Annotated in this window: 58 protein-coding genes and 1 tRNA gene (2 of these 59 running past the window's edge); 33 read left to right on the forward strand and 26 right to left on the reverse strand. The window is 72.7% G+C overall.

Features of this window, described 5'->3' with window-relative positions; genetic code table 11:
- Window positions 1-794: the 3' portion of a leucyl aminopeptidase family protein gene (locus GA0070617_RS05165; RefSeq protein ID WP_091434456.1), read on the forward strand. It extends 688 nt beyond the left edge of the window; 794 of the gene's 1,482 nt are visible here — the last part of the coding sequence; its start codon lies beyond the left edge, outside the window; its stop codon occupies window positions 792-794.
- A 10-nt stretch (window positions 795-804) separates the two neighbouring features.
- Here GA0070617_RS05165 and GA0070617_RS05170 read toward each other — a convergent pair whose 3' ends face one another.
- Window positions 805-1,449 (reverse strand): O-methyltransferase, encoded by a 645-nt coding sequence (locus GA0070617_RS05170; protein WP_091434458.1) that lies wholly within the window; start codon window positions 1,447-1,449, stop codon window positions 805-807.
- A gap of 211 nt (window positions 1,450-1,660) precedes the next feature.
- Here GA0070617_RS05170 and GA0070617_RS05175 point away from each other — a divergent pair, with 211 nt between their 5' ends.
- Together GA0070617_RS05175 and GA0070617_RS05180 are read left to right on the forward strand one after the other, a co-directional pair.
- The gene (locus GA0070617_RS05175) at window positions 1,661-2,992 is read left to right on the forward strand and encodes a trypsin-like peptidase domain-containing protein (protein ID WP_175440731.1); all 1,332 of its coding nucleotides are present in this window, start codon (window positions 1,661-1,663) and stop codon (window positions 2,990-2,992) included.
- A 74-nt stretch (window positions 2,993-3,066) separates the two neighbouring features.
- Entirely contained in the window at window positions 3,067-3,570 is a 504-nt protein-coding gene (locus tag GA0070617_RS05180; RefSeq protein ID WP_091434460.1) for a twin-arginine translocase TatA/TatE family subunit, read from the forward strand.
- Window positions 3,571-3,722: 152 nt separating this feature from the next.
- On the opposite strand, the gene GA0070617_RS05185 is transcribed toward GA0070617_RS05180, so the two are convergent.
- Genes GA0070617_RS05185 through GA0070617_RS05195 form a run of 3 tightly spaced genes read right to left on the reverse strand, consistent with a single transcriptional unit; the run spans window position 3,723 to window position 6,748 of the window.
- The gene (locus GA0070617_RS05185) at window positions 3,723-4,871 is read right to left on the reverse strand and encodes an Mrp/NBP35 family ATP-binding protein (protein WP_091434462.1); all 1,149 of its coding nucleotides are present in this window, start codon (window positions 4,869-4,871) and stop codon (window positions 3,723-3,725) included.
- Window positions 4,872-4,899: 28 nt separating this feature from the next.
- Window positions 4,900-5,478, reverse strand: coding sequence for a DUF1003 domain-containing protein (locus GA0070617_RS05190; RefSeq protein ID WP_091434464.1), 579 nt, complete (start codon window positions 5,476-5,478; stop codon window positions 4,900-4,902).
- Window positions 5,471-6,748, reverse strand: a complete 1,278-nt coding sequence (locus GA0070617_RS05195) for a magnesium transporter MgtE N-terminal domain-containing protein (RefSeq protein ID WP_091445912.1) — start codon at window positions 6,746-6,748, stop codon at window positions 5,471-5,473. The genes GA0070617_RS05190 and GA0070617_RS05195 overlap by 8 nt, the downstream gene beginning before the upstream one ends.
- A 33-nt stretch (window positions 6,749-6,781) precedes the next feature.
- Here GA0070617_RS05195 and GA0070617_RS05200 point away from each other — a divergent pair, with 33 nt between their 5' ends.
- The 4 genes from GA0070617_RS05200 (at window position 6,782) to GA0070617_RS05215 (ending at window position 9,829) form a co-directional block, all read left to right on the forward strand.
- Entirely contained in the window at window positions 6,782-7,651 is an 870-nt protein-coding gene (locus GA0070617_RS05200; protein ID WP_091434466.1) for a PhzF family phenazine biosynthesis protein, read from the forward strand.
- Between the two features lie 170 nt (window positions 7,652-7,821).
- Complete coding sequence (locus GA0070617_RS05205) at window positions 7,822-8,286, forward strand: hypothetical protein (protein WP_229688183.1); 465 nt, start codon at window positions 7,822-7,824, stop codon at window positions 8,284-8,286.
- 103 nt (window positions 8,287-8,389) lie between these two features.
- Window positions 8,390-9,346, forward strand: a complete 957-nt coding sequence (locus GA0070617_RS05210) for a DMT family transporter (protein ID WP_091434470.1) — start codon at window positions 8,390-8,392, stop codon at window positions 9,344-9,346.
- Between the two features lie 60 nt (window positions 9,347-9,406).
- Window positions 9,407-9,829: a VOC family protein gene (locus GA0070617_RS05215; RefSeq protein WP_091434473.1), complete on the forward strand. Its 423-nt coding sequence runs from the start codon at window positions 9,407-9,409 to the stop codon at window positions 9,827-9,829.
- 42 nt (window positions 9,830-9,871) lie between these two features.
- Here GA0070617_RS05215 and GA0070617_RS05220 read toward each other — a convergent pair whose 3' ends face one another.
- Together GA0070617_RS05220 and GA0070617_RS05225 are read right to left on the reverse strand one after the other, a co-directional pair.
- Entirely contained in the window at window positions 9,872-10,702 is an 831-nt protein-coding gene (locus GA0070617_RS05220; protein WP_091434475.1) for an SDR family NAD(P)-dependent oxidoreductase, read from the reverse strand.
- A 348-nt stretch (window positions 10,703-11,050) separates the two neighbouring features.
- The gene (locus tag GA0070617_RS05225; RefSeq protein ID WP_091434477.1) at window positions 11,051-11,569 is read right to left on the reverse strand and encodes a DUF4190 domain-containing protein; all 519 of its coding nucleotides are present in this window, start codon (window positions 11,567-11,569) and stop codon (window positions 11,051-11,053) included.
- A gap of 120 nt (window positions 11,570-11,689) precedes the next feature.
- On the opposite strand from GA0070617_RS05225, the gene GA0070617_RS05230 reads away from it, so the two are divergent.
- Window positions 11,690-12,595, forward strand: coding sequence for an SDR family NAD(P)-dependent oxidoreductase (locus GA0070617_RS05230; protein WP_091434480.1), 906 nt, complete (start codon window positions 11,690-11,692; stop codon window positions 12,593-12,595).
- A gap of 24 nt (window positions 12,596-12,619) precedes the next feature.
- Here GA0070617_RS05230 and GA0070617_RS05235 read toward each other — a convergent pair whose 3' ends face one another.
- From GA0070617_RS05235 to GA0070617_RS05245, 3 genes are all read right to left on the reverse strand, one after another.
- Entirely contained in the window at window positions 12,620-13,156 is a 537-nt protein-coding gene (locus GA0070617_RS05235; RefSeq protein WP_091434483.1) for a DUF4190 domain-containing protein, read from the reverse strand.
- 249 nt (window positions 13,157-13,405) lie between these two features.
- Window positions 13,406-13,813 (reverse strand): CoA-binding protein, encoded by a 408-nt coding sequence (locus GA0070617_RS05240; protein WP_091434484.1) that lies wholly within the window; start codon window positions 13,811-13,813, stop codon window positions 13,406-13,408.
- Window positions 13,814-14,303: 490 nt separating this feature from the next.
- Window positions 14,304-15,377, reverse strand: coding sequence for an Rv2578c family radical SAM protein (locus GA0070617_RS05245; protein WP_091445914.1), 1,074 nt, complete (start codon window positions 15,375-15,377; stop codon window positions 14,304-14,306).
- Window positions 15,378-15,468: 91 nt separating this feature from the next.
- Here GA0070617_RS05245 and GA0070617_RS05250 point away from each other — a divergent pair, with 91 nt between their 5' ends.
- Window positions 15,469-15,849 carry a thiol-disulfide oxidoreductase DCC family protein gene (locus tag GA0070617_RS05250; protein WP_091434485.1) on the forward strand — a complete coding sequence of 127 codons (381 nt, stop codon included), beginning with the start codon at window positions 15,469-15,471 and terminating at the stop codon, window positions 15,847-15,849.
- A 35-nt stretch (window positions 15,850-15,884) separates the two neighbouring features.
- Here GA0070617_RS05250 and GA0070617_RS05255 read toward each other — a convergent pair whose 3' ends face one another.
- The 4 genes from GA0070617_RS05255 to trxA all read right to left on the reverse strand — a co-directional run bounded on the left by GA0070617_RS05255 (window position 15,885) and on the right by trxA (window position 18,796).
- Complete coding sequence (locus GA0070617_RS05255) at window positions 15,885-16,694, reverse strand: cellulose binding domain-containing protein (protein ID WP_091434487.1); 810 nt, start codon at window positions 16,692-16,694, stop codon at window positions 15,885-15,887.
- Between the two features lie 125 nt (window positions 16,695-16,819).
- Entirely contained in the window at window positions 16,820-17,842 is a 1,023-nt protein-coding gene (locus GA0070617_RS05260) for an MFS transporter permease (protein WP_229688143.1), read from the reverse strand.
- Entirely contained in the window at window positions 17,824-18,264 is a 441-nt protein-coding gene (locus tag GA0070617_RS05265) for a hypothetical protein (protein WP_091434490.1), read from the reverse strand. The genes GA0070617_RS05260 and GA0070617_RS05265 overlap by 19 nt, the downstream gene beginning before the upstream one ends.
- Before the next feature lie 169 nt (window positions 18,265-18,433).
- Window positions 18,434-18,796 (reverse strand): thioredoxin, encoded by a 363-nt coding sequence (gene trxA / locus GA0070617_RS05270; protein ID WP_091434492.1) that lies wholly within the window; start codon window positions 18,794-18,796, stop codon window positions 18,434-18,436.
- Window positions 18,797-19,327: 531 nt separating this feature from the next.
- Here trxA and GA0070617_RS05275 point away from each other — a divergent pair.
- From GA0070617_RS05275 to GA0070617_RS05315, 10 genes are all read left to right on the forward strand, one after another.
- A complete protein-coding gene (locus GA0070617_RS05275) occupies window positions 19,328-19,933 on the forward strand; it encodes a hypothetical protein (protein WP_091445918.1) in 606 nt (201 codons plus the stop codon).
- A gap of 26 nt (window positions 19,934-19,959) precedes the next feature.
- A complete protein-coding gene (locus GA0070617_RS05280) occupies window positions 19,960-20,583 on the forward strand; it encodes a TrmH family RNA methyltransferase (protein WP_091445916.1) in 624 nt (207 codons plus the stop codon).
- 91 nt (window positions 20,584-20,674) lie between these two features.
- On the forward strand, window positions 20,675-21,361 hold the full coding sequence (locus GA0070617_RS05285) for a DUF6758 family protein (RefSeq protein ID WP_342341782.1): 687 nt from the start codon (window positions 20,675-20,677) through the stop codon (window positions 21,359-21,361).
- 113 nt (window positions 21,362-21,474) lie between these two features.
- The gene (locus GA0070617_RS30395; protein WP_169807035.1) at window positions 21,475-21,633 is read left to right on the forward strand and encodes a hypothetical protein; all 159 of its coding nucleotides are present in this window, start codon (window positions 21,475-21,477) and stop codon (window positions 21,631-21,633) included.
- 6 nt (window positions 21,634-21,639) lie between these two features.
- Window positions 21,640-22,512 (forward strand): PH domain-containing protein, encoded by an 873-nt coding sequence (locus GA0070617_RS05290; protein WP_091434497.1) that lies wholly within the window; start codon window positions 21,640-21,642, stop codon window positions 22,510-22,512.
- 102 nt (window positions 22,513-22,614) lie between these two features.
- Complete coding sequence (locus GA0070617_RS05295) at window positions 22,615-23,361, forward strand: SigE family RNA polymerase sigma factor (protein ID WP_091434499.1); 747 nt, start codon at window positions 22,615-22,617, stop codon at window positions 23,359-23,361.
- A complete protein-coding gene (locus GA0070617_RS05300; RefSeq protein WP_091434501.1) occupies window positions 23,358-24,626 on the forward strand; it encodes a hypothetical protein in 1,269 nt (422 codons plus the stop codon). Before GA0070617_RS05295 ends, GA0070617_RS05300 begins: the two co-directional genes overlap by 4 nt.
- Window positions 24,627-24,661: 35 nt before the next feature.
- Window positions 24,662-25,525, forward strand: coding sequence for a PHP domain-containing protein (locus GA0070617_RS05305; RefSeq protein WP_091434503.1), 864 nt, complete (start codon window positions 24,662-24,664; stop codon window positions 25,523-25,525).
- Between the two features lie 40 nt (window positions 25,526-25,565).
- Complete coding sequence (locus GA0070617_RS05310) at window positions 25,566-26,180, forward strand: MarC family protein (protein WP_091434505.1); 615 nt, start codon at window positions 25,566-25,568, stop codon at window positions 26,178-26,180.
- Between the two features lie 197 nt (window positions 26,181-26,377).
- Entirely contained in the window at window positions 26,378-27,220 is an 843-nt protein-coding gene (locus tag GA0070617_RS05315; RefSeq protein WP_091434506.1) for a RecB family exonuclease, read from the forward strand.
- Window positions 27,221-27,228: 8 nt separating this feature from the next.
- Here GA0070617_RS05315 and GA0070617_RS05320 read toward each other — a convergent pair whose 3' ends face one another.
- Window positions 27,229-28,086: an oxygenase MpaB family protein gene (locus tag GA0070617_RS05320; protein WP_091434508.1), complete on the reverse strand. Its 858-nt coding sequence runs from the start codon at window positions 28,084-28,086 to the stop codon at window positions 27,229-27,231.
- 145 nt (window positions 28,087-28,231) lie between these two features.
- On the opposite strand from GA0070617_RS05320, the gene GA0070617_RS05325 reads away from it, so the two are divergent.
- Window positions 28,232-28,714: a DUF2231 domain-containing protein gene (locus GA0070617_RS05325; protein ID WP_091445920.1), complete on the forward strand. Its 483-nt coding sequence runs from the start codon at window positions 28,232-28,234 to the stop codon at window positions 28,712-28,714.
- A gap of 58 nt (window positions 28,715-28,772) precedes the next feature.
- Here the strand turns inward: GA0070617_RS05325 and GA0070617_RS05330 are convergent, their stop codons facing one another.
- Entirely contained in the window at window positions 28,773-29,093 is a 321-nt protein-coding gene (locus GA0070617_RS05330; RefSeq protein ID WP_091434510.1) for a hypothetical protein, read from the reverse strand.
- A gap of 37 nt (window positions 29,094-29,130) precedes the next feature.
- On the opposite strand from GA0070617_RS05330, the gene GA0070617_RS30400 reads away from it, so the two are divergent.
- Window positions 29,131-29,304, forward strand: a complete 174-nt coding sequence (locus tag GA0070617_RS30400; RefSeq protein ID WP_175440444.1) for a hypothetical protein — start codon at window positions 29,131-29,133, stop codon at window positions 29,302-29,304.
- 128 nt (window positions 29,305-29,432) lie between these two features.
- On the opposite strand, the gene GA0070617_RS05335 is transcribed toward GA0070617_RS30400, so the two are convergent.
- Both GA0070617_RS05335 and GA0070617_RS05340 read right to left on the reverse strand, forming a co-directional pair.
- On the reverse strand, window positions 29,433-29,849 hold the full coding sequence (locus GA0070617_RS05335) for an FmdB family zinc ribbon protein (protein ID WP_091434512.1): 417 nt from the start codon (window positions 29,847-29,849) through the stop codon (window positions 29,433-29,435).
- A gap of 61 nt (window positions 29,850-29,910) precedes the next feature.
- On the reverse strand, window positions 29,911-30,570 hold the full coding sequence (locus GA0070617_RS05340; protein ID WP_091434514.1) for a 5-formyltetrahydrofolate cyclo-ligase: 660 nt from the start codon (window positions 30,568-30,570) through the stop codon (window positions 29,911-29,913).
- Between the two features lie 83 nt (window positions 30,571-30,653).
- Between GA0070617_RS05340 and GA0070617_RS05345 the strand changes: the two genes are divergently transcribed.
- The 6 genes from GA0070617_RS05345 (at window position 30,654) to GA0070617_RS05375 (ending at window position 37,471) form a co-directional block, all read left to right on the forward strand.
- Window positions 30,654-32,894: a diguanylate cyclase gene (locus tag GA0070617_RS05345; protein ID WP_175440445.1), complete on the forward strand. Its 2,241-nt coding sequence runs from the start codon at window positions 30,654-30,656 to the stop codon at window positions 32,892-32,894.
- A 9-nt stretch (window positions 32,895-32,903) separates the two neighbouring features.
- Complete coding sequence (locus tag GA0070617_RS05350; RefSeq protein ID WP_091434518.1) at window positions 32,904-33,866, forward strand: UTP--glucose-1-phosphate uridylyltransferase; 963 nt, start codon at window positions 32,904-32,906, stop codon at window positions 33,864-33,866.
- A complete protein-coding gene (locus GA0070617_RS05355) occupies window positions 33,863-35,173 on the forward strand; it encodes a molybdopterin molybdotransferase MoeA (RefSeq protein ID WP_091434520.1) in 1,311 nt (436 codons plus the stop codon). Before GA0070617_RS05350 ends, GA0070617_RS05355 begins: the two co-directional genes overlap by 4 nt.
- 56 nt (window positions 35,174-35,229) lie before the next feature.
- Window positions 35,230-35,838: a GNAT family N-acetyltransferase gene (locus GA0070617_RS05360; protein WP_091445923.1), complete on the forward strand. Its 609-nt coding sequence runs from the start codon at window positions 35,230-35,232 to the stop codon at window positions 35,836-35,838.
- A gap of 194 nt (window positions 35,839-36,032) precedes the next feature.
- Window positions 36,033-37,007: a hypothetical protein gene (locus tag GA0070617_RS31325; RefSeq protein WP_229688142.1), complete on the forward strand. Its 975-nt coding sequence runs from the start codon at window positions 36,033-36,035 to the stop codon at window positions 37,005-37,007.
- Window positions 37,008-37,397: 390 nt separating this feature from the next.
- Window positions 37,398-37,471: transfer RNA gene (locus tag GA0070617_RS05375), tRNA-Ala, on the forward strand.
- 72 nt (window positions 37,472-37,543) lie between these two features.
- On the opposite strand, the gene GA0070617_RS05380 is transcribed toward GA0070617_RS05375, so the two are convergent.
- Together GA0070617_RS05380 and GA0070617_RS05385 are read right to left on the reverse strand one after the other, a co-directional pair.
- Window positions 37,544-38,401: an MOSC domain-containing protein gene (locus tag GA0070617_RS05380; protein WP_217628772.1), complete on the reverse strand. Its 858-nt coding sequence runs from the start codon at window positions 38,399-38,401 to the stop codon at window positions 37,544-37,546.
- Between the two features lie 585 nt (window positions 38,402-38,986).
- Entirely contained in the window at window positions 38,987-39,565 is a 579-nt protein-coding gene (locus tag GA0070617_RS05385) for a hypothetical protein (protein WP_091445927.1), read from the reverse strand.
- Between the two features lie 643 nt (window positions 39,566-40,208).
- Here GA0070617_RS05385 and GA0070617_RS05390 point away from each other — a divergent pair.
- Window positions 40,209-40,889, forward strand: coding sequence for a lytic polysaccharide monooxygenase auxiliary activity family 9 protein (locus GA0070617_RS05390; protein ID WP_175440446.1), 681 nt, complete (start codon window positions 40,209-40,211; stop codon window positions 40,887-40,889).
- 247 nt (window positions 40,890-41,136) lie between these two features.
- On the opposite strand, the gene GA0070617_RS05395 is transcribed toward GA0070617_RS05390, so the two are convergent.
- The 4 genes from GA0070617_RS05395 to GA0070617_RS05410 form a co-directional block, all read right to left on the reverse strand.
- Window positions 41,137-42,129 carry a hypothetical protein gene (locus tag GA0070617_RS05395; protein ID WP_091434524.1) on the reverse strand — a complete coding sequence of 331 codons (993 nt, stop codon included), beginning with the start codon at window positions 42,127-42,129 and terminating at the stop codon, window positions 41,137-41,139.
- Window positions 42,130-42,250: 121 nt separating this feature from the next.
- Window positions 42,251-43,570, reverse strand: coding sequence for a DUF4352 domain-containing protein (locus tag GA0070617_RS30405; protein WP_175440447.1), 1,320 nt, complete (start codon window positions 43,568-43,570; stop codon window positions 42,251-42,253).
- Window positions 43,571-43,694: 124 nt separating this feature from the next.
- Window positions 43,695-44,348 (reverse strand): 4'-phosphopantetheinyl transferase family protein, encoded by a 654-nt coding sequence (locus GA0070617_RS05405; protein WP_091445930.1) that lies wholly within the window; start codon window positions 44,346-44,348, stop codon window positions 43,695-43,697.
- Window positions 44,349-44,846: 498 nt separating this feature from the next.
- On the reverse strand, window positions 44,847-46,634 hold the full coding sequence (locus GA0070617_RS05410; protein ID WP_091434528.1) for a dolichyl-phosphate-mannose--protein mannosyltransferase: 1,788 nt from the start codon (window positions 46,632-46,634) through the stop codon (window positions 44,847-44,849).
- A gap of 93 nt (window positions 46,635-46,727) precedes the next feature.
- Between GA0070617_RS05410 and rsmI the strand changes: the two genes are divergently transcribed.
- Window positions 46,728-47,573, forward strand: coding sequence for a 16S rRNA (cytidine(1402)-2'-O)-methyltransferase (gene rsmI, locus GA0070617_RS05415; protein ID WP_373868300.1), 846 nt, complete (start codon window positions 46,728-46,730; stop codon window positions 47,571-47,573).
- An 83-nt stretch (window positions 47,574-47,656) separates the two neighbouring features.
- Here the strand turns inward: rsmI and GA0070617_RS05420 are convergent, their stop codons facing one another.
- A complete protein-coding gene (locus GA0070617_RS05420) occupies window positions 47,657-48,550 on the reverse strand; it encodes a hypothetical protein (RefSeq protein WP_229688141.1) in 894 nt (297 codons plus the stop codon).
- 127 nt (window positions 48,551-48,677) lie between these two features.
- On the opposite strand from GA0070617_RS05420, the gene metG reads away from it, so the two are divergent.
- The gene (gene metG, locus GA0070617_RS05425) at window positions 48,678-50,480 is read left to right on the forward strand and encodes a methionine--tRNA ligase (protein ID WP_091434533.1); all 1,803 of its coding nucleotides are present in this window, start codon (window positions 48,678-48,680) and stop codon (window positions 50,478-50,480) included.
- Window positions 50,481-50,533: 53 nt separating this feature from the next.
- Here metG and GA0070617_RS05430 read toward each other — a convergent pair whose 3' ends face one another.
- Entirely contained in the window at window positions 50,534-51,385 is an 852-nt protein-coding gene (locus GA0070617_RS05430; RefSeq protein ID WP_091434534.1) for an alpha/beta fold hydrolase, read from the reverse strand.
- Between the two features lie 154 nt (window positions 51,386-51,539).
- Between GA0070617_RS05430 and GA0070617_RS29680 the strand changes: the two genes are divergently transcribed.
- From GA0070617_RS29680 to GA0070617_RS05445, 3 genes are all read left to right on the forward strand, one after another.
- Window positions 51,540-52,745 carry a hypothetical protein gene (locus GA0070617_RS29680; protein WP_139135584.1) on the forward strand — a complete coding sequence of 402 codons (1,206 nt, stop codon included), beginning with the start codon at window positions 51,540-51,542 and terminating at the stop codon, window positions 52,743-52,745.
- Window positions 52,746-52,864: 119 nt separating this feature from the next.
- A complete protein-coding gene (locus tag GA0070617_RS05440; protein WP_091434538.1) occupies window positions 52,865-53,908 on the forward strand; it encodes a TatD family hydrolase in 1,044 nt (347 codons plus the stop codon).
- A gap of 90 nt (window positions 53,909-53,998) precedes the next feature.
- On the forward strand, window positions 53,999-54,598 hold the full coding sequence (locus tag GA0070617_RS05445; RefSeq protein WP_091434540.1) for a hypothetical protein: 600 nt from the start codon (window positions 53,999-54,001) through the stop codon (window positions 54,596-54,598).
- Between the two features lie 247 nt (window positions 54,599-54,845).
- Here GA0070617_RS05445 and GA0070617_RS05455 read toward each other — a convergent pair whose 3' ends face one another.
- Window positions 54,846-54,927: the final stretch of a DUF397 domain-containing protein gene (locus GA0070617_RS05455; protein WP_091434544.1), read on the reverse strand. 104 nt of this gene lie beyond the right edge of the window; 82 of the gene's 186 nt are visible here — the last part of the coding sequence; its start codon lies off the right edge, out of view; its stop codon occupies window positions 54,846-54,848.

The raw sequence follows: 54,927 nt of genomic DNA on the forward strand, positions 1-54,927 counted from the left end.
TGGGGAGCGGCTCGGCCAGCGGACCCCGGCTGGTCGAGCTGAGCTGGCAACCGGCGGACGCCCGTACCCACGTGGTGCTGGTCGGCAAGGGCATCACCTTCGACACCGGCGGCATCTCGATCAAGCCGGTGCCGGCGATGAAGCTGATGCGCAAGGACATGGCCGGCGGGGCCGCGGTGGTCGCCACCACGCTGGCCGCGGCGCAGCTGCGGCTGCCGGTCCGGATCACCACGCTGGTGCCGCTGGCGGAGAACATGGTCAGTGGCGCGGCGTTCCGCCCCGGCGACGTGGTCCGGCACTACGGCGGCCTGACCAGTGAGACCACCAACTCCGACGCCGAGGGGCGGCTGGTGCTCGCCGACGCCCTGGCGTACGCGGTCGCCGAGCTCGCCCCGGACCTGCTGGTCGACCTGGCCACCCTGACCGGTGCCAACGCGGTCGCGCTGGGCAACCGCACCGGTGCCCTGTACAGCGAGAACGACGAGCTGGCCGGGGCGCTGCTGACGGCGATCGACGCAGCCGGTGAGGCGGCCTGGCGGATGCCGTTGCCGGCGGACTACGTGGAGTACCTGGGCAGCGACCTGGCCGACCTGTACAGCGCACCGACCCAGGGTGGTGGCTCGATCACGGCCGCGCTCTTCCTGCGCGAGTTCACCGGCGACCTGCGGGACCGGTGGGTGCACGTGGACATGTCCGCCCCGTCCTGGGCCGGCGGGGACGACGCCGAGCTGACCAAGGGAGCCACCGGCTGGGGCGTCCGGGGGCTGCTGCGCTGGCTGGCCGCCCTCGACTGAGCCGGGCCGGTCAGCAGCGGACGGCGGCGAGCAGACCGTCTCCGACCGGGAGCAGCGCGGGGATCCAGTGCTCCGACTCCCGGATCGCCTTGATCGTCTCGCGGACGGTGACCGTCTCGGCGTCCCGCGCGGCCGGGTCGCCGAGCCGGCCGCCGGCCAGCGCGCCGTTGAGCACGAGCACGCCGCCCCGGCGCAGCAGCCGCAACGCGGCCTCCACGCAGGCGCTGAACCCGGTCGCCTCGGCGTCGACGAAGACCAGGTCGTAGGCGCCGTCGGCGAGCCGGGGGAGCACGTCCAGGGCCCGCCCGGTGATGATCCGGGTACGGCCGGACGGGAAACCCGCCTCGGTGAAGATCCGCCGGGCGATCCGCTGGTGCTCGATCTCCAGGTCGATCGTGGTCAGCACCCCCTCGGTACGCATGCCGCGCAGCAACCAGACGCCGCTGACCCCGGTGCCGGTGCCGATCTCCACCACCGCACGGGCGCTGCCCGCCGCGGCCAGCAGGCGCAGAGCCGCCCCGGCACCCGGGGTCACCGCGTCGACCCCCACCTCCTGGGCGAGGCGGCGGGCGGTCCGCAGCACGAGGTCCTCGGTGACGTACGACTCAGCGAGCTGGACGGCCTGGGTCGTCGTACTGCCGGGATTGGCGGCCATGGTGACGGGGCACCTCCGGGCGGCGGGAGTGGTTCGGGGGCGGGCTGGCGCTATGAGCCTAGAGGCGGGTGCCACACCGCGCAGCCGCGGCGGTCCCCGACGACAACCGCTGACCCCACCCGGCACATCCGTGCAATCCTGGAAGCGGTACCCCGCCGGCCGCGACCGGACCGGCCCGTGGCGGGACGCAGGGCGGGGGACCGGGGACGGACTGGGAGGCACCAACGTGACCGACGGCTGGGACTGGCGCCAGCCCGGGGGAACTCCGGCACCGGCGCGACAGCCGGACGCCCGGGTCTCGCCGGCAGGGCCGCCGATGGCACCGTCGCCGGGCGGTACGCCGTCGCCCTGGTGGTCCGACGCCCTCGCCGATCCGTGGCGGGATCCGGCCGCACCGACCGCCGTGGTGGTGCGGACCCCGGGCGACACCGGGGCCGAGCCGGAGCCGGTGACCGATCCGGACGCCCCGGGCCGCCCCACGCTGCGTCAGCTGCTGCTGATCCCGCTGATCACCGCGCTGCTCGCGGGCACCCTGGGCGGTGCCCTCGGGTACGCCTTCGCGGTCCGCGGCGGTGCCGGTGCCGGCACGGTGCTCGGTGCCGGTTCCGCCGAGCCGCCCGCGCTGGCCCAGCGCCGGCCGGAGTCGCTGGCCGGGGTCGCCGAACGGGTCCTGCCCAGCGTGGTCACCGTCCGGGTGAACGGCCTCGGCGGGACGAGCGAGGGCTCCGGTTTCATCGTCAGCGCCGACGGCCACGTGATCACCAACGACCACGTGGTGGCCGGCGGCACCGGCCGGGCCTCGGTGATCTTCCACGACGGCACGTCGGCCCAGGCCACCCTGGTCGGGCAGGACCCGGAGTCGGACATCGCGGTGATCAAGGTGTCGCGTACCGGCCTGCGGCCGGTGGAGTTCGGCGACTCCGACGCGCTCGCCGTCGGTGACCCGGTGCTCGCCATGGGCTCGCCGCTCTCCCTGGCCAACACGGTCACCGCCGGCATCATCAGCGCCCTGGACCGGACGATGCAGGCCGGTGAGCCGGGTGGCCCGGTGCGGTACTACGCGGCGATCCAGACCGACGCCGCGGTCAACCACGGCAACTCCGGCGGCCCGCTGGTCGACGGTGCGGGCCGGGTCATCGGGGTGAACTCGACGATCAAGTCCCTGGTCGCCGAGGGGCAGGAGGCGGGCAACATCGGTCTGGCCTTCGCCATCCCGATCAACCAGGCGAAGCGGGTCACCCAGGACATCATCGGCACCGGCAAGGCCCGCCGTACGGTGATCGGCGCCCAGGTCGGTGGCCCGGGACAGACCAACGACGAGGGCGTACGCCTGGCGGCGGTGGAGCCGTCCGGCCCGGCGGCCGGTGCGGGGCTGCGTTCGGGCGACGTGATCCTGAGGCTCGCCGGACGGCCGATGACCGAGCCGACGGATCTGATCGCCCTGGTCCGCAAGTTCGCCCCCGGCTCGGTGGTGACGGTGGAGTACCGGCGGGGCGCCAACCAGCAGAACGCCTCGGTCACCCTTGCGGCGGATGTGAAGTGAGCACCGTTCACCCCCTCCCCGACCTGCCTGTCACGTGCGTAGGCTGGTCCTGACGCCGAGGAGGAGGCCGAGCAGTGTTCGACAACCTGAACTGGTGGGAGATCGGTGCGCTGCTGCTGCTGGCGCTGCTGATCTTCGGTGACCGGCTGCCGGCGGTGATCAGCGACGGCCTGCGGATGGTGCGCAACCTGCGTGACATGGCCCGCAACGCCACCACCGACCTGAGCAAGGAGTTGGGCACCGACATCCAGCTGGAGGATCTGCACCCGAAGGCGTTCATCCGCAAGCACCTGCTCAGCGAGGAGGACGAGCAGGCGATCCGGAAGCCGTTGCAGGGCGTCTACGACAACCTGCGGGCGGACGTCACCGGCGTGCACAACGAGCTGAAGGAGGTGGCCGCCAGCGTCGACCCGCGCTCGGGTGGCAAGGCAGCCGCCGCCTCGGGTGCTGCCGCTGCCGCCTCTGGTGCCGCCGCTGCCTCGGGTGCCGCTGCCTCTGGTGCCGTCGCCGCGTCGACCACCACCGCGCCCGCCCCGGCCCCGGCACCTCGGACCCCCCGCTACGACGACGTCACCTGAGCACCCTGGACGCGACCGGCGCCCGGCGGTCCTCGCCGGGCGCCCGCGCCGGCGGGTAACCCAGCCAGGCAGGTAAGAAGGGGCTCCCTCTCGACCGGATGTGTCGAGAGGGAGCCCCTTCTCAGCGCTGGAGGCGGCGGGTGCGTCGTCGGTCAGCGGCCGGCCGGCTTGAGGCCGAGCGGCTTGCCGAGCAGCGACTCACGCCGGACGGCGAGCCGGTCGGCGACCTCGCCGAGGGCACGGGCCGCCGGGGACTCCGGCGCGGCCAGCACGATCGGGTTGCCCGCGTCGCCGGCTTCCCGGACCCGGGTGTCGAGCGGCACCTGGCCCAGCAGCGGCACCTGCGCCCCGATGGTCCGGCTCAACGACTCGGCCACGGTCTGGCCGCCACCGCTGCCGAAGATCTCCATCCGGGAGCCGTCCGGCAACTCCAGCCAGGACATGTTCTCGATCACACCGACCACCCGCTGGTGGGTCTGCAGGGCGATCGCACCGGCCCGTTCGGCCACCTCGGCGGCGGCCGTCTGCGGGGTGGTGACCAGCAGGATCTCCGAGTTCGGCAGGAGCTGCGCGAGCGAGATCGCCACGTCGCCGGTGCCCGGCGGCAGGTCGAGCAGGAGCACGTCCAGGTCGCCCCAGTAGACGTCGGCGAGGAACTGCTGCAACGCCCGGTGCAGCATCGGGCCGCGCCACACCACGGCGGCGTTGCCGGAGGTGAACATGCCGATCGAGATCACCTTCACGCCGTGCGACTGCGGCGGCATGATCATGTCTTCGACGCGGGTCGGGCGACCGTCCGCGCCGAGCATCCGGGGCACCGAGTGCCCGTAGATGTCGGCGTCGACCACGCCCACGGAGAGCCCCCGGGCGGCCAGGGCGGCGGCCAGGTTGACCGTCACGCTGGACTTGCCGACGCCGCCCTTGCCGCTGGCGACCGCGTACACCCGGGTCCGGGAGCCGGGCTGGGCGAACGGGATGACCGGCTCCTCGGTGGCGCCGCCGCCGCGCAGCTTCGCCTGCAGGCCCTGACGCTGCTCCGGGCTCATCACCCCGAACTCGATCTGGACCCCGGCCACGCCGGGCACCGCGGCCAGGGCCGCGGTGATGTCGTTGCGCAGTTTGTCCTTCAACGGGCAACCAGCCACGGTGAGCAGCAGTTCGACCCGGACCACACCGTCCTCGCCGAGCTCGGCGGAGCGGACCATGCCGAGGTCGGTGATGGGCCGGCGGATCTCCGGATCGTCGACGGTGGCCAGGGCGGCCTGGATGGCGTCCGCGACGGTGCTGACGGGTGCTGACATGCCGGCAATGCTACGTCGCCGGCGGTGGTCAGTCGGTGTCCAGGTCGTCCTGGGGCTCTGCGAGGGGATCCTGGGCCGGGCGGTGGGGGACCCGGGTCGGCTGCCGGCGCTCCAGTCGCTGGCGGCGCTGGTTGGCCTCGTCCAACTCCTCGGCCAGCCGGGCCAGCTCCGAACGGAGGAAGTCCCGGGTGGCCACCTCACCCAGGGCGATCCGCAGCGCGGCGACCTCCCGGGCGAGGTACTCGGTGTCGGCCTTCTGCATGGTCGCCCGCCGCCGGTCCTCCTCCAGCGCCACCCGGTCCCGGTCGGTCTGCCGGTTCTGCGCCAACAGGATCAACGGCGCGGCGTACGAGGCCTGCAGGGAGAGCACCAGGGTCAGGAAGGTGAACGTGTACGGGTCGAAGCGCAGGTCCGCAGGCGCCAGCGTGTTCCAGAGGAACCAGACGGCGATCACCACCGTCATGTAGACGATGAAGTTCGCCGTGCCCATGCCCCGGGCGATCCCCTCCGACCAGCGGCCGAAGGCCTCCGGGTCGAACCTGGGCAGCTTGACGCCCCGGGGCTCGCGCGGCTGGTCGAGCCGCCCCACCCGGCGTTGCTCAGCCATGGGTGCCGTCCAGCACCGGGCCGGTGGTGGCCGGGGCGTCCCGGTCCCGCCAGTCCCTGGGCAGCGAGTGGTCCAGTACGTCGTCGACGGTCACCGCACCCACCAGCCGGTTGTTCTGGTCGATCACCGGCATGGCCACCAGGTCGTAGGTGGCCATCCGGCGGATGATCTCCGGCAGGCCGGTGGCGGGACGCAGCGGATCGATGTCGTTGACCACCACCCCGCCCAGCAGGTCCGCCGGCGGCTCCCGCAGCAACGCCTGGAAGTGCACCATGCCCAGGTACCGCCCGGTCGGGGTGGCCAGTGGCGGGCGGGTCACGAAGACCTGCGCGGCCACGGCGGGGGAGAGCTGCGGCTCCCGGATCCGGGCCAGCGCCTCGGCCACCGTGGCGTCCGGGGGCAGCACCACCGGCTCCGAGGTCATCACGCTGCCGGCCGTACCGGGGGTGTACTTGAGCAGTTGCCGCACCGGGTCGGCCTCACCCGGGCGCATCAGGTCGAGCAGCACGTCCTGCTCCGGCGGGGGCAGCTCGTTGAGCAGGTCGGCGGCGTCGTCCGGGTCCATCTCCTCCAGGACGTCGGCGGCCCGTTCCCGGTCCAGGGCGGCGAGGATCTCCACCTGGTCACGCTCCGGCAGCTCGCTGAGCACGTCGGCGAGGCGTTCGTCGTCCAGCGCGGCGGCCACCTCGTTGCGGCGGCCGTCGGGGAGGTCCTGCAGGGCGTTGGCCAGGTCCGCCGGGCGCATGTCCGCCAGCACCGCGAGCAGGTTGGCCGTCCCCCGGGCGTCGGCGATGCCGGTCAGGCCCCGGACCTTCTCCCACTCGACCTGGTGCAGGTGCCCACGGCGACTGAGCCGGCCGGTCTGCTCGCGTACGGCGACCCGGGTCAGGAACCACTCGTCGCTGCGGTGGTGCTCCATCGCCACGTCGACCACGGTGCCGGCCTGCCCGCCGGGGTCGAGCTGCACCCGCCGGTCCAGCAGCTCCTGCAGGACGAGCAGCTCGTTCGGGCGTTTCTCGAAGCGGCGCAGGTTGAGGGTGCCGCTGCCGAGGACGACCGCGTCGACGTCGATCGAGGTGATCCGGTTGAGGGAGAGGAAGATCCGTCGCCGCATCGGCATCTCGGCGACCAGACCGACCACCTCCGGCGACGCCTCGGCGGGGCGCAGCCGGGCCACCGCGTCACGGACCCGGCCCACCTGGTCACCGTTGGGATCGAAAACGGCCACTCCGGCGAGCCGCGCCAGATAGACCCGGTTCGGCGTACTCACGGGCACCAGCCTAAGCGCCTAGTGTTTGACAGCATGTCGACCCTGGCCTACGAGATCGTGGACGTCTTCACCGACCGGCCCTTCGCCGGCAACCCCCTGGCCGTGGTGTTCGGTGCCGAAGGGCTCGGCACGGCACAGATGCAGGCCCTCGCGCTGGAGTTCAACCTCTCCGAGACGGTGTTCGTGCTGCCCGCCACCCAGGCGGGCGTCACCTACCGGGCGCGCATCTTCACGCCTACGGTGGAGCTGCCCTTCGCCGGACACCCGAGCGTCGGCGCGGCGGTCACCGCCAGCCGTCGGGGGCTCTTCGGGGCGGGGCAGGTCACCCAGGAGTGCGGCGCCGGGGTGTTGCCGGTCGAGGTGACCGGGACCGCCGCCACCCTGACCGGGGGCACCCCCACGCTCGGTCCCGAGCTGGACGCGGAGCAGCTGCTGGAGATGGCCGGGCTCGACCCCGACGACCACGTCGGCCCGGCACCCCGGGTGGCCGGGTGCGGGCTGGAGTTCCCGTATCTCCCGGTCCACCCGGAGGCGGTGGCCCGGGCGCGGGTGAACGCGGCGGCGGCGCAACGGTACGGCGTGGAGCACGTCAGCGTCTTCTCCTGGAACGCCGACACGCAAACCGCGCACGCCCGGGTCTTCGTGCCGGGCATCGGCGTACCGGAGGACCCGGCGACCGGCTCGGCCGCCCTCGGCCTCGGCGTCTGGTTGGTGGCCAGCGGCCTGTTGCCCGGCGACGGCCGCTCGGAGTACACGATCCGGCAGGGCGTCGAGATGAGCCGGCCCTCCCTGCTGGCCTGTACGGTCACCGCCGCCGGCGGCACCGCCCTCGGGGCCACCGTCACCGGCCAGGTGGTCCCGATCGCCCGAGGCGAGATCACCATCCCCCCCTTCCTCGGCTGAGGTGTAAGGAAGGGCCCCCTGTTAACGCTTCCGGTAGAGCGGGGCACCCCTCTCACCGGTGCCAGGGGGTGTTGAGCGTGGGGTGCCGCCACACCAGCCCGGTGGGGCAGGATGGACGGGTGACTGACGAGGTGGACGGGCGCACCACGACCCCGCTTGTCGACGAGGCGATGAAGAAGGCCGCCATGGCCTGGGTCAGTGTGGCCGACGGGCCGGCCCGCGCGCTCTGGTGCGTACCCCTGGAGGCCGCGCTCTTCGTGGTCAGCGGCCCGGGGGAGCAGTCCGCCCCCGGGCTGGCCGAGGCGGAGCAGGCCCAGGTCACCCTCCGCGGTGACCACGGCGGACGGATCGTGACCTGGCCGGCCCGGGTGCAGCGGGTGCACCCGGACACCGAGGCCTGGGAGAACGCCGCCCCGCTGGTGGCCGCGAAGCGGTTGAACGCCCCCGGCGCCGCCGCCGACCTGGTCCGTCGGTGGGCGGACGAGGGATGCGCGCTGGTCCGGCTGGTACCGGCCGGCGAGCCGGTCAGCGGCGACGGGCTGCCGGCCGGATCGCTGGCCGAACCGCCCCGGCCCGCCCCGGTGCTGCGGGCCACCCGCCGGCCGTTCCGCCTACACCGGGTCCGCCGCCGCTGACCGTAGCGGCACCGCCGCGGGCTGCCAGGCAGCTGACCCGCCGGTACGGGGGAAGGCCGGTAGCTGGACGGTCACCGCCGGTGGCGTGTGAGGATTGCTCTCCGTGCCCCACCCTCAGCACCGCCCACCGCTGGATCCGGTCACCACCGGAGCCCTCGTCCTCGCCATCGTCGCGGTCTCCTCGTCGGGTGCGCTGGTCGCGTTCGCCGCCGCCTCGGCGCTGGCCGTGGCGTTCTGGCGGAACCTGCTCTCGCTGGCCGTGCTGGGCCCGTTCTCGTTGGCCCGGCGTCGCTCCGAGTTCCGTACCCTGGTCAGCCAGGCCGGCCGCCGGGAGGGCTGGTACTGCGTACTCTCCGGGGTGGCGCTGGCCGCCCACTTCGCCACCTGGATGCCGAGCGTGCAGCTCACCTCGGTGGCCACCGCCACCGCGATGGTCGCCACCCAGCCGGTGTGGCAGGGAGTGATCGCCCGGGCCCAGGGCCGGCGGCTGCCCGCGCTGGTCTGGGCCGGCATCGGGCTGGCCGTGGCCGGCGCGGTGCTCGTCTCCGGTGCCGACTTCGCCGTCTCCGGCCGGGCGTTCGCCGGTGACCTGCTGGCGGTGGCCGGTGGCCTGTTCGCGGCGGTCTACACCGCGCTCGGCGAACGGGCCCGGGTCAGCATCAGCACCGCCACCTACACCACCATCTGCTACGGCGTGTGTGCGGTGATCCTGCTGGTCGTCTGCCTGGTCGGTCGGGTGCCGCTGACCGGCTTCGACGCCGCTACCTGGGCCGCGATCCTCGCGCTGGTGGTCGGGGCCCAACTGCTCGGGCACTCGATGTTCAACTACGCGCTCCGGCGGGTCTCCGCGACCACGATCAGTGTGCTGATCCTGCTGGAGGTGCCGGGAGCGGCTTTGATCGCCTGGGTCTGGCTGGACCAGCTGCCCCAGCCGCTCGCCCTGCCCGGACTGGCGCTGCTGCTGGCCGGCGTCGCGGTGGTGGTGGTCGGTGGTGCGCGGGCCGGCCGGGGGGTCAAGCCGGTGCCGGTACCGGCCGACCCCGCCCCGCTCGGGGACTGAGGGCGAGACGGGCCGGCGCGGCCGGGTGATTCTGTCGGGGGCTGCGGTTACCTTCCGGAGATGGCATATGACTTCCAGGTGGTGCTGGACGCGGCGGAGCCGCATCCGCTCGCCGACTGGTGGGCCGAGACGCTCGGCTGGCAGGTGGAGCCCTCGGACGAGGCGTTCATCCGGCGGATGATCGACCAGGGTTGGGCCACGGAGGAAGACACCACCACCCACAATGGCGTGCTGGTCTGGCGGGTCGGCGCGGCGATCCGCCATCCGGAGTCCGGGCTCCGGGTGCTCTTCCAGCAGGTTCCCGAGCCCAAGTCGGTGAAGAACCGGATGCACCTCGACGTGCGGGTGGGCCCGGACGGGACGGAGGCCGAGGTGGCCCGGTTGACCGGGCGGGGCGCGACCTTCCTGCACCGGGGGCAGCAGGGTCCACACTCCTGGGTGACCCTCGCCGATCCGGAGGGCAACGAGTTCTGCGTGGTCTGAGGGTTCAGGCCACGGTCCCGGTCGTACGACAGCCGGCGGTGATCAGTCGCCAGGGGTGAGCCCGACGGCCCGGGCGCTGGCCGTCCAGAGCCGGGCAGCCAGTGCCGGGTCGGTCGCCTTGCCGAAGGCCCGGTGCCGGCGCCGGTTGTAGTGGTAGCCGCCGTTGGTCAACCGGGACGGATCCTGGGTGGCCAGCCAGATTAGGGTCTCCGCCCCCCGCTCCGGGCTGCGGAACGGCATGATCCGCATGCCGAGGGCGACCAGCGGGCTGTCCGACCCGAACCGGGTCCGCACCACCCCCGGATGAAAGGAGTACGCCGGCACGTCCGGCCACCGTCGGGCCGCCTCGGCGGCGAAGAGGATGTTCGCCTGCTTGCTGGTGCCGTACGCGCGCATCGGCCGGTACCGGCGCAGCGCGGCGTTGAGGTCGTCGGGGTCCAGGGTGCCGCTGCGGTGTGCCCCGGAGGCGGTGACCACCAGCCGTCCGATCCGGTCGGCCAGCAGGTTGCTGAGCAGGAACGGAGCCAGGTGGTTGGCCTGGATGGAAAGCTCGAAACCGTCGACGGTGCGCACCGGCTGCAGCACGATGGCCCCGGCGTTGTTGGCCAGCACGTCGATCCGTTGGTACGCCTCCCGCAGCCGCTGCGCGAGACCGCGTACGTCGTCGAGGACGGCGAAGTCGGCCCGGAACAGCTCCGGTCGAATCCCGGCTGCCTCCCGGACCTGCTCCCCGGCGGAGCGTAACCGGGCCGGGTCCCGCCCGACCATCGCCACCTGGTCACCTCGCCTGGCCAGGGCGACTGCGGCGGCCAGTCCGATGCCGGAGCTGGCCCCGGTCACCACCACGATTCGGCGTCCAGTGAGATCTTCCACAGGTCCGTTCACCCCGGTCATGGCGCGAGGCTACCGGGTTGCGGGCCAGTGCTCCGCCCTTCGGGTCGGGGGTGAAGGTCCGCGTGGGAGGGCTGCCAGGCCCGAGCATGTGTGTTGGGCCGGGTGGGGTCGCCGCCAAGGGCCGCGCCGCCGGGATGAGCCGCACCTCGTCCTTCACCCCGCCGGTTTGAACTGCCCGCCGGCCTGAACCGCCCGTTGGTTCGGGCCGCCGGTTGGTTCGGGCCGCCGGTTGGTTCGGGCCGCCGGTTGGTTCGGGCCGCCGGTTGGTTCGGGCCGCCCGCCGGGCCGGGGTGGGGCACCCGGCCCGGGCGGCGTGAACCGCTGTGCTCAGGGTGCGGTGCTGGTCGTCGAGATGACCGCGAAGGCGATGATCGCGATGTAGGCGATGACCCCCAGGATCACCAGCCCGGTGAGGATCCAGCCGACGATGATGGCGGCCTTCGCCATGCTCTCGCCGCCCTCACCGGTCTGCCGGATCTGACTCAGGCTGACGTGACCGAGGATCGCGCCGACCGGTGCGGTGATGCAGGTCATCACGCCGACCAGGGAGAGGATCATCGCCGCGAGCGCCATACCGTTGGTCCGGGGTGCCGGCGGGTAGCCGTAGCCAGGCCCGGCCGGGTACGGAGTCGGGTACGGCTGCGGGCCGCCGTACGGCATCGGCGCGTACGGGTCCTTGCCGATCGCCTGGTTCGGCGCGTAGGGGTCCGCGTTGACCGACTGGTCGATGAAGGGCTGGCCGCTGGCGGGCAGGGTCGGATCGACCGGTGGCGTGGACTGGGGTGCCGGCTCCGGTGGCGACCCGGTCGGGTCGGGCCAGTTGCCCGGGGGTGGGGGGTTCGTCATCAGCTCTCTCCGTCAGGTCCGGGGTGCGCCGTCAGGGTAGCCAGCGCCACCCAGAACCCGGAGTCCGCCACCACCGGGTGCCGCGTTGCCCGCGCCGCGCCGACCGGGCAGGATCGCGGCATGGCATTTGACGCGCGAGCTGCGGATCGTTCCGGCAGTCGACCGAGACGGGACGCGAGCCGCCCCGGGTTCGCCCGGCGCACCCGGGGCGGGACCCCGACCGGCACCCCGGGGCACGACGAACCGGTGGCGCTGCCGGAGCCGGTTACCCTACGGCTCGACGGGAAGGTCGCCCTGGTCACCGGGGCGGGCAGCCCGGACGGCATCGGGTACGCCACCGCCCGCCGCCTGGCCGACCTCGGCGCCCGGGTCGCCATCGTCTCCACCACCCGGCGGATCCACGAACGGGCCGGCGAACTCGGGGTGACCGGTTTCGTCGCCGACCTGACCGACGAGTCGGAGGTGGGTGCGCTCGCCGACGCGGTGACCGAACAGCTCGGCGACGTGGAGGTGCTGGTCAACAACGCCGGCCTGGCCAGTCGGGCCAGTCCGGAGGTGCTGCGTCCGGTCGCCCAGCTCAGTTACGACGAGTGGCGCGGCGAGATCGACCGGAACCTGAACACCGCGTTCCTCTGCAGCCGCGCGTTCATCAACGGGATGGCCGAGCGTGGTTGGGGGCGGATCGTCAACCTGGCGGCCACCGCCGGTCCGGTCAACGCGTTGCCCACCGAGTCGGCGTACGCGGCGGCCAAGGCGGGGGTGGTCGGGCTGACCCGGGCGCTGGCGATGGAGATGATCGCCGACGGAGTCACCGTCAACGCGGTCGCCCCGGGGACGATCCACACCGCCGCCTCCACCATGGCCGAGATCAAGCAGGGGCTCGGCACCCCGGTCGGCCGGCCGGGCATGCCGGACGAGGTGGCCGCGGCGATCACCTTCCTCTGTTCACCGGCGGCGTCGTACATCACCGGCCAGATGCTGGTGGTCGACGGCGGCAACAGCGTCCGCGAGGCGCAGTTCCGCTGAGACCGTCGTCGCCGGTCGGGCACCTCAGCGGTACGAGCCGGTGCCGCTGTCGGTGCCTGCCCAGATCACCAGGGCGATCCAGCCGACGCACCCGAGCACGTACAGCGCGGTGAAGACGTAGCTGAGGATCAGCCCCCAGCTGGCCAACTGCTCGCCGTCCTCACCGGTTCGCCGGATTTGTCGCTTGGCCACGTGACCGAGGACGATCCCGGCCGGAGCGAACACGAAGGCGAAGACCAACGACAGGATGGCGGGCACGTTCGTGCCCCTGTTCGCCCCCGCTCCCGGGGGCGGTCCGTACTGGCCGTACGGCGCCTGCGGCGGGTAGGCCGACTGCTGCTGCCCCCACTGCTGCGGCCCGCCCCACTGCGGCCCCGACCCGGCGCCAGCCCGGCCCGGCTCGGCCCACTGCGACGGCGGCTCGCCGCCGGGGCGACCAGGCTGCTCGTACGGCGATGGTGGCTGCTCGTACGACGACGCAGGCTGCTCGTACGGCGATGGTGGCTGGTCCGAGGCCGGGTGCCACGGGTCGGGCTGATCGGACGACGGTGGTTGGCTCACGCCTCTCGCCCTCCTCGACGCGTAGTGACCTCCCCCCGCGGACGTTACCGCCAGCCCGGTAAGGAAGGGCCCCTTCTTATCGCTTTCGGTGTAGGAAGGGCCCCTGCTTAACGCACCCCGCTCGTTGATCGACTCGGTTGAGCTGTAATGGCGGTGTCAACCGGCCCACGACACCGCCATTACAGCCCAACCGAGTCGATCATCAGTGACACCGCCATTACGGGCGGATCGGCGGTCAGCGGTCAGCGGTCAGCCGAGGCGGGTCAACCCGCCGGCGGCGCGTTCGACGATGAGGCAGCGGTCCTCGACGTAGTCGATGCCGGCCTCCTCGGCGATCTGCCGGGCCGGCGGCGACACGATCCCGAGTTGCAACCAGACCGCCGGGGTGCCGATCGCCACCGCCGCCCGGACCACCTCGACGGCGTCGGTGGCCGGTCGGAACACGTTGACCAGGTCGACCGGGTACGGGATGTCGGCCAGCGACGCGTACGCCTGCTCACCGAACAACTCGTCGACCGAGGGGTTGACCGGGATGATCCGCCAGCCGTACCGCTGCATTTCCGCCGGCACCCGGTGTGCGGCCTTGCCGGGATCCCGGGAGGCGCCCACCACGGCGATCACAGCGGCGTCGGCGAGGATCTGCTGAGCGGTACGCATCCCGCGACTGTACCGCCGGCCTACTCCGCCGTCCGCTTGCTCAACCCGCCGAGTGCCGGCATACCTCGACCCCGCCGAGTGCCGGATACCTCGACCCCGCCGGTCCCGGCCCATCGCCGGTCCCAGCCCATCCGCCGGTCCCAGCCCGGGGCCCACCACGCCGGGCTCAGCCCATCACGCGGGCGCAGCCATCACGCGGGCGCAGCCCATCACGCGGGGCGCAGCCCATCACGCGGGGCGCAGCCCATCACGCGGGGCGCAGCCCATCACGCGGGGCGCAGCCCATCACGCGGGGCCCAGCCCATCACGCGGGGCCCAGCCCATCACGCGGGGCCCAGCCCATCACGCGGGGCCCAGCCCATCACGCGGGGCCCAGCCCACCACGTGGGGCTCAACCCGCAGCCCATCCCGCGGGCCCAGCCCAGCCCATCCGCCGGGCTCAGCCCGCCGTTCGCTGGTTCGGCGGCAGCGCACCTCCGGCCGGCCCAACTCAGAGGAGGGTGAGCTGTTCGGCAGGTGGCCGGGCGGGGATCGGCGACCCACGTCGGTCGTCGACAGCGGAGGACCGGGGCAGGCCGTGCCGCCGGGCGGCGATGCGCACCCGGGCGGTCAGCTCCCGCTGGTACGCCTGCGGCGCGTAGGCCCCCGCCCGGTACAGCTCCCGGTAGTGGGGCACCAGGTGCGGGTGCTCCCGGGCCAGCCAGTGTGCGTACCACTCGCGGGCGCCGGGGCGCAGGTGCAGGGCCAGCGGCGTAACGCTGGCTGCCCCGGCGGCGGCGATGGCCGCGACAGTGGCCTCGATCGACTCTTCGTCGTCGCTCAATCCGGGCAGGATCGGTGCCATCAGCACCCCGACGGCGAACCCGGCATCGGTGAGCGTCCGGACGGCGTCCAGCCGACGGCGGGGGCTGGGCGTGCCGGGCTCCACCGACCGCCACAGCGTCTCGTCGACGAATCCCACCGAGTACGACACGCCGATCCGGGTCACCTCGGCGGCCTGACGCAGCAAGGGTAGGTCCCGCAGGAGCAACGTGCCCTTGGTGAGAATCGAGAACGGGTTGGCGAAGTCCCGGAGCGCCTCGATGATCGGCGGCATGAGCGCGTACCGGCCCTCGGCCCGCTGGTAGCAGTCCACGTTGGTGCCCATCGCGATGTGCGCACCCCGCCACTTCGGGGCGGCCAGCTCCCGCCGGACCAGCTCACCCGCGTTGACCTTGACGATCACCTTGCGGTCGAAGTCCGGGCCGGCGTCCAGGTCCAGGTAGGTGTGGGTGTTGCGGGCGAAGCAGTAGACACAGGCGTGACCACAGCCCCGGTACGGGTTGATGGTCTGTTCGAAGGGCACCCGGGAGGTGCCGGGCACCCGGTTGATGATCGACTTCGCGCGTACCTCGTAGAAGGTCATTCCGGCGAAGCCGGGGGTGTCGAAGGTGCGCACGACCGCGTCGGGCATGGCCAGCGGCAGCGGCGGTGCCGACGGTCGATGTGGTGCCGGCGGGGGGCCGCCCGTGGGCCGGGCGAGGCCTTCCTCGTCCGGTGCGGCGGAGAGGTTGTCCCAGCGCATGGCCACAATTCGAACACGTGTACGACGGTGGCGCAAGTGGGTCCGCTCACCTGCCCGATGACGTTGCGCCGCCCGGGTGCAGGATGGAGGCATGGTCACGTCCACCTTCGTCTACGACGGCGACTGCGCGTTCTGCACCCGGTGCGCGCAGTTCGTCGAGCGACGGATTCCCACCGGTGCCCAGGTGGTGCCCTGGCAGTTCGCCGACCTGGCGGCGCTGCGGTTGACCGCCGACGAGTGCGCGGAGGCGGTGCAGTGGGCCGGTGCGGACGGCTCCCGTGCCGCCGGCCCGGACGCCATCGCCCGGCTGCTGGCCGGCAGTTCCGCACCCTGGCGGCTGGCCGGTGCCGTGCTGCGGCTCCCGCCGGTGCGCGCCGCCGCTTGGCCGCTCTACCGCTGGGTGGCCCGCAACCGGCACCGGATGCCCGGTGGCACCGCCGCCTGCGCGGTCCCCACCGCGCCCCGGGACTGACCCACCCGGCCCACCGGGACGCTGCGGGTCGGGCGTCAGTTCGACAGGCCGGCGCAGGCCACGCCGTCGATGGTGCAGGCGGTCGGCGCGGAGCTTCCCCACGTCCCGCTGACCCGGAACGTCACCCGGACGGACTGGTTGCCCGGCACCTGCCCGTTGCTGTCGTCGGGGGCGAAGGTCCAGGTCGCCCCGGAGCGGGTGGCGCGGGCCCCGGTGACCGAGGTGACGTTGAGGGAGTCCCGCGGCAGGGTGACGACCAGGCTCCAGCCCGTCACCGCGGTCGACGCGGGGTTGTCGATCGTGACGGCGGCGCCGTAGCTGAACACGCCGGCACCGTCCAGGGCGAAGGTGGCGGCGAGCGGGATCACCGAGGGCTGCGGCACCGGTGCCGAGGTGGTCTTGGCCTTGGGCCTGGTGGACGGCGCGGTACTGGACGGGACGATGGACGCGGCCGGTACCGAGGGCGGGGTGTCGGGCCGGGTCGACGGGGTGGAGCTGGGCGAGGTCGTCCGTGGTGTCGGTGTCGGGCTGGACCGGGTCGACGGGTCCGGGTCGGCGGCGGTCACGCTCTGCCCGGCGGCGGTGCCGGCCTGCGACGGGGCGGCGATGCCGGGGCCCGGGGGCGGATCGACGGCCGAGGACCGGCCGGGGCCCCAGAGCGACACGACGACCGAGACCGCGGTCGCGGCGAGCACCCCGACCGCTGCGGTCAGGACGAGCCAGGTGGAGCGGGAACCGTCGCCCCGGCCGCCGGCCAGCCGCCGCAGCGCCGGCCGGGCGACCAGGAGGCGGCGAAGAAGGACGACGGGCGTGGTCCGTCGGGACTGGTGCGGTGGTGCCGGCACGGCTTCCCCCAGGGATCACGTCGAGTACTCCGGACGGTACCAACAGGACCTCCGGTCGCGCACCGGCCTCCGGTGCCGGTGGACCGGGCTGTGCGCGGTGGACCGGGCGGTGCCGGCGGACCGGGCTAGTCGTGGCGTGGCGGCGACGCCGGTTGGACCGCGCGTGCGTCGGCTCCGGCGGACGGGCCGTCGGCGACTCCGGACAGTTGCCGGCCGGCACCACCACCGCCGGCACCACCACCACCGCCGGCACCACCACCGCCGGCACCACTACCACCGACGACGTCACCGCCACCGCCACCGACGCCGCGCGACCATGGTCGCTGACGCAGCCAGTGCAGCGGGCGGACCCGTTCCAACGGCAGGAAGCTCGCCATCGCCACCAGGTGCGGGGCGAACGAGATGGTGATCGTGGCCATGGTCACCGCGTGGAACGAGTAGAAGAAGCCGACCATGGCCAGCCGCCACCGTTCCCGGAGCACGAAGACCACCGGGCTGAGCAGTTCGAACGCGACGATGCCGAACTGGGCGACGATCAACAGGTACGGCACCTGCGCGACCAGGTCGGCCAGTTCGGTTCCGCGCCGGATGATCGCCCGGGCCAGCACCGAGCCGGTCAGCCAGTCCAACCCGCCGAAGCGTAGTTTCGCCCAGGCGGCCAGGAAGTAGGTGCAGACCACGGCGATCTGGGTGACCCGCAGCGCCCAGCCGCCGGCCTCGGTGCGGGTCGGATCGCCGTGCCGGGCGCGACCCACCGTGGGCAGCACGGCCAGTGCGACGAGCAGCCCGAACCGGTCGTGGTCGACCTTGCCGTAGCTCATCGCGACGATCATCCACTCCAGGTAGAGCAGGCAGACCGCCCAGCCGAGCAACCGGGGCAGGCGCCCGGTGGCGGCGAGCAGGGCCAATCCCAGCAGCGCCCAGAAGAGCACGGTCACCAGGGCCGCCGTCGGGGTGGGCAGAGACAACAGCCGGCCGACGAACAGCGGCTGGTACAGGTCCCCCGGCACGCTGACCCGGGCGCGCACCCAGGGAGTGAAGAAGACCAGGTCCGCGGCGACGAAGAGATAGACCAGGGTACGGAAGGCAGCCACCCGGCCCTTCGGCACCGGCTCGGTCAACCAGCGGATCACTGGCTCGCCTGCCAACGGACGACCGTCTCGTCGGTGTGCCGGCCGGTCGGGCGACCCGCCTCGATGCCGTGCCAGCGGATCACGATCCGGACCTCGGCCAGCTCCGGCGCGTCGGGGTGCCGTTGCGCGTACGCGTCGGCCACCTCGCGCAGGCGGGCGGGCTCGGCGACGTACCGGCTCTGCTGGCCCTCGATCTCGGCCCGGCGGATCCCGGTGGCGTCCTGGTCGAGGTCGACCAGGGCGCCGGTGCGGTCGACGCCCTCGACCCGGGTGTCCGGCGCCGGCCGGTCCGGCGGGTTGGACGTGGCGTACATCCGGAACGGGCCGAACGGGAAGTGGTCGTCGCTGCCCCAGATGGTGCCGGCCAACAGGATGCCGAGGCCGAGCGCGGTGGCGCCCAGTCGGATCGCGCGGCCCCGGCTGGTCAGTGTCTCCATCGGCGGAGACCATACGCGTTATGCACCCCGTCGGGTACGTCCGTTCGGTCGGTTCGTCCCACTCGACCAGCAGATGTGGTGCTTCGGGTGGCCACGGGGACGTGCGGCGGAGACGGCTCGGGCCGGACCCCGTCGTGGGGTCCGGCCCGAAGCGCAGCGGTTGGTCCGCTCAGTGCTTGTGCTCGGCGAGCTGCTTGCGTACGTCGTCCATGTCGAGCGCCTCGACCTGCTCGATCAGGTTCTCCAGGGCCGACTCGGGCAGGGCACCCGGCTGGGCGAAGACGATGACACCGTCCCGGATCGCCATGATCGTGGGGATCGAGCGGATGTCGAACTTCGCGCCGAGCTCCTGCTGGGCCTCGGTGTCCACCTTGCCGAAGACGATGTTCGGGTGCTTCTCCGAGGAGCGCTCGTAGACCGGCGCGAAGCGCTTGCACGGTCCACACCACTCGGCCCAGAAGTCGACAAGCACGACGCCGTCCTGGCCGGTCACCTCGTCGAAGTTCGCCGTGGTCAGCTCAACGGTTGCCATTGCACTCTCTCCGATCACCGCGGATTGCCTACGTGCCGTGGAACGACGGACAGGTCGGTAGGAATTCCCGGCCCGGCGGGGGCGAAACCCCGACGGGCTGCCCAACGACCGTAAGGCATCGATGCACATCGGTTAATGAGGCTTTGGCTGTTTGCAAGTGCAGGACGCATTTGCGTGACCGGCCGTGATGGGAGCGTTTCCATCACGACACCGCCCCCGACCTGCCGCGACGGGGCGACTCGCATGCTGACGAGCAACTATCTGGGCAGTGGAGATCGCCCGAGAGGTGGATCTTAGCTACTCAGAGTATTGTTACGAAATGATAAATGTGACCCGGGTCTCTGTTGGTTCGGTGGTCGGGTGGGGCAGAATCTTCCCCATCAGAGCGTGGGCGGCGGGTGCCGGGGAGGGCCCCGCCGCTCATTGCGTCCGCAGTAGGAACGCCGGCCTGACGTGACAATTCCTCGGCCGCTCCGCCTGGTCGGCCGCACCCCGGTCACCCCGACGCCTATGCTGGCCTCGGAGGTCATCATGAGCCACCCCGTCGCCGGAGAGCCGCCCGCCACGGGCAGCCGGGTCGCCCCGCCTCCCGGTGGCTACTCCCGCACCGAGTGGGGTCTGCTCACCACCCTGCCCGGGCAGGTCGTGGTGGCCGCCGCGAGCCCAGGGCCGGGCCGTGCCGGTCGGGGTGTCGCCGCGGGGCTGGCCGGCCTGGATGCGGTTGCCGCCGGCCGGGCCTTCGACAGTGACCTGGTACGGGCCGTGGTCGCCACCATCTACGCCCGGCCCGACGAGTCCCCGGCCCGCGTCGGGCACCCGACCGACCCGGCCGACCCGACCGACCCGACCGACCCGGCCGACCCGACCGACCTGGCCGACCAGGCCAACCCGGCCGACCAGGCCAACCCGGCCGACCAGGCCGACCTGCTGGCCGCCTGCCGGGCGGCGGTACGGGTGCTCGACCGGTGGGCTGATCCCGCCGACTCGGCCGCGTACCGGCAGTGGGTGCAGTCGGTCGCGGCCCGGGTCTGCCGGGTGCCGCCGGCCGGTGCCGGCGGGTCCGGGCCCGGCCCCCTTCCGCACCCTGCCGACCTGCGCCTGCTGGACCGGCTGGGCAGGGCTCTGCGACTGCGCTGAGCCAGGCTGCGTACGCTTCTGTGACCGTGACCGGTGAGCAGCTCGAAGTCGGCGTCGGCCCCTGGCCGGGCGACCCGCCGCAGGACCCCCGCTACGACCCCGAGCTGCTCGCCGAGGGCGACCGGCGCAACGTCGTCGACAGGTACCGGTACTGGCGGCGGGAGGCCGTGGTGGCCGACCTGGACGGGCGCCGGCACGACTTCCACGTGGCCATCGAGAACTGGCAGCACGACTTCAACATCGGCACGGTGGTCCGCAACGCCAACGCGTTCCTCGCCGCCGAGGTGCACATCGTCGGTCGACGTCGGTGGAACCGGCGGGGTGCCATGGTGACCGACCGGTACCAGCACGTCCGGCACCACGACACGATCGAGGGATTCGTCGGTTGGGCGGCCGGTCAGCGGCTGCCCGTGGTCGGTATCGACAACCTGCCCGGCTGTCGGCCACTGGAGAGCAGTGTGCTGCCCCGCCGGTGCGTCCTGCTCTTCGGTCAGGAGGGCCCGGGGCTCTCCGCGGCGGCCCGGGACGGCTGTGACGCGCTCTTCTCCATCGCCCAGTACGGCTCGACCCGCTCGATCAACGCGGGGGTGGCCAGCGGTATCGCGATGCACGCCTGGATCCGCGCGCACGCCGGTCCGCCGCCGGCCTGACGGCTGGTCGGTCGAACGGGATCGAGGCGATTCGCGCGCTTGACTTGACGTCGCGTCCCAACGGGACGACGGTGGAGATGTGAGTGTCGCGGTGAGTTGTCCCAGATGCGGCGGGTCGGTACGGCCGCCTGACCTGATGCACGCCGAGTCGCGTTGCGCCAGGTGCGGGCCAGTCCCCCCGTTGCACGTGCCGGAGCGCATCGGCGCCGAGATCGTGGCCAGCGTCGTCGACCGGCTGCGCGCCGACGTCGATCCGCCGCAGCGCCCCGGCGTGCCGCTCTGGTGCCCGTGGCCGTTGCCGCCCGGCTGGACGATCACCGGTGTCGCGTACGCCGGTGACGACCGGGCCGGGATCCGGGCCACCGCGGTGGCCTGCGCCGGACCCGCCCCGCTGACCGGTGGCCCGGCCGATCTGGTCTTCGTCGCCGAGGAGCCCGGCACCGGCCTGGGCACCGGGTTGGCCGGGGTGTCCGGCCCCGACCCGGGTCCGCAGGTGGTCGAGGCACTGTCGGATCCCGGACCCCGCCATCCCGAGCACCACAGCACCGCGAAGATCAAAGTGGCCGGTCACCCGACTCCACTGTGGGTCGTGGAGTCCGCCACGGACCGAAGCGCGTACGCCGGTGAGGCTCGGGGAATGTGGCTTCATGCGATAGCCTGGCCGGCGAGCGCGGGTCATCTGCTCGCAGAGGACATCGCGCTCTGCGATCTCACCGAGTGGACTCCACCCGAGATCGTGTACGGCGCACCATCTCCCTATCTGCGGGGCGGGGCTTGACAAACCTCCCCCAGTGCCGGAGAAAGGACGCAGATTCACTGTACGACACCTCAATGATACTCTGGGTGCCGCTGCGGTAATGGACCCGGCGCCGCGCGAGAGGATGGCCCGCCATGGTCAAGAAGGTCCTCACCTGGGCCGGAATCGCGTTCCTGGTCTTCTTCGTTGCCTATCGGCCCAACTCGGCGGCAGACGTGTTCAAGTCGCTGGGTGGCGGGATCGTGGACATCGCTGAAGGCTTCGGCGACTTTTTCACCAGCATCGTGGCCTAGCCACCGATGGGTAGCCCCTCGGGTCCACCCTTCGACCCGGACGACCCCGATCGGGAACGCCGCGAGCGGGAGCGCGACACCGAGCCGATCCCTCGCTACCGGGACGACGGCCCGCCACGCGGGTCCGGCGACGGCCCGGTCTTCTCCGACGACATCGGCTACGGAGACGGGCCGCCGCACGCCGGTGAGGCCCGGTCCGGGCAGACCGGGGTCCGCGACCCCGAAGCCGAGTACCAGCGACCGACCATCTCCGAGGAGGAGTTGGCCGGGTTGCGGGTCGACGCCTCCGGCATGCCACTCGGCCCGCGCCGGGTGCTGCCGCTGGAGGATGAGCCCAGCTCGCTGGTGGCGCGTTACCTCTTCCCCACCGAGCGGTACCGGGGCGAGTGGAAGCGGCACTGGATCCACCTCACCACCCCCGTCCTGATCGGGGTGGGCGCCACCTTCATCCTCGGCTACCTCTCCGGGTTCCTCGCCGGGCAGGACGTCAGCGCACTCACCACGGTGGCCGTGCTGCTCTGGTTCGCGGTGATGGGCTGGGTCGCCTGGCGGGTCGCCGACTGGTGGTACGACCGGTTCATCCTGACCAACAAGCGGGTGATGGTGGTCAACGGCATCATCACCCGCAAGGTCGCGATGATGCCGCTGGCCCGGGTCACCGACATGAAGTACGAGCAGAGCCCGACCGGTCGGGCCTTCAACTACGGCACCTTCGTGCTGGAGTCCGCCGGCCAGGACCAGGCGCTCCGCGAGATCAAGAACCTGCCCAACCCGAACGAGCTGTATCTCCGCGTGGTCGAGGAGATGTACGAGCCGCAGGCGGTCGAGGCGCGGCTGGGCAAGGAAGCCGACGAGGCCAAGGCCGACGACGGCGCCTGACGAAACCGGTCCGAACATCCGAGCGGCGGCGGAACCTTCCGCCGTCGCCCGGACCGTCCTGACGTGACAGCCTCAGTGGAACGTGGGGGCGGGGGGAACCGGGTGACGAGCAGGGACCCACTGGAGGACGAGTTCCGCGATTTCGTCGCGGCCCGCTCCGGTGCTCTGCTACGCACCGCGTACCTGCTCGCCGGGGACTGGGCCACCGCCGAGGACCTGCTGCAGACCGCGTTGACCAAGACCTACCTGGCCTGGAAACGCCTCGGTGGGATCGACGCGATCGAGCCGTACGCGCGTCGGGTCCTGGTCAACACCTCCACGAGCTGGTGGCGGCGGCGCTGGCACGGTGAGCGCCCCACCGACGTGCTGCCGGAGGCCGCCGCGGTCGACGAGATGGAGCGCCAACTCGACCGGGACGTGCTCTGGCAGCACCTGCGGGCGCTGCCCACCCGCCAACGTGCCGTGCTGGTGCTGCGCTACTACGAGGACATGTCGGAGTCGCAGACCGCCGCCATGCTCGGCATCTCCGTCGGCACGGTGAAGAGCCAGACCTCCCGGGCGCTGACCACGTTGCGCCGACGCCTGGGCGACCAGGCCGTCCCCGACCCCGCCACCGGGCGCCCGCGCGCGGCGCAGCAGCCCACCGGGCAGCCCGCCGCCGGGCGGTCGCGCGCCGAGCAGCCCAACGGTGAACGCACCCGCCCGGAGCAGCCCGCCGCCGGGCGGTCGCGCGCCGAGCAGCCCGGTGCCGCGCGGGCGGCCCGGGAGCGGTTGCGGGCGGCCACTCAGCCGGCGGTGGCCCGACCGCTGGCCGGGCGACCCGCGACCGTACCGGTGGAGAGCCGATGAGTGGCGTGCCGCAGCGTCCCGCCGTCCCGGCCGGCGAGCGGGAGCCCTCCGTACCGGTGGGCCAGGACGAGCTGGAACGGGCGCTGCGGGAGTCGTTCGCCCGGCAGGCCGACCTGCCCCGCCCGCTGTCCTTCGACCCGGCCGGGGTGGCCATCCGGCGGGCCAACCGGACGTTGCGCCGGCGCACCGTGGCCGGGGTGGCGTTGGCCGCGGTCGCCACGGCGGTGGTCAGCACCGGGGTGGCGCAGCTCGGCGGCACGGCCGGCCCGCCGGACACCCCCGTCGTGGTGCTCGGCGACCCGCCCGGTCCGTCCTCGGCCGCCTCCGCCGGGCCCGTCCGGCCGGCCCCACCGGCGGTCGGCGCGGTACGCGCCGAGACGGACCTGATCGTGGGCACCTCCCTGGGGACCTTCGACGGCGGCCAGATCGAGCTGACCGGTGTCGGCCCGATCGAGCGGGCGCAACGGATGGCCGACGGGGGCTGGTTGGTCGTCGGAGCGCCGACCGCCGCCGGCCGGGCCCTCTGGGCGGTGCAGCCCAGCGGCACCGCCCAGGTGCTGCTCGCCGGGGCCGAGGCGATCGTGGTCGGCGCCGACGGGCGGCGGGTCGCCTGGCGGGACGGCGCGGAGATCTTCACCGCCGGCGTCGTCGGTGGGCAGCTGGTCGCCACCGCCCGGACGGTGGCCGAGGGCGCTGCCACCCCGGTCCGGGTGGTCGGCGACGCCGTGCTGCTCCGCCGGGCCCCGGACCGGCCCGGCCACGCCCTGTGGCGACCGGGCAGCCAGCCGTCGGACGCCGACCGGGCCACCCGGCACATCTACGGGGTACGGCCGGACGGTCGCCTGGTCGGGCAGGTCACCGACGCCTCGACCGGCCGGGGTTGCCTGGCCCTGCTCGATCCCGCACGGGCGCTGGCCGCGCAACGGCTCAGCTGCGTACCCGGGCTCGGTGCCGACGGCCACGGCGCGGTGTCGGCCGACGGGCGTTGGCTGCTCGTCAACGGCGACTCCGACAGCGGTCCGGAGGCCAGGCTGGTGGACCTGGACACCCTCGGGGCGTCGCCCACCGTGCGGGTGGCCGGGCCGGCGCTGACCGGAGCGGTCGCCTGGGCCTCGCCCCAGCTCGCGCTCTACGCCGACGCCACCGGCGCGTTGGTGCGGGTCCGGGTCGACCGGGCGCTGGCCTACCAGCCGGCGACCTCGACCACGCTGGCCGGGACGAGCCCACAGCAACGCCCGGTGGTGGTCACCCCGAGCGTCCCCTGACCTGCCGGGCCCACCGCGCCGGGTAGCGTCGGGCGATGGCCCCACCCACCGCCCGGATCGACCTGCACACCCACTCGACGGCAAGTGACGGCACGCTGAGCCCGGCCGAGCTGGTCCGGTCCGCCGCCGGGGCCGGCCTCGACGTGGTGGCGATCACCGACCACGACACCACGGCCGGCTGGGCACCGGCGGTGGCGGCCCTACCGGCCGGGCTCAGCCTGGTCCGGGGAGCGGAACTCTCCTGCCGTTGGCATGGAGAGGTGCCGGCGGTCCCGCTGCACCTGCTCGCGTACCTCTTCGATCCGGCGGAGCCGGAGCTTTCGGCCGAGCTGGCCCGGGTGCGCGCCGCCCGGCTGACCCGGGCCGAGCGGACCGTGGAGCTGCTGCGGGCCGACGGCGTCGAGGTGAGCTGGGCGGAGGTGCTGGCCGGCGCGGCCGGCGGCACGGTGGGCCGGCCGCACCTCGCGCAGGCGTTGATCCGGGCCGGCCTGGTGGCCACCACCACCGAGGCGTTCGGGGCGCGTTGGCTCGGTGAGCGGTACCGGCTGCCCAAGGAGGACATCGACGTCTTTCGGGCCGTCGCGCTGGTCCGCGCGGCCGGCGGGGTTCCGGTGTTCGCCCACCCCCGGGCCACCCGGCGGGGGCGGACCGTGCCGGACACGCTCATCGCCGAGCTGGCCGCGGCGGGCCTGGCCGGGCTGGAGGCCGACCACGAGGACCACTCGCCGGCCGAGCGCGCGCACGTGCGGGGCCTCGCCGCCGAACTCGGCCTGCTGGTCACCGGCGCGTCCGACTTCCACGGCACCCACAAGACGGTCCGGCTCGGCGCGTTCACCACCGACCCGCAGGCGTACGAGCGGATAGTGGCCGACGGGGTGACGCCGGTCGCTTCCGGCTGACCCGGATCGGTGGCCCCACCGGCGGGACTACGGTGATCGCGTGGACGTCAAGCTCTTCGGTGAGGTCTTCGTGACCCTGCTGGTGATCACCGATCCGCCGGGCATGATGCCGATCTTCCTCGCGCTGACCGGCCCGCTGCCGGCCCGGGAACGCAACCGGGCCGCCTGGCAGGCGGTGGCGCTGGCCCTCGGCGTCATCGTGATCTTCGCGGTGGCCGGGCAGACCCTGCTGGCCTACCTGCACGTCGACCTGCCGGCGTTGCAGGCCGCCGGTGGCCTCCTGTTGGTGCTGGTCGCGCTGGAACTGCTCACCGGCAAGGCCGACGACCCGAGCCAACAGGTCACCTCCAACATCGCCCTGGTGCCGTTGGGCACCCCGTTGCTGGCCGGTCCGGGTGCCATCGTGGCGACCATGCTCTTCGTCCAGCAGGGCGACAACCTGGCCGACTACACGGCGATCGGCGCGGCGATCGTGGCCGTGATGGTGACCGTCTGGATCGTGTTGCGGTTCTCCGGTGGGATCGTGAAGATCCTGCGGCCGGGGGGCATCGAGGTGCTGACCCGGATCGCCGGCCTGCTGCTGGCGGCCATCGCCGTGCAGCTCATCGCGGACGCGGTGGCCGCCTTCGTGACCCAGTACCGCAACCTGGGCTGACCCCGGCGAGCGCGGCGGCGGCAGGACGGTCGTACCCGGATGGCAGGATCGTCGAGGTGCGACCACCATCCCCCTCCTCCGGCTCCGCTGGCTCCTCCGGCTCCACAGGGCGCCCGGCTCCCGCCGGCCGGACCCCCCGCCCCCGGGCGGGGTGGGCCAAGCAGGCCGGGCAGGCCGAGCAGCTCGGTTTCGCGGGCATGCCGGAACGGCTCTTCGTCTGCACCCCCAGCAAACTCGGCGCCTACCTCGACTGTCCCCGGCGCTACCGGTACGCCTACCTCGACCGGCCGGCACCGCAGAAGGGGCCGCCCTGGGCGCACAACTCGCTCGGCGCGAGCGTGCACACCGCGCTGAAGAACTGGTACGCCCTGCCCGCCGACCGGCGTCGCCCCGAGGCACTCGGCCGGCTGCTCAAGGGCACCTGGGTCCGCGAGGGCTACCGCGACGAGGAGCAGGAGCGGGCGGTGTTCACCCGGGCGCTCGGCTGGTTGGAGTCCTACGTCGGCACCCTGGAGGCGGGCGAGGAGCCGCTCGGGGTGGAACGGGTGGTGGCGGTCAAGACGGCGGTGCTCGCCTTCAACGGCCGAGCCGACCGGATCGACTCCCGACCCGGCCCGAACGGGCCGGAACTGGCCATCGTCGACTACAAGACCGGCCGCACCGGGCTGGACGCCGACGACGCCCGGGGCTCGGCGGCCCTCGCCCTCTACGCGTACGCCGCCGAACGGGTCTTCCGCCGGCCCTGCCGCCGGGTGGAGCTGCACCACCTGCCCACCGGTACGGTGGCCGCCCACGACCACACCCCCGAGACGCTGGCCCGGCAGGTCTCGCGGGCGGAGGAGACCGCCCGGGACATCGTCGCCGCCGAACGGGCGGTGGCCGACGGGGCCGACCCCGACGACGCCTTCCCCACCACCGCCGGCCCGCGCTGCGGCTGGTGCGACTTCCGGCGGGTCTGCCCGACCGGATCGCAGGTCGAGGGGCGGGAGCCGTGGGCGGCGGTCGACCGGCTGACCGAGGCTGACCCGACCCGCTCCTGAGGCCCGGCTCAGCCGGCCGCGGCGGTGAGGCGGGCCAGCCGCTCCCGGGCGGCCTGGCGGTGGGAGCTCTCGCGCAGGTGGCGTGGCAACGCGCCGAGCACGACCCGCAGGGCACGCACGCTGAGGTCAGCCGACCAGGCCGTGGTCGGCAGCCCCAACCCGCCGTACATCCGGCGGGCCCAGGCCGGCAGCAGGCTGATCGCGGTGCCGGCGATGCCGAAGTACGCCCACCGGGGCGGCCCGAGGCTGAGCCCGAGCCGGGCCGGCAGGCTGAGCCGCCACGGGATCGGCGGCGCGGTGAGGAACAGGGCCGTCTCGGCCGCCTCCCGGGTCATCCGAAGCTCACCACGAACCTGCCGGTAGTACTCGGCGATCTCGGCCGCGGTGCCGGGGACGGTTGCCGGATCCAGGCCGACCAGGGCCGCCGCCCGACGTTGCTCGGTGTAGTACCCGTCGACCTCGGCGTCGGTCAGGGCCAGCCCGGCCCGGCGGGCCGTGGTCACGAACGACTCGACCTCGGTCACGTGCACCCACCGCAGCAGGTCGGGCTGGTCGACCCGGAACTCCTCGGCGGTGGACAGGTCCCGGCCACGCAGCCGGGCGTGCCGGGCCCGGACCCGTCGCCCGGCCGCCTCCGCCTGCGCGGTGCTGCCCCAGACGACCGTTTCCACGTACTCGGAGGTGCGCACCAGCCGCCCCCACGCGTCGCTGCGGTAGCTGCTGTTCTGCGCCACCCCGGCCATCGCCTGCGGGTGCAGGGCCTGGAGGTAGAGCGAGCGCAGGCCGGCGACGATCAGGATCGGCTCCTCGTGCACCTGCCACGTGACCGAACCCGGACCGAAGAGGCCGAAGTCATCGGAGTCCACCCGACCAAGAGTGCCACGACGCCATGGGGTGAACCTGGTTGAACCGGACCGTCCCCGCCCGCGTGTACGGCAGTGTCAGGGGTCAGCCGGCGACGCGACCACGTACGCTGGGCTGCCTTTACCGCATCCACTGCCGGAGGTGTCGGTGTTCAGGGAGTTTCTCGGCCTACCGTTGCACGCGCTCGTCGTCCACGCCGCCGTGACGGCCATCCCCGCGTTGGCGGTCCTCGCCGTGGTGTACGTGCTGCGCCCCCGCTGGCGGTCCCGCCTGGACTGGGCGGTGGCGCTGCTCGCGGTCGGGGCGCCGATCGTGGCGTTCGTGGCGATCGAGTCCGGTGAGGAGTTGAGCGACGCGCTGGCTGCCAAGGGCTACCCGCAGGACGCTCTCGACCAGATCTACTACCACTCCCAGCAGGGCGACTGGTTGTTCCGCTTCACCGTGGCGTTGGCCCTGGTGACGCTGGCGAAGCTGGTGCTGGACCGGGGCCACGAGCGGGTGCGCACGTTGCCACCGTGGGTAGGTCGGGTGCTGTCGGTGCTGGTGGTGGTGCTGGCGGTGCCGGTGCTGATCTACACCGTCCGGGCCGGGCACACCGGTGCGGAGACGCTCTGGCAGAACACCTTCTGAGCCGCTCCCCGGCGGTCAGGTCAGACCGGCGGCGGTCAGGTCAGACCGGCGGGCACAGTCAGAGCAGCAGGCGGGAGCAGAACAGGCAGAGCAGCACCAGCAGCACCACCCCGGCCACCGCGCCCACCCCGTAGGTGACCCGCTGGGCCCGCTGCTCGGCGTTGTCCAGACCGGCCATGTCCTGCGGCGGCAGTCGGCGCGGTGCGGCCGGCTCCAGGCGTACCGGTGGCCGCCAGCCCGGCGGGGGCGCGACCGTGGGCGGCGGCCCGGCGTACCCGCCGGTGGTCGGGTCGGGCCGCCCCGGTGGGTGCTCCGGTCCGGGCGGCGGTGGGTGTCGCCAGTAGTCGTCCTCGGAGCTGGCACCGCTGGGCGTCGTCACGCCGGACGACGCTACCGGAGGTGGTTATGCTTGCGCGGTGAGCACGGTGGATCCGGGGGTACGCGGCGACGACGACCGGGTGGTCGACCTCAGTGAGGACTTCGTCGTGCTGCCCGAGCAGACGGCCGACGACACCGACCGGGGTTGGGGGGAGCGCTCCGGCGGCAACGACGACCGGCTGCTCGCCGACCGGCCGCCGCACTGGGACTGACCCGCCGCGCGCCCGGTTCCGGTCCGACCACGGTCCGACCGTCGTCCGGACGTCGCCCGGGACGCACCTGCCGACCGACACCTGCCGACCGCCCCGGCCGGCAGGGGAGCGCCGGCCGGGGGATCCGGTCAGGACTTGGTGCCGGAGCCGCTGGCCGCCGAGGCCTTGCCGGAGCCGCCGCCGCTGCCCGAGCCGCCCGAGGACGAGCCACCCGAGGACGAGCCGCCTGAGGACGAGCCTCCCGACGAGCCGCTGCCCGAGCCGCCCGTGGACCCGCTCGACGACGAGCCGGCGGACGAGTCCGACGAGCCGGTCGACGATTCGGACTTGCTCTTGCCGTTGCCGCCGGTCTTGCCCTCCGAGCCGGCGGCGCGGGAGTCCGTACGGTAGAAGCCGGACCCCTTGAACACCACCCCGACGGAGTTGAACACCTTGCGCAGGCGTCCCTCGCACGCCGGGCACTCGGTAAGCGGCTCGTCGGCGAAGGACTGCACCGCCTCGAGTTGGTGTCCGCACGCGGTGCAGGCGTACTGGTACGTGGGCACGATCTCCTCCGGATCTCCGACGGCCGATTGGCACTCGACGCATTCGAGTGCCAATGGTGCGTCATCGGACCCGGGTTCGTCCAGCGGAAGTGTGGGGTGTGACACCCGACGGGTCGGTCAGGGCGTGCCATCCGCCGCCGGGGGTGATCGCCGCCCGTACCGGTCGGTCGTGCGGCTCGGCCGGCAGAGCGTCCAGCAACTCGCCGTCGTGCAGCAGGGCGACGGTCGGCGTGGCCGCCGGCACCCGGGCCAGCGCCCGGTCGTACGAGCCGCCACCCCGGCCCAGTCGACACCCGGCGAGGTCCACCGCCAGGGCGGGCACCACCACCAGGTCCGCCCCGGCGACGGCGGCCACCCCGAGCCGGGGGCCGGTGGGCTCGCGCATCCCCCGCCCGGCCACCGCCAGCGAACCGTCGTACGCCGCCCAGTCCAGGTCCAGGTCGGCCAGGAGCACCGGCAGCAGCAGCACGGAGGTGTCCGGCAGCGCGGCCCGCAGCACCTCCGGTAGGTCCGGCCCGCCCGGTTCGGAGCCCACCGGCACGTACCCGGTCATCAGGCGTGGGCGCAGGCGGCGTACCAGGGCGGTCAGCTCGGCCTGGACGCGACCGGCGGCGGCGGCGCGCTGCGCGGCGGTGAGCGACCGGCGGCGGGCGAGCAGGTCGCCACGCCGGTGTCGCTTCGCCTCAGGCGTTTCTTCTGCTTCATCAGAAAAATCAGGCACGCAACACTCCTGACGCAACGTTGGTCTATCGGTGGCTCTGTGTCAGCATCGCAGCATCGGGCGCGGAACTTCCGGGGGGAAGCGTGACGCTACGCGGGCGATTGACCGCAGCCTTCCTCGCGGTGGTGCTCGGCCCGGTCCTGCTCGGTGCCGTCTTCGTCGCCACGACCCTGCGGGCGGTCGAGCGTAGCCGGTCGGTCGACCGGCTCGGGGTGGCCGCCGCCTCCGTGCGTACCTCGGTGGACGCGCTCTGCCAGCAGCTGCGGGCGGCGGCCGACGTGGTCGCCCTGGCCGCCGCGCCCGAGCGGGCCGGCACCGCCGGCCAGGTGGTCAGCCGGGGCCTGGCCGCCGCCGTCGAGGTCACCGATGCCACCGGCCGGGTCACCTACGCCACCCCGGGCGCACCGCAGGCGCCCTGGCGGGACTGCGCGCAGGACCGACCGGAGCCCGGGCCGACGGCCGCCCTGACCGCCCGGGTCGAGCTGCGCGACCCCGCCGGTGCCGCGCTCGGCAGCGTCGCCGCCGCCTGGAGGGTCGACCCGGAGTTCGTGGCCCGGCTGGCCGCGGTGACCGGCGTCGCGGTCACCCTGCTCGACGGTGCCGGGATCGCGCACACCACCGACGACACCGGGGTACGCGAGGTGACCCGCGCCGTCGGAGACCGGGTCGTGGCGACCTCGGACGGCCGGTACCTGCGCCGGGTGGGGCCGGCGCCGGGGCAGCCGCTGCCCCTGGTGATCTCGGTGTCCGGCGGGCAACCCGCCGGCCTGTACCCGCTGCTGGCCGCCGCCGTGCTGCTGGCGGCGCTGTTGGCGGTGCTGGTGGCCTGGCGGTTGGCCCGGGTGAGCACCCGACCCCTGGTCGAGTTGGCCGCCGCGGTGGACCGGTTCGCCCACGGCGACCTGACCGCGCGGGTGCCGGTGCGGTCCCGGGACGAGATCGGTCGGCTGGCCACCGCGTTCAACCGGATGACCCGGGAGGCCGAGGCCTACGTGCAGGCGTTGACCACCAGCCGGGACCAGTTGCGCAGCCACCTCGCGGTGCTCGGGGACACCCTGGCCAGCACCCACGACCTGCAACGCATCCTGCGGGTCATCCTGCACAGCGCGATCGTGGCCACCGGGGCCCGGGCCGGCGCGGTGCTGCTGCTGGACGGCACCGGCACCCTCGTCGGGCAGTGCACCGAGGGGCTGGACGGGCGCTGGTCCGCCGGCCGGTCCGGTCCGCCGGTGCTGCGCATCCCGATCGGACACGGGGTGATCGGCGCGGTCGCGGCGACCGGTGAGCCACGTCGGGGCCGTACCGACCCGTCGGCGGAGGCGACCGGCGAGCCGTACTGCGAGACGTACCTCGCGGTGCCCTTCGCGGTGCCCGAGCCGGCCGGACCGCCCGCGGAGCCGACCTGGCCCGGTGACTGGCCGGCCCGGCCCGGCTGGTCGACCGGGAACGGTCACCACGGCCCGACCGAGCCGAACGGTCTCGGCGACCCGACCGAGCCGCACGGGCACCCGGTGGCGGCGGGGCCCGGCTCGGGTGGTGCGGCGTTCGGCGTGCTGGCCCTCTACGACCGGCACGGCAGCGACGAGTTCGACGACGACGACCTGGCCACGCTGCGGACCCTCGCCGGGCACGTGGCGGTGGCGGTGGAGAACGTCCGGATGCACGAGGAGGCGCAGCGGCTCTCGCTCACCGATCCGCTCACCGGCCTGTGGAACTACCGCTACCTACGTGAGTCGATCCGGCGGGAGGTGGAACGGGCCAGCCGGTTCGGTCGGATGCTCAGCGTCCTCGCGCTCGACCTGGACCGGTTCAAGGCCGTCAACGACACCTACGGGCACCCGGCCGGGGACGCGGTGCTTGCCGAGTTCGCCCGTCGGCTGCGCGGCGAGATCCGCGAGGTCGACCTGGCCTTCCGCCAGGGTGGGGAGGAGTTCGTGGTGCTGCTGCCGGAGACCGACGCGCGGGGCGCGGCGATCGTCGCCGAGCGGCTCGCCACGGTGGTCCGGGACAGCCCGATCACGGTGGAGACGTACTCCGGGGTGACGGTGCCGGTGTCGGTGACCGTCTCCATCGGCATCGCCGTGTACCCGGACCACGCCACCACCGGGCAGCAGGTGCTCGACTCGGCCGACAACGCTCTCTACGCGGCCAAGGACGCCGGCCGGGACACCTACCGGGTGGCGCAACCACGCTCGCGACCTCCGATGGAGGAGATCGTCGTTCCGGTTCGGGCGCCCGGCGGAGAGGACGGGCCGCCCCGCGCCGCTACGCCCGGCGGCGCGTCTTCCGGGCCACACCCGCCGAGACAGGGCCATGGCCGATAGTCTCGCGACATGTCGGAGCACTCAGTCAACCCCTCATCGGTGACCTCCCCAACCGGCCGTTCCCGCGCGGTCAAGGCCGTCATCCCCGCCGCTGGCCTGGCCACACGCTTCCTGCCCGCCACCAAGGCGGTGCCGAAGGAACTGCTGCCGGTGATCGACCGCCCGGTTCTGCAGTACATCGTCGAGGAGGCCGCGCACGCCGGTATCGGCGACGTGTTGCTGATCACCGGCCGGGGCAAGACATCGATGGTCGACCACTTCGACCGCCGGCCCGACCTGGAGGCCCGCCTGGAGGCCAAGGGCGACACCGAGCGGCTGGCCGCCGTGCAGCGCCCCAGCGAGCTGGCCGAGATCTACACCTGCCGGCAGCCGGAGCAGCTCGGCCTCGGCCACGCCGTCGGGTACGCCGAGTCACACGTCGGCGACCAGGCCTTCGCGGTGCTGCTCGGCGACGAGTTCGTCAAGCTCGACGAGCCGCTGCTGCCGGCCATGCTGGAGCTGCAGGCCCGCACCGGCGGGGTGGTGCTGGCCTTCTTCGAGGTCGACCCGGCCGAGACCAAGCGGTACGGGATCGCCTCGGTGGAGCCGGCCGAGGCCGAGCTGACCGACATCGGTGAGGTCGTCAAGGTCACCGGCATGGTGGAGAAGCCCAGCCCGGACGAGGCCCCGAGCAACCTCGCGGTGCTCGGCCGGTACGTCCTGCCGGGCAGCATCTTCGAGGCGATCCGCCGCACCGAGCCCGGCAGCGGCGGCGAGATCCAGCTCACCGACGCGATGGAGCTGCTGCGCAGCGAGGGTACGCCGGTGCACGCGATCGTCTACCGGGGCACCCGCTACGACACCGGCATGCCGCTGGGCTACCTGCAGACGGTGGTGCAGATCGCCTGCGACCGCGACGACCTCGGCGCCGAGTTCCGCAAGTGGCTTGCCGAGTTCGTCAACTCCGACGCGTCGGGTGGGCCTAGTACATGACCGCTACGGCCGACGCCGAGGCGGCCGCGAACGAGTTGACGCCGCTCGCCGACTACCTGGGCAGTGTGCTGCGCAGGTTACGCGCGCTGCCGCCACTCGACCTCGACCTGACCCAGGCGTACGGCAACGTCCTCGCCGAGGACGTGGTCGCACCGCACTCCTTCCCCGCCTTCGACCAGGCGGCGGTGGACGGGTACGCGGCGCGCTGGGACGATCTGGCCGGTGCCGGCCGGGGCGGCGGGTACAGCCCCGGCAGCGCCCGGGGGCCGGGCCGGACGGTACGGCTCAATGTGGTCGGTGACCTGGGTGCGGCGAGCTGGCGACCGGTCCGGCTGACCCCGGGCGCCTGTTTCTCGGTGGCGGCCGGCGCGCCGCTGCCGATCGCCGCCGACGTGGTGGTGCCGGTGGAGTGGACCGACCAGGGCATGGCCGCCGTGGAGATCTTCCGGGTGCCCAAGCGCGGGTACGGGGTACGCCGGGCCGGGGAGGAGCTGCCCGCCGGCACGCTGCTCGCCCGGGCCGGCAGCTACGTGTCGCCGGCCCTGGTGGCGGTGCTCGCCGCGACCGGGATCGGGCACGTGGTGGTCCGGCCCAGCCCCCGGGTGGTCGTGGTGGCCACCGGTGACGAGCTGGTCGACGTGGGCCGGGGCAGCCAGCCCGGCCAGGTGGTGGACGCCAACTCGCACGCGTTGACCGCCGCCGCGGCGGAGGCCGGTGCGCTGGCGTACCGGGTGGGAATCTGCGACGACGACCCGGAGGGGCTGCGCGGCCTGCTGGAGGACCAGACCCTGCGGGCCGACCTGATCATCACCACCGGCGGCACCGGCACCGGGCCGGGGGACATGGTGCGCCGGATCCTGTCCCGTCGGGAGGGTGGCCGGGCCGGGCCGGTCACCTTCACCGACGTGGCGCTCTATCCCGGCACGGCGCTCGGCTTCGGCACCGTCGGCGCCGAGGAGGTGCCGGTGGTCTGCCTGCCCGGCGAGCCCGGTGCGGCGCTGATCGGCTTCGAGGTGCTCGCCCGCCCGGCGATCAACCTGCTCTCCGGCACCGAGCCGGTGTTCCGCCCCAGCGTGCGGGCCCATCTACTGGAGACGGTCTCCTCGCCGGGCCGGCTGCGCGAGTTCCGCCCGGCCCATGTCGCCGAGCGCCGCGGCGGTGGGTACACTGTGCAACCACTCAGCGGCGGGCCGTACACCCTCTCCGGGTTGGCCGAGGCCAACGGGCTGCTGGTGCTCGGGGAGCGGGTCACCACGGCGGCGGCCGGCTCCACCGTGGACGTCCTCCTCCTGGACCGCCGCCGATAGGGTGTTCGTCGCGAGGGGAGACTGCTGTGTTCAGGCGGGCGCCGGGCTGGCCGGCGGTGCTGACCGACGGGGCCGTGCTGCTGCGGCCGTACCGGCGCGCTGACGCCCTGGCCTGGTCACAGGTCCGTCGGGCGAACCAGGCGTGGCTGGCCCCCTGGGAGTCGGCCATGCCGGGCACCTGGGACGAGCTGAACTCCCCGGACGCGTTCCGCTGGGTGCACCGCGACCAGCGCCGTTCGGCGCGTACCGGTGAGGGGTTGCCCTTCGCGGTCTGCCTGCGCGAGCAGGGCCAGGAACGACTCGTCGGTCACCTGAACGTCGGCAGCATCGTGCGCCGGGCGTTCTGCTCCGGGTACGTCGGCTACTGGGTGGACTCCCGGGTGGCCGGTCGCGGGGTGATCCCGACCGCCCTGGCACTCGCGGTCGACCACGCCTTCGGCGCGGCCGGACTGCACCGGGTCGAGGTGAACATCCGCCCGGAGAACAAGCCGTCCCGCCGGGTGGTGGAGAAACTGGGCTTCCGCGAGGAGTCGTACCACGTGCGGTACATGCACATCGACGGTGCCTGGCGTGACCACATCGGATACGCCATGACCAGCGAGGAAGTCGCTCTCGAAGGCGGCCTGCTGGCCCGTTGGCACCGGCTGCAGGCTGCCGACCAGTGACCCCCTCGGTCCCGTCGTTGGGTCTGTCCCGATCGGCGCGGCGCGCAATCTTCCTGGTCGGCGGCCCGTAACCTCAGGTAACTGCAAGCTGCGGCAGATGCTGTCCGGCCGCAGGATCTGCACCGCAGGGGGTTGGTTTCGGTGGAAGATCCGGCGGCGGGCCGGCGGTTGCTTCTTTTCTGGTGACGGGAGGGGTGAGGGTGCCGACCTCGGTGCTCCTCGCCGTCCTCGCCGCCGCCGGCCTGCTCGCCCTCGCCCCGGCGCTGGTCCGCCGGTACGACGCCACCGAGCGGCTGGTGGCGGAGCGGGCGCAGTCGACGGCGCGGGTGCTCCAGCGCCGCCGGCGACGTCGCACTGTCCCGGGCCGGCAACCGGTCAACACCACTCGCGCCCTTGTCGTCACACTCAGTGAAGACCCGGTAACGGGTGCCCTGACCGTCCCGGGCACCCGGCCCGACGGTGCCTCCCCGGTCCCGGACTCCGACCGGGGTGCGGTGGACCATGCCTCCGCCGGGACGCCCGGCTCCGACGCCAGCAGTGCCGGGGCCGGTGACCTGGCTTCCGGCGGGGCCGGGGCCGGCGGCGCGGCTTCCGATGGTGCTTCCGCCGGTCGGCGGCGGCCCGGCGGCGGTGCCACCGGGCGGCGCGGGGCGTCCCGGCGGGCCAAGCGGCTGCGGGTGGTGCCGCCGGCCGCCAAGCGGACCCGTCGCCGACCGCCGCGCCGGCACACCCCGGCCGTATACCGCCGCCGCCGGGTGCTGGCCGCCCTGCTGCTGCTCAACTTCGTCGAGCTGATCGGGGTGGTCGTGGTCGGCCCCGGCTTCTGGATCAGCTTCTCGGTCACCGGCACCCTGCTGCTGGCGTACATGGTGCACCTGCGCAGTCGGGCCCTGGCCGAGCGCCGCCGGCGGCGGCTCCAGGCCCGGGAGGCCGCCTGGTTGGCCGCCCGGCAGGCCGAGGTGCGCCGCGAGCAGGCCCGCCGGGCAGCCGCCCGCCGGGAGGCCCAGCGCCGCCTCGCCGCCCAACGCGAAGGGGTACGCCGGGCCGCGATGGGCCTCGACCGCCCAGCCGACCTGCCGGCAGTGGCCAACGGGGGCGGCTCCGTCTCCTACCGCCGTTCCGGCGGCCTGCGCGGCCGCCCGTACCAGTCCGGCCGCAACCCCCACTGAGGTGTAAGGAAGGGCCCCCTGTTAACGCTTCAGGTCTAGCGGGGCACCCTTCTCACCGCCGGCTGGGCGGGACGTGGCCCTCCCGTCGGGGTCAGCACCGCTGGGCTGGCGGCGAGCGCCCCCTGCCACGGGTGGGCGTCGCGTGGCCTCCGGCCACCGGGGGACGCTGGCGTCGCGTGGCCTCCGGCCACGGGGTGGGCGTCGCGTGGCCTCCGGCCACCGGGGGACGCGGGCGTCGAGCGCCCCGGTGGCTGGTGGGCTTCGGGGGCGTGGGCTGCCGGGATCGTGGCGTACCGGGGGGTGATTCGCTCTTCGGGGGCCGGCCTGTTAGCCTTGTTGCCGGCCCGCCCGGTGTAAGCCGGGCGGTGCTGATGCCGGTCAGCCGGCGGAGGGGCTGTGGCGCAGACTGGTAGCGCACCTCGTTCGCATCGAGGGGGTCAGGGGTTCAAATCCCCTCAGCTCCACCCAGTTCAAGGCCGTTTCCGATAGTCGGAGACGGCCTTTTTCGATCTTCTGTAGCGGTCAAGTGGCAGCAGTCAACAGAGCTCGACCGGGTCACCGGAGCGGATGACGCCGAATTCCAGCGGGCGCGCGTACACCCCGGCGCACGGCAGGGAGCCGACGGCCGGCAGGCGGTTGTGCCGGCTCAGCACCTGCAGCAGCGCGACATCCGGTTCGCCGTCACCATGCCGCAGCGCCGGAATGACGCACCGGGGGGTCGCGATGACGACCTCGGCGACCACGTCGGTGCCGATTCGCAGTCGACGCCCTGGCCAGAGGTTCTCGACGAAACCGGCGCCGGGGTCGGGCACCTCGACGACGATGTTGGGCCGGAAACGTTGGCTGTGCACCGGCCGACCCAGGTGGTCCGTGAGGGCGGCCAGCGTCGCGGTCGTTATCAGGTGCAGGGGCGCGAAGTCGAAGAACGTGCCCGGTGGAGAGCCGGTAGCCAGTTCGGAGCTGACGGTCTCCGCGCTTCGCAGATCGTCATCCGTGCGTACCTGGTCCGGGTCCATCCGCTCGATGCTCGTGTGCGGCGCGGCCCGGTCGAGCAGGCGAACATCCCGGCCCAGCAGCATGGACAGCGCCGGATCGCGGTAGCCGGTCACCGTCACGGTCTCGGTCGTACCGTCGGCCAAGGTCAGCCGGACCGCCGGGGCGCCGGTGGAGTCGGGGGGTGTCAGCGTGGACCGTACCGTCAGCATCTCGCGCCACAGGCGCGGGTTCTTTGCGCTTGCCACCTTGCCGGTGAGGCAGTCGAGCACGGCGAAGGTCCGATCGCCGGCGATGCCGGCCTCGTCCACGTACGCCTGGTCCAGATCCTCGCCCAGCATCGACTTGACCGGGTAGCGCGACAGCTGCCCGACCCTGCCCACCTGGCGGTCACGGCTCATGCCGGTGACACCTCGCGGACCTGCGCCGGCCCGTCCGGCAGATACACGTAACGCTCGAACATCTCCAGATCCTCCAGAGGTTCGTCTGGGGCTTGGCCCGGGGGCGTACGTCGACGGGGGCGACGTACCGGAAGCGGATCGGATCAGCGATCCGGGTCGAGCAGGGGGAACAGGCGGGCGACCGCCGCGACCGGCGCGGACCCCTGCGGACGGGTCTCGGGCCGGGTCTCGCGGTGGCGGTAGTCGGCCAGGAGATCGCGGATCTTCGCGCCGAGAGCGGTGAGCTCCCTCGGCGTGAGGTAGATGACCTCGCTGAATGCCTGGTCGTGGCGCCAGCGCGGCGGTGCCTGCTCGCGCAGGGCCAGCCAACCACTGTTTGTGGGTAGCCTCGGCCCGCTCTACCCGTCTGAGGTCCGGGCACAGCGGTCGGCGACATTTTTCTGCGCCTCCGAACCGCTTTTTTCAAAGGGCTCCCGGTGGTAGCTGCGTCCTCATTCCGGAATCGTCGCAGTGGCGGTGACCGACCAGTTCGTCGGCGAGCTGCCAGCCATGCCAAATGCGTGCCGGGGGTGGGTGGCCGTCCGGTCAGAGGCCGGCTGCGGCGTCGTACCGGCGGCGTAGGTCGGCCATCTCCGACTCGGTAAGGGCCTCCTTGAGCGCCAGTTGTTCGTACTTCTCCGGGAACATCTCCCGGAGCCGGTCGACGAAGCGGACCTCGCCGGTCCCCTCCACCACCTGGATGCCGGGCGGCTCGGTGGCCATGTCCATGATCAGCGGTCCGGTCAGCTTGACCGCGACGTCCCAGGGGCGATCCTGTTCGGCGACCCCGCAGAAGTGGTAGCCGTAGACCGTCCGCACGTCGGCCAGGACGGTGGCTGTGTCCGGCTCGTGGCCGTAGACGTGGACCCCGCAGATCACCGGGGTGCGGGCAGGTGCGTCGGCAACCTGCTGGGGCTGGTGTCCGGCGTGGTTGTGCTGCCCCGGGTCGGCCTGTTCGAGGATGGTGCGCATCCGGCTGGTGATCTGCGCCCGCAGATCCGGCGGCTCCGGTTCCGGCGCGGATTTCGCCAGTACGGCTGCGCCTGCCGAGACCGCCAGGAGAACCACGGCCGCCCACACGTAGCGGTTCCGGTGCCACCCCACGAAGAAGTTCCGAACGCTCATGATCACCTCGTTGCCGTTCCAGTGCGGCCGTTCCAGTGCGTCGACAGCCGTCAGGTGTCTCCGGCGCCCACCCCGGTCGCCGTGACGCGTGGCGTCGAAGTGCGCGATCGGCGCCGCGCCGGCTGCGGAGATCCCACCGCGTGCGCCCCGCCGAAGGGCCGACCATCGCTGCCAATGGCGGTGCTCGGCGCCGTGCTCCCGGCCGGCCGTGCCCAGCGCGGTTGCCCAAGCGCCGCGGTGCTGCCCGTAGCCCGCGCGCCGCGGTGCTGCCCGTAGCCCCCGCGCTGCCGGCGACGGGAGTCATTCCAACACGTCTGAACCGGCTGTGCAACATAGGCGTCGATCAGTGTGCGGAACGCTGGGTGGTGCGGCTGTCCAGGTTCGCGCCGTGGCGTGCCGGGTGACCGTGCCGAGGTTATGGTTGCGCTCGACGCGGCTGTTTCGGCGACATCATGGGATTGGCGCGCCCAGCAAGATCGAAGGTGCTTTCGGGGATCTCCTATCTCTGTGATGGGTTTGCTCATAAATCCAGCTCAGAGCAGATATATATAGACGATCATTGAACTCTGGGTCGATTGGTGCAATGCTGGCACGGAAGCGCTCCCACACAAGCCCCAGAACGTCGGAGAACGGAGGATCCACCATGGGTTCAGCCAAGCCCGATCAGTCCGGCCGTCGGTCACGGTCGGCTGTCCGCCAGCCCGTTCGAGCGCTCGTCGTGGTGCTCGCCATGCTGGCCGGCACGTTGACCTTCATCGGCCCGGCCCAGGCCCACGGCACGATCGTCGGCCCGGCCACCCGCGCCTACCAGTGCTGGCAGACCTGGGGGAGCCGGCACATGGATCCGGCCATGCAACAGCAGGACCCCATGTGCTACCGCGCCTTCCAGGCCAACCCGGACACCATGTGGAACTGGATGAGCGCGCTGCGGGACGGTCTGGGCGGGCAGTTCCAGGCCCGTACCCCCGACGGGCAGCTGTGCAGCAACGGCCTTACCCGGAACGACAGCCTGAACCAGCCCGGAGCGTGGAAGACGTCCAACCTCGGCCGTAACTTCTCGATCCAGCTGTACGACCAGGCCAGTCACGGTGCCGACTACTTCCGGGTCTACGTGAGCAAGCAGGGGTTCAACCCCGCCACCCAACGTCTGGGTTGGGGGAACCTCGACTTCATCACGCAGACCGGGCGGTACGCACCGGCACAGAACATCTCGTTCAACGTCTCGACCTCCGGCTACACCGGACACCACATCGTCTTCGTCATCTGGCAGGCCTCGCACGCCGACCAGGCCTACATGTGGTGCAGTGACGTGAACTTCACCTGATCCACCCGACACCGGTCACCCTCTGGTGGTCACCGGCCTTCCGGCCCGGGACGTGGTCCCGGGCCGGAAGGCCGGGTCGAGTGCGTTGGTCCGCAGCCGGCCCGCGGTGGGGTGGAACGGCACGGCTCACGGCGGCCGGCCCACGGCCACGTCGCGGCCAGCCGAGCGGCGTAACCAGCGCCACCTTCCCGGCACGTGCAGTGCGGCAAGCGGGTCAACGGCCGGTCAGCTACCAGGTGGAGCCGGATCACCGACCCCGTACAGGTCCCTGCGTCGGGTTCAGGTTCCGGTAGGGGTTGTTCGAAGCGAGTTCCGGCCTCGTGGGGCGTACCTGCGGAGCGGCGGAGGGCGCCGAGGTCAGGCGGTAACTCGCTGCGGCGTGCCGAGAGCTCTCGTTGGTCGCGGGTGGTTGCCCGGGTGCCGCCGCGCTGGCGGTCTGCTGTGTGGCCCGTACCCGTTCCTGCTGCCACCGGTCGGCCCCACTGACCATCAGGTAGGTCTCCAGCGGTGGGGCGATGCTCCGCCGACCATCCTGAGCCGGGGGGTCGTACCTCGGGTCCGTAGGGGCGACGGCCAGCGTGGCGATCTCCGGCCGCTCCCTACCCCGGGAGTCCAGTACGGGCTCCGGCGTCCACCCCGCCCACTGACGGACCTCGGCCGCGTTGTTTCTCACCCTGCCCGTCGGATCGGGGTAGTAGTAGGCCGAGACGCCGCTGAGTCTGCCGTTCTCGTGGAGCCGGGCGAGGCTCTGGTCGAGGCCGATCCAGCTCTTCAACGTACGGGCGACCGCCAGCCTGACCGCGGCGTCCTGGTGTGCGGAGAACTCCGGGCCGCCGAGCGGAGACCGCATGGCCATCATCGCGTACGGACCGTTCGCGAATCCCGGGTGCGTCCACTGCTGGACGGAGTCCGCAGATCCGGGGAGCTGGCTGCCGTACGGGGGTGGATCGATGCCCGTCCACTCGTGCGGGGCGAAGGTCTTGCCCCGTAGGCGGTGCAGTACATCCCGGCCCCTGATCCGTAGGCCGCCGCGCTTGCGGGTCTCCTTGGGTGCGGTCTGCCGGTGCGCCTCGTCGACGAACCGCATCCCGTTTCTCAGGTCACGGTTGGTCTCGCTCCGGTGTTCCGGGTCCCAGCCCCTCGCAAGGTCCTGTCGCAGGATCCAGAGCGCCAGCCGTTCGACCTTGGTGTCGAAGCCAGGCTCGCCCACAAAGGCGAGCGGGTCGTTCTGATCGCCCATGCGCCTGTCCCTACCGAATCGGTACCTGGTCGGCGGTACTACGGTCGGTCGGGGTGGTCGGTTCACCTCGATCTATGGCGGCGGAGCCGGAGCCGTGGTGCGCCGGCCCCGGCCCGCCGCGTTACGGCCGCCAGGAGCCGGAGGTCCGGAACTTGTGCTGGTACTCCAGGGTGCCCTTGGTGTCGGCGACGTTGAAGACCACCGTTCCGCTGCGCTTGGTGCCCTCCGGCAGGTTGTTGCCGGAGGTGAGCGAGTCGCCGCAGCCGGAGATGATGCCGGCCAGGCCGTTGGTGGTGGTGCCGTCCGCGGCCACCCACTCGAAGTAGATCGGGTTGAGCGAGGACGAACCCTTGGTGACCTCGGCGCTCACGTCGGCGATCAGGTAGAGCCCCTTGCTCGGCTTCGGCGAGTAGCTCCGGCACGGCTCGTCGGTCGTCCGGAACTTCGAGACGGTGATCCGCAGTTCACCGTCGTTGTCGGTGAGGATGAGGGTGTCGCCGGCCTTCATGTTGTAGGTCTCGCCGGTGGGTCGGGGCGCGGCGGTGGTCGGCGCGGCGGTGGTCGGCTCCGGCGTCGGCGGTTGGGTCGGCTCGGTGCTCGGGGCGGCGGTGGTCGGTGCCGCGGTCGGACCGGTGCCGCTGGTCTGCTCGTCGTCACCGCCGGCTGCGATGTAGGCGAGGACGCTGCCGCCACAGCAGAGCAGCGCGATCACCGTGACGATCGCGATGATGATCAGCGCCGCCTTGCCGCCCGAGCCACCTGACGACTTCTGCGGCGGACCCAACGGGTACGCCCCGGGCGGGTACCCGGGCGGCGGGTAGCCGCCACCGGGCGGCAGCGGCCCGGCCGGCGGGTACGGCTGACCGGAGGTCGGGTACTGCGGCGCGCCGGAGACCGGCGGCGGGTACTGCGGGGCACCCGAACCCGGCGCGGGGTACGGCTGCCCCGGGTACTGCGGCGCGCCCGACACCGGCGGGTACGGCTGGCCGGGGTACTGTGGCGCGCCGGAGACCGGCGGGTACGGCTGGCCGGGGTACTGTGGCGCGCCGGAGACCGGCGGCTGCGGGTAGGGCTGGCCCGAGGACGGGTACTGCTGCTCACCCGAGCCGGGGTACGGCGACTGCTCGCCCGAGGCGGCGTAGTGCGGCGCGCCCGAGGACGGGTACTGCGGGCCACCGGTGCCACCACCCGGCGGGTACTGCGGGCCAGCGGGGCCGCCACCCGGCGGGTACGGGGCCGTCGGCGGCGTCCAGGAATCGCCGCCGGGCGGCGTGGACCACGCGTCGTCGGGCTGCTGCGGGGAGCCGAAGAGGGACGGTGCGGGAGTGTCCGGTTGAGCCCACGGGTCGTTCGGAGGCGGTGGGGCGGCCGTCGGGTCGGCAGGATACGACGACGGCTGGTTGGGGTCCTGCGGCCCGAACGGGGGCTGGGGGTGGCTCACCATACTCCTCGGCGCCTGGGAACGTCTCGAACAGCCTGGACGCTACCGCGCGCAGGCAACCCCCGAATCCTGGTGGTCCACCCGGTGCCAGGTCGTCGGCTGATCGGTTCGAACAGTCGCCGGGTCAGCGGAGGCCGAGGACGGCGGCGGTGCGGACCAGGTCGGTCTCGACGGCGAACCGTCCGACGATGGTCCGCGGCGGGTCCAGGTCAGCCGCCGCGTCGAGGCGGGCCGGCGCGATTGACGCGGTGAAGGTGCCCGCCTCCGGGTCCAGCTCGACCCGGGCGTCGTGGAAGTCGAGCCAGCTGCCGACGATCGGATGCCAGACCTTGTAGACGGTCTCCTTGGCGCTGAAGATCACCGCCGGCCAGGACACCCCGGCGGGCAGCCGGGCGCACCACTCCTCCTCCTCGGGCAGGCAGATCAGTCGGCGTACCCCGGCTTCGAGGACCTTGTGCCGTTCGGCGTCCATGCCCACCGACCGGATCTCGGTGGTCCGGGCCGCCGCCGCCGCGCAGTACCCCCGGGTGTGGGTGATCGTGCCGACCACGCCGGCCGGCCAGACCGGGGCCCGGTCCGCCGCGGGCACCGGGGTCGGCGGCAGGCCGAGGGCACCCATCGCCCGCCGGGCGCAGACCCGGCCGGCGGTGAAGTCCCGCCGCCGGCTCTCCACCGCCCGCTCGCCGAGGCAGGCCTGCTCGGCCGGCAGCAACGTCCCGGTCCAGTCCGCCGGCCCGGCCACCGCGACCGCCACGGTCGGCGGCAGCAGGTCACGCATCACCCACACCCCCGCCCGGGTACGACCACAGCCGGACCCGGTCGACGGCCTGGTCGGTGCGTGGCGCCGGAGTGGGTGGGCCCTGCCCCGCCCGGCTCGTCGCGTCCGTAGTGGAGGGTCGGTGCCGGGTGCTGCGAGCCATGCGGTGACGGTACTGCAGCCGACCGTGGCGGTGGGGGCGCGCGTCCCTGCCGTACGCGTGGGTGCTGCGCCCCGCGCCGAAGAGATGACTGTCCGTTAGGTGCCGGATGTAAACCATATGGCCGTCAACGCATCCGTCGGAAATCTGAAACAAGTTGACCCGTTGTGCCAGTGGTGCATGGTGGTTAAGCTTCCCTTGCGCGCCCCAATCGCCCGCTTCCCCCGTGGCAGGCGATCGGGGCGCGCGTCTTTGTTGGGACGGAAGCTGCGTGGGGCGGAAGCCGGTGGCTGTTCCCGGTGAGAAGGGCACCCCGCTCTACCTGAGGCGTTAAGCGGGGGCCCTTCCTTGCACCGGGGTCAGATCCAGCGGCCGTCGAGCCACATCCGGGCGGACCACTCGGCGTTGGTGAGGATCGTCCCGACGAAGATCGGATAGAAGTACGCGAAGCAGAGCGCGACCAGCAGCACGTACGCGCCCACGATGAACGCACCCACCAGCCGCCGGTCGGCCCGCGCCTGCTCGGCCTCGGCGTCCCGCGCCGTCGCGACCCCACCGGCTGCGCCGACCCCACCGGCGGGATCAGCCCCGCCGGTTGCGCCGGTCTTGCCGAGGGCGCCGGGTGGGTCGGCCGGGGTGACGATCGCGCCGAGCACGTACGTCACCGCCAGGACCAGGAACGGCAGGGCCGGGGCGGTGTAGAAGGAGAACATCGTCCGGCCGTCGAGGGCGTACCAGAACCAGGGCAGCAGGCCGAAGGCGACGCAGAGCAGGATCGCCCCGGCCCGCCAGTCGCGCCGGGCCAGGCCCAGCCACGCGGTACCGGCCAGCGCCGGCAGGAACGACCACCACAGCAGCGGGGTGCCGAGCAGCAGCACCTCGGAGGCGCAGCTCGCCGCCCCGCAGGGGCCGTCGCCGGAGTAGTGGAAGGCCACCGGCCGGCCGAGCAGCAGCCACTGCCACGGCCAGGACTGGTACTTGTGCGGCTCGGAGAGGCCGGCGTGGAAGCTGTACGCCGCCATGTGGTACTCGTACAGGTTCTTCAGCGGGCCGAGGAACGGGGTGTCGCTGAGGCCGGGGGTGTTCGGGTACCGCTCGGCGAGCCGGTAGTAGCCGTGGTCGGTGAGGAACCAGCCGGACCAGGCGGCCAGGTAGGTCAGGCTCATCACCACCGCGGTCAGCAGCAGCCAGGGCAGCTCGGCGCGGAACGCGTCCCGCCACGGTCGGCGTACCCCGGCGGAGCGGCGGGCCCCGACCTCCCAGAGCAACACCAACAGCACGAACGCCGGTACGAAGTAGAGCGCGCTCCACTTCACCGCGATGCCCATCCCGAGCAGCACCCCGGCGGCCAGCCGCCACCAGGGCCAGCTGCGCCAGCCGCCGGCCGGGCGACCGGCCGCACCCGGGCGGGACGGGTCCAGCCCGGCGTCGAGGGCCTGCTGCCAGCGGCGACGGCGGGCGTCCCGGTCGAGCACCAGCGCCCCGAAGGCGGCCAGTACGAACAGCAGCAGGAAGATGTCGAGCAGGGCGGTGCGGGAGAGCACCAGGTGGAAGCCGTCGAGGGCGAGCAGCAGCCCGGCGGTGCAGCCCAGCACGGTGGAGCGGAACATCCGCCGGCCGATGCGCACCAGCAGCAGCACCGACAGGATGCCGGCCAGCGCGGCCGAGATCCGCCAGCCGAACTCCGGTGCGGTGGTCATCAGCCGACCGGGGACGTTGAACCCCTGCTCGACGTCGACGTACCCGAAGGCCCACTCGCCGGCGCCGATCAGCCACTTGCCGAGCGGCGGGTGCACGACGTACGCCGGGACGTCGTCCTTGTAGTTCCACTCGACGCCCTTGTCGACGAGCTGCCAGCCCTCCCGGGCGTAGTAGACCTCGTCGAAGATCTTGCCCTTGGGGTACGTGATGCCGACCAGGCGCAGGATCGCGGCGATCGCCACCACCACGGCGGTGGCCAGCCAGGAGTGCAGGTCCAGCCGGGCCTCGACGGTGGCCAGGCGACGCCGGACGATGGTGGGGATGCCACCACCACCGCCACTGGCGGTCGGCGCCTCCGGCGGGTCGGGGACCCTGGTGCCGTTGCCCGGTTCTTCCGATTCGGCCTGGCCGGAGCCCGCGCTCTGCGCTGTCGACGCACTCGTCACCCGGCGATCGTAGGCTGCTGGGGTGCCCGGTGGCGCCGGTCGTCCCCGATATTTGGTACATCCGTCGATGAAGGAGCGCGTCCCGTGGGCGAAATGTCGGAAAGTGGACGCCTGGTGCTGCTCGGCGCGCCGCTGGGCAACCCGGCCGACGCCTCCACCCGGCTCCGCGAGGTCCTCGCCACCGTCGACGTGGTCGCCGCCGAGGACACCCGCCGGCTGACCCGGCTCGCCAAGGACCTCGACGTACGCATCGAGGGCCGGATCGTGTCGTACTTCGAGGGCAACGAGGAACGGCGTACCCCCGAACTGGTCGACGTGCTGCGCGCCGGGCACCACGTCGCCCTGGTCACCGACGGCGGCATGCCCAGCGTGTCGGACCCCGGCTACCGGCTGGTCACCGCCGCGCTGGCGGCGGGCGTGCCGGTCACCGCCGCGCCCGGCCCCAGCGCGGTGACCACCGCGTTGGCGCTGTCCGGGCTGCCCAGCGACCGGTTCTGCTTCGAGGGGTTCCTGCCCCGCGCCCCCGCCGCCCGCCGGGCCCGGCTGCGCTCGCTGGCCACCGAGGAGCGGACCCTGGTGCTCTTCGAGGCCACCCACCGGATCGTCGGCGCGCTCGCCGACCTGGCCGCCGAGTTCGGCTCCGACCGGCCCGCCGCGCTCTGCCGGGAGCTGACCAAGACCTACGAGGAGGTGGTCCGCCGCCCGCTGGGCGAGCTGGCCCGGTGGGCCGCCGAGGCGACACCGCGCGGCGAGATCACCCTGGTGGTGGCCGGTGCCGTGCCGACCGCCGGGCAGCGGCCGGACGACGGCACGCTGCGCGCCGAGGTGGCCGGACGGGAGGCCGCCGGGCTGTCCCGGCGGGACGCGATCACCGAGGTCGCCGCCGAACACGGCCTGCGCCGCCGGGAGCTCTACACCATCGTGCACAGCCCACAGTGAGCTGACGTCGCTCCGGCGGTGACCTGACGTCGGGGGTCCGGCGGTGCCCTGACGCCGGGCTCCGGCGGTGGCCTGACGTCGGGTCACCAGGCGGCGGCGAGGAAGCCCAGGGTGGTCAGCAGCGGGCCGGCGCAGGTGGCGGCCACCGCCCAGCGCCGCAGCCGGGGGTCGGGCAGTCGGGTCGCGCCGCCGAACCGGACCATGCCGGCGGTGCAGCCGGCCACCGCGAGCAGGCCGAGCAGCCACCGCAGGTGCTGCCCGACGCCGGTGTCGGCGTACGCGGTGGTGCCCTCCGGGCCGGTCATCCGGGCCGGCAGCACCGTACCCGGGTCGGTCTGGTCGGCCGGTACGCCGCTGAGCCGTACCCCGTGGGCGACGAACCGCCCGTCGGCGGCGGCGAAGTTGCCCCGGCAACGCTGCGCCAACCCGCCGCCGGTGCACTCGCCCACCACCACGCTGCCCCGGGTCGCGTGCCCCGCCGCCAGCCACAGCGGCCCGACGCTGACCCAGGCGAAGAACGCGGCCAGCAGGCTGAACAGCACCAGGGCGGAGAGGCCGGGCAGCGGATCGGGCGGATGGTTGCTCCGGCCCTCCCGCCGGCGTCGGGTCGAGCCGCCCGGGGACGCGTCGGCGCGTTTCGCCTTCCGCTCGGCCCGGATCGGGGTGCCGTCCCAGTGCACCTCCTCGATCGGCAGCCAGAACGCCTCCTCGGAGTCCGTCGTACCGGGGTCGGCGGCCGGCGCCCGGCGGTGCTGCCGGACGGGCACCCGGCTCGGCACGGCGTCCATCGGCGCACCGGTCGTCGGCTCCGTCTCGACCACCGTCTCGATCACCTGGGTCACCGCGGTCGGGTCACCGCGGCGCTGGGGGGCGACCGCCGGACCGCGCGGCGCAGTCGGCCCGGTGGGCCCCTCGGGTGCCTCCGGCGGCTGGTCGTCGGACTCGCGGGCGGTTCCTCTGCCAGTCACGATGTTCATTGGACACCGCCGGAGGGGAGCACCCGGGCAGCTCAGGCCGCGTGTCGGCGACAATTCGGACAGGGTTGGCCCCGGACGGGCCTATTGGTTCGCGGCCACCCGGGGGCGGTCACTAGGCTTGCTGGTCATGAGTCACGTTCTCGCGGCGGTGGCCTGGCCGTACGCCAACGGCCCACGCCACATCGGCCACGTCTCCGGTTTCGGCGTACCCTCCGACGTCTTCGCCCGGTACATGCGGATGGCCGGCCACGACGTGCTCATGGTCTCCGGCACCGACGAGCACGGCACCCCGATCCAGGTGCAGGCGGACAGCGAGGGCGTCAAGCCGCGCGAGCTGGCCGACCGGTACAACCGGGTGATCGTGGAGGACCTGCTCGGCCTCGGCCTCTCCTACGACCTGTTCACCCGGACCACCACCGGCAACCACTACGCCGTGGTGCAGCAGCTCTTCGAGGGACTGCACCACAACGGGTACGTCGTCACCAAGACCACGATGGGGGCGATCTCCCCGTCCACCGGCCGGACCCTGCCCGACCGGTACATCGAGGGCACCTGCCCGATCTGCGGGTACGACAGCGCCCGGGGCGACCAGTGCGACAACTGCGGCAACCAGCTCGACCCGGTCGACCTGATCAACCCCCGCTCGAAGATCAACGGGGAGACGCCGCAGTTCGTCGAGACCGAGCACTTCTTCCTCGACCTGCCCGCCCTGGCCGACGTGCTGCGCGGCTGGCTGGACACCCGCGAGGGCTGGCGGCCCAACGTGCTGCGGTTCTCCCGGAACCTCCTCGACGACCTGCAGCCCCGGGCCATCACCCGGGACCTGGAGTGGGGGGTGCCGATCCCGCTCGAAGGCTGGCGGGAGCGCGGCGACAAGCGGATCTACGTCTGGTTCGACGCGGTCATCGGCTACCTGTCGGCCTCCATCGAGTGGGCCCGCCGCTCGGGTGACCCGGAGGCCTGGCGGAGGTGGTGGTCCACCGACGGCGCCGGCAAGGACGCCCGGGCCTACTACTTCATGGGCAAGGACAACATCGTCTTCCACTCGGTGATCTGGCCGGCCCTGCTGGCCGGGTACTCCGGCGAGGGGGCCAAGGACGGCGAGCCGGGCGAGCTGGGCCGGCTCAACCTGCCCACCGAGGTGGTGGCCAGCGAGTTCCTCACCATGGAGGGTCGCAAGTTCTCCTCCTCCCGCAAGGTCGTCATCTACGTCCGGGACTTCCTGGAACGCTACGACGCCGACGCGCTGCGCTACTTCATCTCGGTGGCCGGCCCGGAGAGCAACGACACCGACTTCACCTGGTCGGAGTTCCTCCGCCGCAACAACGACGAGCTGGTGGCCGGCTGGGGCAACCTGGTCAACCGGTCGATCTCGATGGCGGCGAAGAACTTCGGCGCGATCCCGCCGGTCGACCCGGCCGGGCTCACCGAGGCCGACGAGGCGCTGCTCGCGGTGGCCCGCGCCGGCTTCGACACGGTGGGCGACCTGATCGCCCGACACCGGCAGAAGCAGGCCATCGGCGAGGCGATGCGGGTGGTCGCCGAGGCCAACCGGTACCTGTCCGACCAGGCGCCGTGGAAGCTCAAGGCCGAGGCGGACAAGCCCCGGATGGGCACCATCCTGCACACCGTCCTGCAGGTGGTCAGCGACGCCAACACGCTGCTCACCCCGTTCCTGCCGCACTCCGCGCAGCAGGTCCACGAGCTGCTCGGCGGCACCGGCGTGCACGCGCCGATGCCCACCATCGTCGAGGTCGACGATCTCGACGCCGGGCCGGCGTACCCGGTGCTGACCGGTGACTACACGGTCGGGGCGCGGTGGGAGTCCGTACCCGTGGAGGCCGGCCGGGCGCTCGCGGCGCCGAAGCCGGTCTTCCGCAAGCTCGACCCGTCGATCGTCGAGGAGGAGCTGGCCCGCCTCGAAGGCTGAGCCGACGCGGCCCCGGGGGTGGTCCCCGGGGCCGCGCTTCGTGGTGCGGTCGGTCAGGCGCGGGCCATCGCCGGCTGTCCGATGAACTCCATGATCGCCCGGTTCACCTCGGACGCGTTGGTCCACGGGATGCCGTGCGGAGCGCCCTTGAGCGTGACCAGCTCGCTGTTGGGCAGCATCGGCTGCAACCGCTGACCGGTCTTGGCGTACGGCAGCACGTTGTCCTGGTCGCCCTGGACGATCAGCACCGGCACGTCGATCCGGGGCAGGTCACCCCGGAAGTCGGTGAGCCAGGCGTCCACCGAGTTCAGGGTGGCGATCGCCGAGGCCCGCGCGCCGATCTGCCAGTGCCCCTGGTACGCCTCCTCGCTGACCAGCTTGCCCTTGTTCTGCTGGTAGTTGAAGAAGGCGTCGCAGAAGGTGGTCAGGTAGGCGAACCGGTCGTCGACGATCGCCTTCTTGAACCCGTCGAAGAGGCTCTGCTCGACCCCCTCGGGGTTGTCGGCGGTCTTCAACAGGTACGGCGCCAACGGCGCGAGCAGCACCGCCCGGTCCACCCGGTCCGACCCGTACGCGCCCAGGTAGCGGGTCACCTCACCGGTGCCCATCGAGTGCCCGACCAGGATCACGTTGTTCAGGTTCAGCTCGGTCAGCAGCACGTCCAGGTCGGCGGCGAAGGTGTCGTAGTCGTACCCGGTGGCCGGCTGGGCGGAGCTGCCGTAACCACGCCGGTCGTAGGTGATCGTCCGGTATCCCGCCGCGAGCAGCGGCCCGACCTGTTTCTCCCAGGTCGCCCCGTTGAACGGGAACCCGTGGATCAACACGACCGGCTGGCCGGACCCGTGGTCCTCGTAGTACAGGTCGATGGGCGCGAGGTTCTCCGCGCCGACGGTGACGAAGGGCATGCGGATCTCCTGATCAACTGGCGTCTCGGACACCCACGCCTACCCGACCCGCCGCCCGTTATGCCGACCCCTCCGTTTGAACCGAACCCGACCGGTGTCCGTTGGAAGGGACTGGGCCGAGAGCACAGGGGTGAAAATGTCGGATACAGATGGGTTGCGCGAGGCGTGGCTGTTGGCGGAGGGAATGGGGGATTATTCAGCCGAGGAGTTGACTAGGTATTTTGGGGATTACCGGGGTGAGGAATATGACCCCGGTGAGCTGGACGGACTCCTTGAGGAGTCGAGGGACCTTCATCCGGAGGGGGCGGGCGAAGGCTACCCGGAAGGCGGGGATCAGCGAAGTGATCCTCTCTCGGTATCCGGGCGGCTAGCGGCCCCGACGGCTTGCGTCGACATTCCTGAGAAAGTGGCCGGGTCTCGCCGAGTTCGTGCCGATCTCGTCTGGGCCGAGCTTCTGAGAAGCCACGCGAAGGGTGACCTGGATCGGACGAAGAAAAAGGTGGTTGTCCAGCATCTGAGTGAGATCAAGGCGGACAGGGCTCGGCTGGGAAGGGCCCAGCTGAAGTTCTTCGACGATCACCCTAATTATGCGGACAAGTACCTTAAAGTTGGCTCGAAGAATCATTCGCTTCTGCAGGATTTCAGGAAGGGTGACTCGACAGCTCCCGTACCCGTACCCATGCCCGTACCTCATACCGGGCGCTCTCGTACTGATTCCGAGTGGGCTGATCTTCTCCTGCAGCGCGCAGCCGGTGCCCAGGTGGACGCCAGGACGAAGAAGACCGTCACCACGCATCTGGCTGATATCAAAAGAGACAAAATCCGGTTGGGGCCTGAGCAGTTGGCGTTCTTCGCTGCTCACCCCGACAGTGCCGAGAAGTACCTCGTCCCCGGCTCGGTCAACCATGCGGACCTTGAGACGTTCAGGAAAACCGGATTGGCGACCAGGGCGCCGAGAGAGATCAGACATCGCGCCGATGCCGAATGGGCCGGGCTCCTCGAAGCCCACGCCACGGACCAGGTGATGACCCCGAGCGACCTGAAGGCCGCCGACACCTACCTGAGTGACATCAAGAGGGGGAAGATTGTCCTCAAGAGGCAGGTGGCGGAGGTGTTCATCGATCATCCCCATTATGCGAATGCCTATCTGCCGTCCGATCACCGGAAGCGGGAGCCTTACGAGGAGTTGAAGAAGGCTCGCGAAACTGTCGCAGCAGAGGGGACGGTGGCGGTGTATCAGGTGGCGCGAGCGACGGTGCCGGGGGCGGTCGCCGGTGTGCCGCCGCTGCGTCTTCCCAGCCTGTCCGGGCCGCCCCTGCTCAGAGGCGATACGGCAGGTCGACGCCCCGGTCGTCGGTGACCTCGGCGGCCGGGCCCACCTCTCGTGGACACCCTGCCTCCCGAGTGGGGACGATCTCTGGGCGGGGAAGAGGCCGGGAGCCCCGGCCCCGGGGGTGGGTGTGTGATCCTCGCCAGGTGATGAATGAGCCGACTGAGTCCCGCAAGCAGCGCGCCGCCCGCCGGGCCGGCGAGTTCCCGCCCGCGCCCGAGCCGCTGCCGGTGGCCGTACCGGACAGCCACACCCACCTGGACATCACGGTCGCCGAGGCCGGCGTACCCCTGTTCGGGTCGGGCGCGCCCGACGAGGCGGCGGCGACGGTCGATACCGCCGCCACCTCGGCGGTGACCGGGGCCGCCGTGAACGCGGTGGCCGCGACCGGCGCGCTGGCCGCGGTGGATCCGCTGGCCGCCGCCGACGCGGTCGCCGCCGCCGACTCCGGGCTGGTGACCGATCCGGTCGACGCCATCGTGCGGGTCGCCGCCGCCGCCGGGGTGGACCGGCTGGTCCAGGTCGGGGTGGACGTCGAGTCGTCGCGGTGGGGGGCGCGGCTCGCGGCCCGGCACCCGGCGGTGCTGGCCACCGTCGCGCTGCACCCGAACGAGGCCCCCCGGCTGGCCGACCTGGACGCCGCGCTGCGCGAGATCGAGGCCCTCGCCGCGCTGGACGAGGTACGCGGCATCGGCGAGACCGGGATGGACTTCTTCCGCACCGGCGAGGACGGTCGGGCAGTGCAGGAGGAGAGCTTCCGGGCACACATCGCCATCGCCAAGCGGTACGGCAAGACCCTGGTGATCCACGACCGGGACGCGCACGCCGACGTGCTGCGCATCCTGGACGACGAGGGCGCACCCGACACGGTGGTGCTGCACTGCTTCTCCGGTGACGCCGGGTTCGCCGCCGAGTGCGTCCGCCGGGGCTACCTGCTCAGCTTCGCCGGCACGGTCACCTTCGCCAGCGCCCACGCGCTGCGGGCAGCCGCCGCCGTCACCCCACCGGAGCAGCTGCTGGTGGAGACGGATGCGCCGTACCTGACGCCCACGCCGTACCGGGGGCGGCCGAACGCCTCGTACCTGATCCCGCTGACCGTGCGGTCCCTCGCCGCGACCACCGGTGTCGACCTGGCGACGCTCTGCGGCCACCTGTCGGCCAACGGCGAACGCGCCTTCGGCCCCTGGCTCTGACCTGGACGTTCTCTCGAAGCGGGCCTGAACCGAAGTCTGCGGACCACGTAGAGGATGGTGTCTCGTCGCCGCACCCGCCCGGAGTGGTCCATGGAGTCGTCCGCACAATCCGCTGACACCGCCCGACATTCGTTCGAATACACCGCCTACCGCTATCTCATGGCCGGCAGGCGCTGTTCTTTCGCGCCCAGCGACGAGCACGGCCCGGACTCCGGAATGTTCACTCTGCGCATCAATCTCTACCCCCACGAGCAGATCCACGTCGATACCCGGAGTTGGAGCGGGATCAACGCCCTGGAGGTCTACCGGATCGACTCCAGGACGAATTTCCCTGCTGCCTCGGAGATCCACCACATCGAATTCGCCTCGGCCCGGCGGAATCTCCTCACGGCGAAGCTGGTCCAGGATCTGATCGGTCGGCTCAGAACAGCTGGCCTCGATGTCGGGCAGGAAGCAAATCTCGCCGCGTCCGAGAGGCTGCTGGACGCTACGCGTGAGTACAACAGGGTCTATACCGGCCTTCGAGGTGCCGGTGGTGCTGGCCGGGCGACGGGTGTCGCGTCGGCTGCCGCTCTTCCCGTGCCCGGTGGCAGTTCACCTCCACCTAGGAGTGAGTACTCGTGGCCCTCCCCGTACAACCCGAGAGGTGGGGCCGGAGCCGGGCAGCTCCCGGGCGTCGGCAGGCCGTGAACTAGCGCCTCGGCTCGTGGCGCTGCCTCGGCTTATGGCGCTGCCTCGGTTCGTGGCGGCGCCTCGGCTTATGGCGCTGCCTCGGTTCGCGGCGGCGCCTCGGTTCGCGGCGGCGTCCCGGTTCGTGGCGGCGTCCCGGTTCGTTGCGTTGTCTCGGTTCGTGGCGTTGTCTCGGTTCGTGGCGGCGTCCCGGCGGTGGTGAGAGGGGTGCCCTGCTATACCGAAAGCGTTAACAGGGGGCCCTTCCTTACCCCTTGAGGTGGGTGAGGAAGGTGTGCCAGGTGGCGGGGGAGAAGGTGAGGGCGGGCCCGGTCGGGTCCTTGGAGTCG

The sequence above is a fragment of the Micromonospora yangpuensis genome, from assembly GCF_900091615.1.
In the GTDB taxonomy this organism is placed as follows: Bacteria; Actinomycetota; Actinomycetes; order Mycobacteriales; family Micromonosporaceae; genus Micromonospora; species Micromonospora yangpuensis.

What these genes read in the sequence shown, in the direction of transcription:
- rsmI (WP_373868300.1), top strand. Translation starts at nt 46,728, where the DNA reads ATGTCGGAAAGTGGACGCCTGGTGCTGCTCGGCGCGCCGCTGGGCAAC.
- GA0070617_RS05300 (WP_091434501.1), top strand. Translation starts at nt 23,358, where the DNA reads ATGAGTGGCGTGCCGCAGCGTCCCGCCGTCCCGGCCGGCGAGCGGGAG.
- metG (WP_091434533.1), top strand. Translation starts at nt 48,678, where the DNA reads ATGAGTCACGTTCTCGCGGCGGTGGCCTGGCCGTACGCCAACGGCCCA.
- trxA (WP_091434492.1), bottom strand. Translation starts at nt 18,796, where the DNA reads ATGGCAACCGTTGAGCTGACCACGGCGAACTTCGACGAGGTGACCGGC.
- GA0070617_RS05315 (WP_091434506.1), top strand. Translation starts at nt 26,378, where the DNA reads ATGCCGGAACGGCTCTTCGTCTGCACCCCCAGCAAACTCGGCGCCTAC.
- GA0070617_RS05385 (WP_091445927.1), bottom strand. Translation starts at nt 39,565, where the DNA reads ATGAGCGTTCGGAACTTCTTCGTGGGGTGGCACCGGAACCGCTACGTG.
- GA0070617_RS05380 (WP_217628772.1), bottom strand. Translation starts at nt 38,401, where the DNA reads ATGAGCCGTGACCGCCAGGTGGGCAGGGTCGGGCAGCTGTCGCGCTAC.
- GA0070617_RS05215 (WP_091434473.1), top strand. Translation starts at nt 9,407, where the DNA reads ATGGCATATGACTTCCAGGTGGTGCTGGACGCGGCGGAGCCGCATCCG.
- GA0070617_RS05420 (WP_229688141.1), bottom strand. Translation starts at nt 48,550, where the DNA reads ATGAACATCGTGACTGGCAGAGGAACCGCCCGCGAGTCCGACGACCAG.
- GA0070617_RS30395 (WP_169807035.1), top strand. Translation starts at nt 21,475, where the DNA reads ATGGTCAAGAAGGTCCTCACCTGGGCCGGAATCGCGTTCCTGGTCTTC.
- GA0070617_RS05230 (WP_091434480.1), top strand. Translation starts at nt 11,690, where the DNA reads ATGGCATTTGACGCGCGAGCTGCGGATCGTTCCGGCAGTCGACCGAGA.
- GA0070617_RS05200 (WP_091434466.1), top strand. Translation starts at nt 6,782, where the DNA reads ATGTCGACCCTGGCCTACGAGATCGTGGACGTCTTCACCGACCGGCCC.
- GA0070617_RS05305 (WP_091434503.1), top strand. Translation starts at nt 24,662, where the DNA reads ATGGCCCCACCCACCGCCCGGATCGACCTGCACACCCACTCGACGGCA.
- GA0070617_RS05185 (WP_091434462.1), bottom strand. Translation starts at nt 4,871, where the DNA reads ATGTCAGCACCCGTCAGCACCGTCGCGGACGCCATCCAGGCCGCCCTG.
- GA0070617_RS05240 (WP_091434484.1), bottom strand. Translation starts at nt 13,813, where the DNA reads ATGCGTACCGCTCAGCAGATCCTCGCCGACGCCGCTGTGATCGCCGTG.
- GA0070617_RS05445 (WP_091434540.1), top strand. Translation starts at nt 53,999, where the DNA reads ATGGAGTCGTCCGCACAATCCGCTGACACCGCCCGACATTCGTTCGAA.
- GA0070617_RS05275 (WP_091445918.1), top strand. Translation starts at nt 19,328, where the DNA reads ATGAGCCACCCCGTCGCCGGAGAGCCGCCCGCCACGGGCAGCCGGGTC.
- GA0070617_RS05390 (WP_175440446.1), top strand. Translation starts at nt 40,209, where the DNA reads ATGGGTTCAGCCAAGCCCGATCAGTCCGGCCGTCGGTCACGGTCGGCT.
- GA0070617_RS05290 (WP_091434497.1), top strand. Translation starts at nt 21,640, where the DNA reads ATGGGTAGCCCCTCGGGTCCACCCTTCGACCCGGACGACCCCGATCGG.
- GA0070617_RS05430 (WP_091434534.1), bottom strand. Translation starts at nt 51,385, where the DNA reads ATGCCCTTCGTCACCGTCGGCGCGGAGAACCTCGCGCCCATCGACCTG.
- GA0070617_RS05190 (WP_091434464.1), bottom strand. Translation starts at nt 5,478, where the DNA reads ATGGCTGAGCAACGCCGGGTGGGGCGGCTCGACCAGCCGCGCGAGCCC.
- GA0070617_RS05395 (WP_091434524.1), bottom strand. Translation starts at nt 42,129, where the DNA reads ATGGGCGATCAGAACGACCCGCTCGCCTTTGTGGGCGAGCCTGGCTTC.
- GA0070617_RS05170 (WP_091434458.1), bottom strand. Translation starts at nt 1,449, where the DNA reads ATGGCCGCCAATCCCGGCAGTACGACGACCCAGGCCGTCCAGCTCGCT.
- GA0070617_RS05245 (WP_091445914.1), bottom strand. Translation starts at nt 15,377, where the DNA reads ATGCGCTGGGACAACCTCTCCGCCGCACCGGACGAGGAAGGCCTCGCC.
- GA0070617_RS05225 (WP_091434477.1), bottom strand. Translation starts at nt 11,569, where the DNA reads ATGACGAACCCCCCACCCCCGGGCAACTGGCCCGACCCGACCGGGTCG.
- GA0070617_RS05265 (WP_091434490.1), bottom strand. Translation starts at nt 18,264, where the DNA reads ATGGAGACACTGACCAGCCGGGGCCGCGCGATCCGACTGGGCGCCACC.
- GA0070617_RS05350 (WP_091434518.1), top strand. Translation starts at nt 32,904, where the DNA reads ATGTCGGAGCACTCAGTCAACCCCTCATCGGTGACCTCCCCAACCGGC.
- GA0070617_RS05250 (WP_091434485.1), top strand. Translation starts at nt 15,469, where the DNA reads ATGGTCACGTCCACCTTCGTCTACGACGGCGACTGCGCGTTCTGCACC.
- GA0070617_RS05205 (WP_229688183.1), top strand. Translation starts at nt 7,822, where the DNA reads ATGAAGAAGGCCGCCATGGCCTGGGTCAGTGTGGCCGACGGGCCGGCC.
- GA0070617_RS05405 (WP_091445930.1), bottom strand. Translation starts at nt 44,348, where the DNA reads ATGCGTGACCTGCTGCCGCCGACCGTGGCGGTCGCGGTGGCCGGGCCG.
- GA0070617_RS05355 (WP_091434520.1), top strand. Translation starts at nt 33,863, where the DNA reads ATGACCGCTACGGCCGACGCCGAGGCGGCCGCGAACGAGTTGACGCCG.
- GA0070617_RS05440 (WP_091434538.1), top strand. Translation starts at nt 52,865, where the DNA reads ATGAATGAGCCGACTGAGTCCCGCAAGCAGCGCGCCGCCCGCCGGGCC.